The sequence below is a fragment of the Vibrio scophthalmi LMG 19158 genome (genome assembly GCF_000222585.1).
GTDB lineage: Bacteria > Pseudomonadota > Gammaproteobacteria > Enterobacterales > Vibrionaceae > Vibrio > Vibrio scophthalmi.
The window spans coordinates 57672-115342 of sequence record NZ_AFWE01000182.1; the positions used below are offsets into that span (position 1 = coordinate 57672).

A 57671-nucleotide genomic window follows, 5' to 3' on the forward strand; every position below is an offset into this window, starting at 1 on the left:
TCATACGCCCGTTCTGAACTGAGCAAGCGCGATAAAGAACATCGCTCAGCATTTATAGCTCTTGATACCGCGAGACGAAATTTTGACAACGAAAGCAGAGTCTCTGAACTGACGATTGATAATGCAGCTTTGCGTGCACAATTATCCAGTTTAGAAGAGAAAAATCATTTGGCGTTATTTGGAATCGTATTACTAGCATTGAGTTTCATCGGCTATATCTACTACCGCCGTTATGAAACTGCACGATGTGAAAAAGATAACTTAACCGAGGCTTTAACTCGATCTGCTGCCATAAGACAAATTAAACAGCAAAAAGTCGCCAGCAACAGTACTTTGAAACACGTGTTGGTTATTATCGATCTAGATGATTTTAAGAGTTTTAACGATCAATACGGCTATTCATGCGGTGATCGTGCTTTACAGCACGTCAGTACTAAGATTAAAAGTCAATTGCAGAACTCAGATATCGTTGGCCGTCTTGGCGGAGAAGAATTCATTGTTCTATTGACCGAAGTCGATGAACTGGATGTAAATGAGAGAATTGAACGCCTTCATCAAGCCATTGCCGAAGCTGGCTTTAAATCAGACACTGGCGAGTCGCTTTCTATATCAACGAGCTTCTGTTATTTAGCCACCTCGAAAGCGCTGAGTGATTTTGACGAGCTATATGCGATTCTCGACCACACGCTTTACAAATCAAAAACTGAGGGTAAGAATCGCATTATCGATGCATATCAGTAGTCAAAAATCAGCTATCAGTAGCTTGCTTCTGCACTAATTGCTGCATAATGGTCTGTTTATCTTCTAAATACTGATTGAGGCCCACTTTGCGAAGTTCGCAAGCTGGGCAATCACCACAACCACTACCTATAATCCCGTTATAACATGTGAGTGTTTTTTCTTGAATCAAGCATAACGCGTCATATTGATCGGCCAAGGCCCATGTTTCAGCTTTATTGAGCCACATCAGTGGTGTTTTAATAGTGAATTGACGATCCATACCTTTAACTAATGCACTGTTCATCGCCTTTACAAACTCATCACGGCAATCAGGATAGCCTGAAAAATCTGTTTCACACACACCTGTAATAACGCTCTGAGCGCCAATTTGATACGCATAAATACCCGCCAAAGTTAAGAAAAGAATGTTGCGCCCTGGCACAAATGAGTTTGGCAAGCCGTTTTCTTGCAGTTCGTGAGACACGGGAATGTCATCTCGAGTTAACGAGCTAATGGCGAGTTCATTTAATAAACCGACATCCATCACTTTATGTGCTGCAACACCAAGTTCAATGGCCAGCTGTTGTGCTACCTCAATTTCTAACTTATGACGCTGACCATAATCAAAGGTAATCGCGTGAACCTCATCATACTCTTTCAATGCTTGCACAAGGCAGGTTGTGGAATCTTGACCACCACTAAAAACAACCACTGCTTTTTTCATTGAGTTTTCCTTATTAAGCAATTTCAAGGTATTTGTGCGTTTGGATTGAAAGACGCCAGTTCCGAGCAATACAGGTATCAATGCATAATTGCGTAGCTCTGTTCTTTTGGCTTATCGGTTGTAAAGCAATCACGGTTGAAGGCTTGATGGCAACCCCTGCAAGTAAATCATCTAACTGCTGGATATCTTTTTGTGTTCCAACTGGATGCTTGATCTCGTTAGCGCGGATTAATGAACCTTCAAGTACTTCAAGACGCCCTTTCATTGCGACCTTCGGTGACACTGTCACCCACGTCTGTTCACTAACCCGAATATCCGCAGTACCACTAGTCTCAACTTGACAAACACAACCAATGCTTTCGAACGCCTCGGTTAAAGGTCGTAAATCATAGATACAAGGCTCACCACCAGTGATCACGATATGTTTAGCACCGTATTTTTGTTGATATAACGCGACGATCTCAGTGCTCGAAACACGACACCATGTTGATGAATCCCCTTGTTTAGCGAGTATATCAACTAACTTCACTTCATCTTCAGGGTCCGCACTCCACGTCTGCTGGGTATCACACCAAGCACAACCGACCGCACACTCTTGCAGACGGATAAAAACCGAAGGCGTTCCGGTGAATGCCCCTTCACCTTGAATCGTTTCAAACATCTCATTTAATTTGTACAAACTGCACGTCACCTATGCTACACATAATTATCTTGGGTCGTGACGATATAGCACTCATTCGCCTAGGTCAAATGACCCAATCGCATGTTCCTACTTTTGAATCGCTTAGATTATCTATCAATAAATAACCAATGTCGTAACTATAAATATAACCATTACTCAATAACATACAGTACGAAATACGACACCTGTCATAATATTTGCCGACCAATTAAAATATATAATTGATATGATTATAAAATTTTGTCCATTAAGTTTTTTTTCCTACAAGATTCATTTTTTTAAAAGAGTTATCATATGCATGCTCACGCTCATTTTATTAAAGGACAAAAAATGCTGCGCAATTTAACCGTAAAACAAAAAATCACCCTACCACTCATCGGTATCATTGCTCTTTTTACCGCTAGTTCGGTTTTCAATGTCACCATTTCTCACCAACAAAGCAAACTGACTGATGATTTAAACCGAGTCATAATGCCGACATTGTTTACCATTGAAGATGCTTACCGTGATTTGTATCAAGCAACGTCCGCAATTCAAGGTATTGCACTGGCGGAAAACAACCAAGAGGCCATCGATTTTAACCGTTTCGAATATGAGGATAACGCGTACAAAGCCATTCCACGCATGGAGAAAATTCACCAAGTTGTCGATGAAGGCATATTGCCCCTCTCCTCAGCAAAAGAGATTGATAAATTGGTGGAATTAGGCAACCAATGGCTAAGCAGCTATGAGGCTCTTCTTGCCAACCCTCAATCAGATTGGATTCCTATTTACCAGAAAAACAAACAACTATATGAAGAGCAGTTTGTTGCTGCACGTAAACAACTAAACGTGGTAAAAGACCAAGTTGATGCAAAAAAAGTTGAAATTCAAAACGACGTCAACATAGCAGCCGAGAAAGGTGAGTTGTGGTTACAACTTGGCACGCTTGTCGTGATTCTACTCGCAATTGCAACCTGCCTTGTTCTGATTCGTGCCATTGTTCGTCCAATCGAAGATATTCAACTCGCGATGCGTGAAATTGCCTCTGGCGAAGGTGACCTTAACCAGACCATCGAATCAAAATCTAATGATGAGATTGGCCAATTAGCAAAAAGCTTTAACCAGTTTGTATCGAAAATTCGTGCGACAATTCAGCAGGTTGTTACGACAAACTCTTCGGTTAGAACGGAACTAAGCGGCCTAGTTGCCATTTCTCAAACTATCGCCTCACAAACCACCCAGCAACAACAAGAGAGTGAGCTCGTTTCAACCGCTGTGAGCGAAATGCAAGCGACCAGCGGTGTCGTGAGTGACAATGCCAATGAAGCGGCTAACGCGAGTCAAAATGCCAACCTTGAAGTGCAATCGACCAATCAAACTCTGGATAAAACCGTCAGCTCTATCCGTGATCTCGCCGCTGATATTGAAAAAGCAAGCGGTGTTATTCACGATCTCGATGCGGATGTTGGCAACATCGCTTCTGTATTAGATGTCATTCGCGGCATTGCAGAGCAAACCAACCTATTGGCACTGAACGCCGCTATCGAAGCTGCGCGCGCTGGTGAGCAAGGTCGCGGCTTTGCTGTTGTCGCCGATGAGGTTCGCTCTCTTGCAAGTCGTACGCAACAGAGTACGGGTGAAATTCACAACATGATTGAAAAGTTGCAGCAAGGTGCGCAACAAGCGGTTAGTGTAATGGAATCAAGCCGCCATAGTAGCGAAAGTACTATCGAATCAGCGGGTCAAGCCAGTCAATCACTACAAGCTATCCTGACAGCGATTTCAAGCATGAGCGATATGAACACACACATCGCAGCAGCAGCGGTTCAGCAGAGCGAAGTGAGCGAACAGGTAACGGAAAACATCGTTCGTATTGCGACCAACAGTTCAGAAGTTGTCGACATAGTTGGCCAAGCAGAACATAAAATCGACAGTTTGAATCAACAATGTGAACAGCTAGACCAACTGGTTGCCCAGTTTAAATGCTAACGATTCACGAGGATTCCGATCCTGCCACTAAATAGCCAAAGGCCTAGCATCGCTAGGCCTTTGTTTTATTCATCATCAGATAACTTGCGGATATAAGCAGTAATAGCGGCCAATGCAGCCCATCAACAAGCAGTGCGTATAGATTGCTACTATCTACGTGTTTATGAAGCCCTGCTAATGCCAATGAACAAACAACCAGTAACAGTATTAAAACCATCATTGAACGCATACTCACTCGCTCAGGCAAACGCACGCACATCATGATCAATAATATCACCGTGGTCATTAGTGCCAATGTGAGTAACATCGGGGTTTGCCACCACAACAGCAAAATACCACTTGCTGTCATCGCCAGAAGCCAGACACCTTTTTGTTGGAATAACTGTTCACTCTCAACACCAATTTGTCGGTCTAGACGCGTCATATGCCAAGCGCACAGCCAACCAAGCAATAACCCAGCCAAGCAATCAAGGACAAAGGCACTTCCACTGTAAACCAAGGCGATGGATAGCCAACCTAACAAAGCGATACACACCATTGAGCCTTTGTTAAATCCCCATAGACGGGCACGCTTTAGAAGCATCGTAATCACGACAGCCCACAGGGCAATAGCAAGATTTGGCAAACCAAAGCCAACTTGCGTACCTTTCTCCAATAATGGCAGATAGACATATGGCCTTGGTTGAGCAAAACCAAGTTGACCGACTTGAACCAATAAGGTGGTGATGATCAAGGTAAAGAGTAACTTGAGCGTAAAATTACGCTCAAAATAGCCATAGCAAATAGGCAATAATAGCAGTAGCCACCAGCTTGACGTAAACACTAACCCCGTAAGCAGAAAGCTATCGACAAAACTCGAGGCTCGGCTATCTAAATGAGCGACCCACGATTGCAACGAGGCAATCCATTGCAACTCTACCTGATTGTATCTCGGTGCGGCCTCAAAGAGATTACTCACATAATTGACTGACTGAGGCGCTGTTTTCGCAAACAAGTCTTGTACCAACGGCCATTGCTGTGGATAACGATAATCGGCAACATTCAGTTGCCTTGGATCAATTAGACGTGCCGATGAGACTTCAATACCATAATGAGGTGCAAACCAGTTGGGTAATACTCGCCCTTCCCGTTTATCTTGCTGTTGAAAGGCGATAATCTCTGAATCCGACACACAGTGATAAAATATCGCCTTTTGATTTCGCGCCAGTTCTTCACCGACCGTCACGACTAACCCTGTCTCTTCCCACGCCTCTCTTTGAGCGGCGACTTGGGGTAATTCATCCGCACCAATCGTACCGGCCGGTAACGACACTTTACCCGTAAGGATTTCATCAACAACCACGATTTGATTGTCGGCATTGATAATACAAACAGCGCCTTTAGGCTGCGCGAAAACCTGTGCACTACAAAAAACAGAAAAGATCACACCAGCCATTAAGCTGAATATTCTTACGTATGCTTTATTCATCATTGAATCGACTTTCTTAGCCAGTGGATATGGTGCGCGAAACCAGATTTAAAGTAAAACTGACAAGCACTGGAATTGAAGTCCCAAACTTCAACGAACACTTCCTTCACGCCATATTCAAACAACCTTTTCTCCAAGGTCGAATAGAGCTGCTGAGCAATGTTTTGCTTACGAAATTCGGGCAATACATACAATTCGTCAATACTGCCCATTTGCACTGGCTTACTCACCGTCGAAATCAATTCACAAAAATGACCAGTGATAAAACCAACCACTTTACTTTCCACGGTTGCAACAAACACTAAACAGTCTGGATTATCCAAATAGCGCGCGATGCTCTTCTCTTGCTCAATTTCTTCTGCTGTTTTAAAACTGTCTGGTGCTTGGATATGATGCTCATGATGAAGCTGATACATCAATTCATTCAGCGCATATAGATCGCTTTCGCGAGCTGGTGTTATCGTGATCACTGATAGACTAATTAATGGGTTATAAGTAACCTCAGTTTGCTCGGAAGCGGCTAGACAATCAATGAAAACTGCCAATATTCACATCAAATTTTACAATCAAGCCTCCCCATAAACCTAAACGGCCACCTGCCTCAATAATTTTCTGTGATGACTTCTATTTGAACCGATGAAAAAAGGAGCGTTAATCGCTCCTTTCTCACCTTCTATTAACTATTTAGCCGTAATAACATCAGGCAAAATCTGGTCTCTTTATGTACTTGGCAACGTCAACATAATCAATTTGTTTTGCTGGTAAAAACTGCTCTGCATACTGCTGAAATCCACCACTGGTTAAGAATAGTAAGAACAAATCTTCATCAATGTGTTTGTCCAAGGCCATCTTATGCATAATGTCTATCGCAACACTAAATGGCTTGGCTTTTTTGTATGGTCGGTCTGCCGCTGTAAGTGCTTCAAAAATATCGGCTATAACTAAAATTCGCTCTGGGATCGACAAATCAGCGGCGCGGAGTTTCCTTGGATAACCTCTGCCATCCATCGTCTCGTGATGCGTTGAAGCAAAGCGCGGCACATTCGATAGTTCAGGAGGGAATGGCAACGCTTCCAGCATTTTAATACCGCTAATCATATGCTCGTTGATTTTGAAACGGTCTTCCGGAGTTAAAGTGCCGCGTGAAATGGTCAAATTATACACTTCACCATAATTATATTGATGCTCAGGAACCTCCATCTGAATGCCGTGTTTTTCTTCAAACTCAATTTGGCGTACACGATGAATAATATGTTCGGGTTTATCTGCCAATAAATTTTCTTTTACTGGCAACGAGCCTTGCGGCGGTACTTTACTCAGCTCTTCGAATGGCGACAAACCAAGGCGATTATCAAAATGACGTAACCACGTTTGTTGGGCGATGCTTTTCACCCTTTCTATCTTGTCTTCACTCATAAACTCGCCGCCAACATTGGCTTTGGCAACAAATTCAAAGTCCTGTTTAAGTTCAGATTGACGGTTATGCAGCTTTTCAAACGCACTGGCTTTATCAATGCTCTCATCTAACAATGAGCGTAGATATTCAATTTCCGCATCACGCCACAATACTTCAAAACGAGTACGAACTTCATGAATACGGTTATAGTTTGCTTCCAGCTTCGTGCCTTTATCAACCACATGTTCCGGTGTCGTGATTTTTCCACAGTCATGCAGCCACGCTGCAATTCTAAATTCTCGTCGCTCATCATCGTTATTAAAACGAAAATCTTTGTACTTCCCTGTATCCGTATCCTCGGCGATTTTTGCCAGCATCATGCCCAGCTCTGGAACGCGATTACAATGACCAGCCGTGTACGGTGATTTATCATCGATTGCTTGGGCGATAAGACAAATAAATGCATCAATAAACGCCTCACGCTCCTTTGCATGCCGTTCAATTTCACTTGCCATATCAACCATGGATAGCGAAAGTTCGTGAACCTCTTTGATGCGTGTGTCGACTAAACGTACTTGACTAAACTGCCTCTGTTTAATACGCAACGTTTCTCGTCTTAAATGGCTGATGGGTTGCACAATCGGCGAACCAAAAATCCAAGCGATCGGCAGCAGTATCAACATGGCACAAATGGTGATACTAATCGAAGTGACTAAACGCTCAACCACTTGCTTAGTAATCACATTGGTTGGCACAACAACGGCAAAATATTCTTGTTCGCCGCTATTGGACACGGGGGTAACATATAAAAATCTCTCCCCATTCTCTGCGGAAATCATCTGGTTATGTTGTGCTTGTTGAAGCGAAAGATTGAACAGTTCCGGATAAGGTAAGAAACCTGCTTTAGACACGCTGTCATCAAGCCATTTAAGCTCCAGCGCTCTCTTTTGCAAAGGCGTAAATTGCTTGATAGCCTGCTCAATCATTGGCAATAAATGCGCCTGCTCTTTTGAAGCATAAAGATGAAAAGGAATATGATTAAGGTCATTTAAATTGCCAACCGTGATCGCATCAGAATTGGCAGCGCCTTTCATTTCATTTAACGCAAAAGAGCTATCGACAACAAAATCAACTTTACCCTCTAGCAATAAGGCTTTTGCCTGCTCAAAACGCACTACTGGCGTAATATTCAAGCTAGGCTCAAGATTGTAAAGAACCTGCTCGATCCCGCGCCCCTCGATTACTGCTATTGCACCATGTTGTAACTCAGTCACAGTCGTGGGTAAGCGCCCCTCTTGTCGCATCGCCACACCAAGTGGGGCTGTATACATCTTGACGCTCTTTCCTGAGCCATTCAGTGGGTGTTTAGCGGTAAGAGAATGAATAATATCCAATTCACCTTGATTGAACTTGTTCGTTAAATCTTGGGTAGTGAAACCATTAACGAACTCAAATTGCAACCCCGTCATTTGTGACACAATTTTTAACTGATCGATCGAGTAACCTTTTGGTTCGCCTGCTTGAGCAAAGTCATAGGGTCCCCAATTGTTTTGATTTGACACTTTGAGCGGAGGCGCATATTGCACATTGCGGATTTGCTCATCCGTCAACTTCATTGGTACACCACTGGGAATACTCGTCGTCGCATTTTGCGTTAAATTCGAAGCGATAACTTCACCGTTGTGATTAAACAAAAACGCTTCAACCCCATCACCACCATATACCCCTTTTGCATCGGAACTGATTTTTGAGCTCAGCGATGACAATACAATATCGACACCGATCACCGACTTTTTACTGCGAATAGAATAGGTTTGACCGGTAATTTTGAGATGCTTAAACAAGTACGGATCCGTTTTATATACCGTGCTTTTCGTTGCAGAGTGATACCAAGGCCGCTGTGAGGGAAAGTAGTTACTATGTTGCGAAACAATTCGAGTTCGTTTTAACGAATCACTGTAATACTCAGTGGTACGAATTCGTTCAGCGCCTGAACCTTTGATCTTAATAATTACCCAGCGATCGTGGTCAACCGCATCAATTCTTTCTCGAACAATAGGTGACGATTCTAAGTTAATTATTTGATAAAAATCTTCCGTGTTGTTGCCATAATAGAGGCTATAGAACAGTGGATTATCTTTTAACACCTGAACGAAAATATCGCGGATTTCTTTCTCACTAAACTGCTTTTCCGCAGCAGTAGAAACCGTACGTAAAATTTGCGCGCTACTGGTCGCATTAACATCGATTTGTTGAATGTAATCACTGATCTCTGAGCTGGCCATGGTCAATTTAGACAGCACGTGCTCTTCGGTCATTTGCCGACTAAAGTAATATTGTAAACTAATAGCAAATATAGCGGTAAGTACAGTGGCAAAGAGAAACATACTACCGACAGTGAAGCGAATTGAAAATTTTCTAGCCTGTTTTGACGAACTCTTCATCGTGATCTTTGCCCTCCTTTGGCATCAATCAGGTAAGTCATTGTTATTATGCTTATTGTTTCTTTTTTATAATCCTAAGCCCGTGGCACACATCTAATCATCCTAGTTAGACTGCTCACCATTATTTAATACTAATCCACTATTCAACTTACTGCACAAAAGTTCAGCATTCCATTCGTTATAATTCTTGCATAAGTGCAACAAATACCTCACATTTATGCAAACCACCTTCTCCATACACATTGATGAGTGAATGTTTAGAGTATATACTCTAAATTATTTTCTTGAGTATTTGTCATGAAATTGCGTTCCCTTTCAGTACTATTCAGTTGTGTCGCCTTGGCACCGATGGCACATAGCGCCGAAATCAGTTTTGATGAAGCATGGCTGCTACTGCAAAAAGACAATAACTCGATTGCCGCACAACGAGCCAACCTTGAACGCTATCTACACCTGCAAGAGGCCAGCGATAGCCTCAACTTGCCAAAAGTTACGATAGGCGCGAATTACACCCGACTTGATCAAGATGTGAGCGTGTCGGGAAAACAACTTAGCGACAGCTTAAGTGGTGTACCCGACCTGTCTGGGCTAGGTGCCATAATACCAACACCAGTCATAGGCCAAGTTTTGAATGGTCTTGGAGGCATAACTTCCACTGTCTCTGAACGTGATATCTTTAGCTCCTCTATTCGTGCCATTTGGCCAATTTTCACTGGTGGACGAATCAGCGCAGCGCAAAGTGCCGCAGAAGGCAAAACCGACGAAGCGGTCAGCCAACTGGCGATGGAGACACAAGCTCGCTATGAAGATCTCAGTAAATACTATTTCAGCGTTTTATTAGCAGAAGAGGTGGTGCATACACGCCAGTTAGTTGAACAAGGACTCACCAAACATCGCAACAATGCCCTCAAACTTGAACAACAAGGTCAAATTGCCCGCGTCGAGCGTTTACAAGCTGAAGCTGCGCTTGATAAAGCAACCGTTGAGCGTAAGAAAGCACAAAAAACACTGGTTATCGCCCAATCAGCATTAAGCGAAATACTCAACCAAACAACACAAGTAGAGCCGCGCGATCCGCTATTTATCAACTCAAATTTACCGCCGCTCAGCGCTTTTGTTGATCAAACACTCGCCACCTACCCCGGCCTCGATCTGCTCGATGCCAAAGAAAAGCAAGCCAATAGCTTGATCAAAGCGGAACAGGGCAAATACTACCCTGAAGTATATCTCTATGGTGACTACAGTCTGCATGAGGACGATTCACTGGCAAGCCAAATGAAACCAGACTGGTTAGTCGGTGTTGGAGTGAGCATTCCGCTCATCGATAACAGCGGTCGTAGCGAGCAAGTAAAAGCGGCACATAGTGCGGTGAATCAAGTCAAGTATCTCAAAGCTCAAGCTAAGCAAGATCTCTCCGTACTGGTTAAAAAGACCTACCTTGAAGCCCAACAGGCACAAGAAGAAGTGGTCGGCCTTGGATCGAGTCTCGAATTAGCACATGAAAATCTTAAACTGCGTAACAAAGGCTTTTCACAAGGCTTATCAACTTCAACCGATGTGGTTGATGCGCAACTTTACCTAGCCAGTATTCAAACACAGCGTGCAGCCGCGAGTTTTAACTATCTTATTTCGCTGGCGAAGCTATTGGCACTATCGAATCAAATGAACAGTTTTCCCCAATACCAGCAAACTGCCATTGCAACTAAGAGCCTGTAAGGAACGGACATGAAAAATAAAAAAACACTCGCGCTTTCTGCGGCAGCAATTGCTCTAGCTTCATGGGTAGGTTACAGCTTTTATCAAGCTTACCAGCCTAAGCCTATGCACCTACAAGGTCAGATTGAATCTCAGCAATACAGCATTTCCTCCAAAGTTGCGGGACGTATCGACCAAGTTCTGGTTCGCAAAGGTGACATGGTCACTAAAGATCAACTTATCTTCACTATTCACAGCCCTGAAATTGAAGCAAAATTAGAGCAAGCAAAAGCGGGTGAAAAAGCGGCGGATGCACTAGCGAAAGAGGCAGAGAAAGGCGCACGTAGCCAACAAATTCAAGCGGCAAAAGATCAGTGGCAGAAAGCAAGCGCGGCTGAAGAGTTAGCCGAAAAAACCTATCTTCGCGTCAACAACCTCTATCAAGATGGCGTTGTTGCAGAGCAAAAGCGCGATGAGGCCCTAACTCAGTGGCAAGCAGCAAAATATACACAAAGTGCCGCTTTCCAAATGTATCAAATGGCCAAAGAAGGCGCTCGTGATGAGACCAAAGTCGCGGCAGCTGAAAAAGCGCGTATGGCCGCAGGCGCAGTCGCCGAAGTGGAGGCTTTCGCCGCCGATACACAAGTCATGAGTTGGTTTGATGGCGAAGTTTCTCAAGTTCTACTGCAAAGTGGCGAGCTAGCGCCTCAAGGTTTCCCTGTGGTTACCGTGGTTGATATACAAGATTCGTGGGCGGTGTTGAATGTGCGTGAAGATTGGCTGAAACACTTCCAAAAAGGAGCAACATTTAACGCTTACCTACCCGCTTTGGACAAAACGGTTGAGTTTACCGTGACTCACATTGCTGTGATGGGTGACTTTGCAACATGGCGTTCCACTGATGCTTCTCAAGGCTTTGATTTACGAACTTTTGAGGTCGAAGCTCGCCCAACCAAGGCAGAACCAGAATTGCGTATGGGCATGAGCGTAGCGGTTGAATTGTAATGGCAAGCGATTCACACACTATTAGTCAATGGCAGATAGTTCGACGAGACGGCTGGTTGCTTTCCAGCCTAACGTGGTTGCCGGTCGCCTTGGCGCTATCGATTTGGGCCGTGTTCTCACACGGGATCGCTCGTGACCTCCCCATCGCCGTGGTGGATTTTTCTCATAGCGAAATGTCTCAAACCTTAACGCGCTACTACGATGCGACGTCAAGCATGGCTGTGATCCAGCAATTACAAAGTGTTGAACAGGCGAAACAAGCACTGGTTGAGGGTGAAATCTACGCTTATGCGGTCATCCCAAGCAACTTTGACAGCGACGTATACAAAGGTTTAATGCCGCGAGTCTCAGTCTTTTATAACAGCCAAACCATCCTGATCGGTAAGTTAGTCAATTCCGCCTTTTTGCAAGCACAAGGGACGTTTAACGCTCAAGTTACCACGATGAAGAATCTTACTCTGGGTAACCAAACCATCACCAGTGCGATGGCAAACGCCGTCCCAATTCGTACCCAAATAACCCCACTGTTTAATAAAAACAGCAACTATGCGCAGTTTTTAGTGTCAGCGGTCGTGCCTGCATTATGGCAAATCGTTGTAGTTGTGAGTACGATTTTAATTTTAACGGCCAATCACCGCATGCGAGGTTTACGATCTTGGCTCGGTGAAAGACCCGCAAAACAGATCCTAAATACATTAGCGCCCTACTTGCCTATTTTTGTTCTACAAGGTTTTGCGTTTTTGTGTTGGTTCTATATCGGTTTGAAATGGCCGATGAATGGCAGCTTATTCCTGCTTGTTGTTGGTCAATTTGTTACCGCGATTGCCTGCATGATCATGGGAAGTTTCTTCTTTTTTATGACACTCGATCCTGCGCGGGCGATGAGCTTTGCTGGCGCATTCACCGCGCCTAGTTTTGCTTTTATGGGTATCACCTTTCCAGTGACCGATATGAACAGCTTGGCGCAATTTTGGCGGAGTTTATTACCCATCAGCCACTACATCGAACTGCAAGTTAACCAAGTCAGCTACGGCGAACCCTGGCCCGTTGCGCTCAATGAACTGTTACCGATGCTGGGCTATGCCCTGCCATTGTTGCTCACTCTTGTGCTGGTGAAAAAGCACTTAAAACAGGAGCGATTAGCATGAGTTTGTGGTCGTTAATTAAAGCTGAATTAAAAGCCCTGTTAACCAATCCAGTCGTCATGCTCACGGTATTTGGCGGCGTGGTTTTCTACTCTTTTCTATACCCATTGCCGTATAGCAATCAAACCCCGCTAGAGCAAAAAATTACTGTTGTGAACTTGGACTTGAGTCAAACCAGTTACCAGCTCGAACGTATGGTTGATGCAACACCACAAGTCAATATTGTCCGTAGAGATAGCTCAATCATCGGCGCAAAAGAGGCGTTCTTAAACGGCGATGTGAGCGGCATATTAGTGATTCCAGAACACTTCTACAAAGATTTGTTAATGGGTAAAAGCCCCACGCTGGCTTACGCAGGTGATGCCTCTTATTTCTTGGTTTACGGCACTATTGTCGAAGGCTTAGCCCACGCAGGCGGCACACTAGCGGCCAAAACAACCGTCAGTAAATTGGTGATTGAAGGAACTCCGATTGAACAAGCGGTGAATCAATACGCACCAAGTCAGCTCAATATGAAGCCTACTTTTAATCCTCGCATGGGCTATCTAGATTATGTTGTTCCGGCGGTTTTTGTTTTAATTTTGCAGCAAACACTTGCAATGGCAGCAGGATTGCTTGGCGGGACACAAAAACACGGTAAAGGGTATTGGAGCCGCACGCCAGCGCTCCAGCTCATCGCGGTTCGCACCTGTATCTTGGTGATAACCTATTACCTACTTAGCATGTATTACTTCGGTGCTAGCTTTACGATGTACAGTGTTAACCAACTCGCCCCTATCAGCCAGTTGCTCACCATGCTACTGCCGTTTTTAATCGCCACCAGCGCGATCGGAATATGGCTTGGGCAAATATTACCACGCCGAGAATTAGTCACGCTGGTGGTACTGATAAGCTCCATGCCACTCATATTCAGTGCGGGTTTTATTTGGCCGACACAATCCATTCCTAACATTGTGCTTTGGCTAGCGAATCTCTTCCCAAGTACCGCCGCGATACAAGGATTCTTGGCGCTGAATCAAATGGGGGCTGATTGGCAACAAGTCGCACCACATTACACCCAGCTTTGGCTACAAGCCATCGCTTGGTTTAGCTTGGCGCTTTGGTCAGTACATCGAGGCAAGCAGAAAGCTCACCATAAATAGTGAGCTTGCTTATTAGCTGTTATCGATAAAAATAAAGCGTGGTCAATCAACCACGCTTTATTTTTTACTCATATATTTAGCCGTTTTTCACCAGCAGTGATGAAGCCTATTGCCATGACTGCCAGCGACTGCGCATTTTCTCAATCACCGCTTGCGATACCCCATGAATATTTTGATACTGACCGAGACATTCAATCACTTCAAATTCAGCCCCTAACTTCTTCGCCATCTGATAATAGGGTTTGATTTCCCAACGGCGAACGAACGTATTGGAAACCACTACATCTTGACCATTTTTAAGGGCCGCTTCCGTCTGCGCTTGGCACCACTGATGGGCATCTTCCAATTGCAACGGATCAAAATGATACTCACCGGTTGTGAGAGCAAAATACATATCCGCTTCAAAATGAGCAGTTTGATAAGTGCTTGCCAGAGTGCTCTTTCCCGAACCGGGTAAACCACGAATAAGTGTTAATTTAGGCATACTGCTAATGGGGCTTAGGGAATATTGAACAATTGCTGTTGATTATACTTAAATTTGTTATCGACATCTCAAATTGATTCAGGTAAGTTTGGATGTATAGACGTCCAAAGCTGCTTTAGGGAGAAAGCTGTGCCGATTAGGATCCCCGATCAATTACCCGCTTCAGATGTGCTACGCGAAGAAAATATCTTCGTTATGCCCGAAACTCGTGCTGCGACACAGAACATTCGTCCACTGAAGGTGTTAATCCTAAATCTAATGCCGAAAAAAATCGAGACGGAAACTCAGTTTTTGCGCCTGTTATCAAATAGCCCGCTGCAAGTAGATATTGAGTTGCTACGCATTGATAACCGTCCAAGCAAGAATACACCCACTCAACATCTTGATACCTTCTATCGTCAATTTGAAATGGTCAAGCAACGTAATTTTGATGGCATGATCATCACCGGTGCCCCACTGGGTTTGGTGCAATTTGAGGATGTGATTTATTGGGATCACTTAAAGAATATTATGAGCTGGGCCAAAGAACATGTCACCTCGACGCTGTATGTGTGCTGGGCGGCGCAAGCGGGCTTAAAACTGCTCTACGATTTACCGAAACGAACTCGTAAAGAGAAGCTGTCTGGCGTATATCGCCATCAAGTGCAGCAACCTTTCCATGCTCTACTACGTGGTTTTGATGATGAGTTTCTAGCGCCCCATTCTCGTTATGCTGATTTCTCGTCAGAGTATTTAAGCGAACACACTGATCTGGATATTCTAGCCACATCCGATGTGGCTGGTGTTTACTTAGCGTCAACGAAAGACAAGCGCAATGTGTTTGTTACAGGACACCCTGAATACGATGCCCATACCTTACACAATGAATATGTGCGAGATAGTAATGAAGGGATGGAACCCGTTGTTCCGGTAAACTACTACCCAAATAACGACCCACAGAACAATCCACGCGCCAGTTGGCGTAGCCATGGTCATCTATTGTTTTCAAACTGGCTCAACTACTGTGTTTATCAACAAACACCGTTTGACCTTGAGCACTTTAGTGAAGCAAACTTTACTAAAGACGACTAATCGGAAAGATAAGAGTAAACCACTCTCGAACAACGACAACACTCCCAAAAGGCCATCACGCATGGCCTTTTTTTACATTCTTTGCTGCCGTTCAACTCGCATGTTAACCATATACTCACTCGCTCTACAGGGCTTTCCGCGCTTTGCCGTGATTATAATCCCCTCATAACCAAGGGGTTGGTCATGACATCTTGTATTCGCAGATTTATCATAAACAAACAGACACTTATCGCCACCAGCTGTCTGTTATTACTTTCCGCCTGTGTCACCATTCACACCGATGAACGTGTAACACTCAATATCTCATCCCAAGAAAAAGCCGAAGCACGGATTGAACTTGGGATTGGCTATCTACAACAAGGTAACCTAGCAAAAGCGCGGGAGAATTTTGAAAAAGCCCTACAACACACACCTGATTACTATCGCGCTCAACTCTCACTCGCCCACTATCACCAACAAGTGGGTGAATACCAATACGCGGAAAACTTGTATCGCAAAACACTCGCCTTACACCCCAGCAATGGCAACGTACTCAATAACTACGGTACCTTTCTTTGTAAACAAGGTAACTTCACAGCGGCTGAAGGTTATTTCAAACAAGCGATCAAACAGCCGAGGTATTATTCCATTTCGGCTAGTTACGAAAATGCCGCTTTTTGCGCCATCAAATCAGGAGACATCAATAAAGCAATGCTCTATTTCTCAAGAGCAATTGATTATGAGCCGACGCGCCATCGTGCAGTATTGAACTTAGCAAAACTTGAAATTAGCCAGAGCCAACTGAATGAGGCTCGCTTGCGATTGTTTCGATTAATGCAGACCGAAGAGTTAAATTTGCCAGTGAAGCGTAAGGTACTTACGTTAATGATTGCACTAGAAACCAAAGCCGACAACGCAACCCTTGTCGAACGCTATCAGCAGCAACTGGCCGCAATCAACACATGATCTGGGATAACTATAAAGCCGCGTTTCAAACAATCAACATCAATCACGGTCACAAAAAAGCCCGCATTAGCAGCGGGCTTAAACAGGGTTTTACGAGTATTAGCGAGATTTGAGCGCTAACCATGCTGCTCGCTGAGCTTGGTCTTTAAAGCTCCACGCAACAAATCGACTGATCTTCTGCCCTTGGCTCATCTCGACAATCGTCACTTGCTTGGCAGCCACTTTTTCCAAGTTTTTGCACAACCAACGCACGTTATCTTTTTTTGAAATCAAGGTCGTAAACCATAGCACCTGTGTGGCAAACTTTTCACTCTCATACGCGAGATTTTTAACAAAAGTGGCTTCGCCCCCCGGGCACCATAACTCGGCTTTTTGACCGCCAAAATTGAGCGTAGTGCTTTGTTTTGATGAGGTTTTTACTGGTGTGGACGTTGCCTTCTCAGCTTTCACATTGCCGCGCTTTTCCTTATGTGCATTAAGGTTGGCGATTTTACGCTCGGTGCCTTTCTGTGCTTCTTCTAACGAACTATGAAAGGGTGGATTACACGTGGTCACATCATAGTATTCACCCGGCTGTATGATGCCTTGGAAGAAATGACGACTGTCACTTTGCAAGCGACACTCAACATTACCGACTAATACGTCGTTCTCCGTGGCGATACGATTTGAGTTGTCCACTGACACCGAATCAACATCGCTGCCCACATAGTGCCAGCCGTATTGCGTCGCGCCGACAATCGGATAAATACAGTTAGCGCCAACACCTATATCCAGCGCCCTGATAAGTTTGTGGTTAAGCTTTGGCGCTTCTGATGAGAGCAAATCTGCTAAACGATGAATGTAATCTGCACGGCCAGGGATAGGCGGACACAAATACCCCTCAGGTATATTCCACTGCGTGACACTGTAATGTTCAGCCAATAACGCTTTGTTTAATAGCTTCACCGCAATAGGATCATCAAAACGGATCGTCGCTTCACCAACTGGGTTTTTAACCACGTGTTTTGCAAGCTCAGGAAGCGCTTTCACCAAGCGTACAAAATCGTAACGCCCTTGATGAACATTACGCTTGTGCAGCCCTTGCTGGCCTTTCAGTTGAGTAATGTTTGTCACACTACTCGATGGCAATTTGTCGCTCTTAGCGCTCATGCCACGTTTTACACCGTTTTTATTGGCCGGACGCTTGGTTGACGACCCTTTGTTTTTTTTAGCGGATCGTGGGGCGCGCTTGTCGCGCGGCGCATCATTTGTACTCATAGCGAATTGGTTACTTCTGTTCTCGATAAATCATAAACAAACGAGCATCCAGCTCCAATTGATGATATTCCGGTTCCATATGACAGCAAAGTTGATAGAACGATTTGTTATGATCTTTCTCTTTTAAATGGGCAAGCTCATGAACCACGAGCATACGCAATAAGGGTTCTGGTGCATCTTTAAACATGCTAGCGATACGAATCTCGTTCTTCGATTTTATTTTTCCGCCGTGCACCTTCGCAGTATAAGTGTGTAGCCCTAACGCGTTATTAATTAGGTGGATCTTATTGTCATACACCACCTTACTCAGTGGTGACGTTTTCTTCATATATTGGTTTTTCAGCGCGATGGTATATTCATACAACGCTTTTTCACTTTGAATCTTATGACGCTCTGGATAGCGTTTTTCAAACCAAGCACAGAAACGACCAGACTCAAGCATTTGTGACACTGGCGTGAGGATATGTTCAGGATACCCTTGGATATAACGCAACGCAGGATTCATAGTGACTCGACAACATAATCAATAACGGCCTAAGTTTACCCCAATTACCCGCACTCATCACTCGAATCATTGTCGCATGCGCGCTATTCGCCTATACTCCAGCCAATTTCTTCATCTCCTGATTTAAAAAAGGCTCAGTATGAAAAGACTGGTTTTATATGTCGCCGACAAATGTCCACACTGTAAAGATGCGCAGCGCTATCTTGACTCAAAAGGCTACCCATACCGTTTGACCAACGCAAAAATGCAACGCGGACGCAAAGAACTACAAGCCATGGGGGCTCGCTCTATCCCTGTATTGAAGATCGGTGATCAAATTATGGTCGGATGGAATCAGAAGAACTTTGAGAAGATGTATCAAAGTTAGTGTTATTTCAGGAATTTAAATGGGTGGAATTTCCACCCATTTTTGTTTTAGCCAACGCAACTCGTTACCTACGCTCTAAACCCCCACACCGCATCAATCAGCTTAATCATCAGCTCTTTTGAAACCTCTTCACCATCTTTTTCTGGTAAGTATTCAACAAAATCCGCGCCGATAAACTTAGGGTGTTGAGCGATTCCATAGACTAAATGCAACGCTTCCCTTGCGCTCAAGCCCCCCACATTTGGCGTCGCACAGGCTCGGAACATGCTGCCATCTAACGCGTCGTAATCAAACGACAAATAAACATGGTCATACTCTTGTTCAACCTTAGCGAGTAATTGTTTCAGCACCCAATCAATACCCAACGATTCAATCATCGCCATATCGAAATTGACCATGTCATAGCGCTGCATCAATTGATGCTCGTTAGGCATTAAATCACGGACCGCCACGTAATACACATCACGAGGGTTGAGTGCCAATTCTGGCTCTACTTGCCAACCATTGTGAGGATATTGGTCCATCAATAGCGCCAAAGGCTTACCATGTAAATTGCTGGCCAGACTGTTATTACAATCGGCGTGAGCATCCACCCAGATCACCGCCACTCGCTTACCCTGTTGTTTTTGATAATACTCTAATGCCCCTTGAACAGTGCCCACGGCGATAGAATGATCGCCACCCAGAGTGATTGGCACACGCTGGTTCTGATACGACGCTATCACTTTATTTTTTAGCTCATCACAATAATGTTTGAGGGCCAACTCTTTTTGCGCCTGCGCGATCATATCAAGGGCTTTTTGCGTTGGTTGTACATCTCCGAGGTCGCGTATATCAGCCCCCCAACGCTGATTCCTCACCGCCATCCACTCCGTTAGACCCATCCATGAACCTTCATTCAATCGTCGTAGTCCCTCTACCGTATTTTCACTCGTTGGATAACAACCCAGTTGATTAAAGGGGGCACCGATAACATCGAAGGTTCTTGGCATAGATAAACTCCTTAATATGCTCTGTTTGATTTGGTGGTGATTTAACACCTTAAAGCTTGATAACTCGCTCTCGACTATTGAGCTACTAGAAAGACCTGAGTTAGAGAGCCACTTCACACGCCATCGCTACTTACTCACTCGGTGGCATAAGCATTATCATCTTAGGCAAGGTCAATATGCACCCAGCGTAATAGCAATAATTGAAGTTTAAATACGATCGTAAATTTATCTTCTTAAACAACAAAACAAGTGTTGACAAGTGTCACTTAGCTCTTTAATATCCGCCGCCAGCAAGTAAAGGGTTTGAAAAAACCACTTGTTTTACAAAGTAATACCAGCACAGATTCAGCTGATCTCGGTCAGTTGTGTTTCTATTTTTTAAAAGTAGAGAGACAACAAATTTGAGATTCGGCATGACTACACAAACTACCTCAGCTCCAGCGTCAAACGACAGCCAAACATCTTGGCAATCTAAAGCAATTCTTAGCGTAGCATTCTTAATGGCAACCACTTCTGTGGGTCCAGGTTTCCTTACGCAAACGGCTGTATTTACCAACATCTACAAAGTCGACATGGCCTTCCCTGTTTTCGCTTCGATGTTTATCACTTTTGGTATTGTGATGAACTTGTGGCGCATTGTTGGCGTATCTGGTCTACGCATCCAAGACATTGCGAACAAAGTAGCTCCAGGTATGGGTTACGCTGTTGGTATTCTACTGGCACTTGGTGCAGTCGCATTCAACTTTGGTAACGTCAGTGGTGCGGCTCTAGGCATTAATGTGCTAACCGGCGTTGATACGACTTGGGGAGCATTGTTTACCGGTCTGGTCGGTAGCTTACTTTTCGTCGTGCACAACGCGTCGAAACGCATGGACCAAATGGCGCGCTACCTTGGCCTATTCATGATTATCCTTATCGCTTACGTCGCTATGACCAGCCTTCCACCAATGGGTAAAACGCTAACAGCCGCGGTGATGCCTTCTGATTTTAGTAGCCTTCTTTTGCCAACGCTTACCATCGTTGGTGGCGCGGTCGGCGGTTACTACACGGGCGCACAACGCCTAGTTGATATCGGCTTGCAAGGTAAAGAAAACATTCCTTCAATCAAAACGGCAGCTTGGGCAGGTATTTCAATCGCGGTTGTGATTCGTATTCTACTGTTCTTGGCCGTGTTTGGGGTTATCTCAGCAGGAGCGGTACTTGATAGCTCAAACCCAGCAGCAGATGCTTTCCGTCAAGGTGCCGGTGAAACAGGTTACTTCATCTTTGGTTTGGTACTGTTTGTCGCGTCAATTACTTCGGTAGTCGGCAACTCTTACATGGCTATCTCACTGATCAAAACCTTATTCCCAACGGTTGCTCGCAATGAAAAAGCATGGTGTGTGGCATTTATCCTAGTCACTAGCCTTGGTACAGTAACGATGAACATGCCAATTTTACTGCTGATGCTAGCCGGTCTGGTGAACAGTATCATCCTGCCTATCGTTCTTGGCATGGTACTAGCTGCAACACGCCGCAAAGACATCATTGGTGACTACAAACACCCAATGTACCTAACGGCGATTGGTGTGACGATTGTGGTGGTGATGGCCGCTTCAAGCGTGACCAACATTGGTAACTTCGTAAGCAAGTTTATGGGCTAACCTCGCTCCAAAACAGATCATACATTCCAACGATAAAAGAGCCGCTCGCGGCTCTTTTGTCTATTCACCAACCGCTATCGGCTCATTCAAGGTAAAACTTTTTACAAATTCGATAAAGGTGCGATCGGCAATCGAGAGATAGCCATCTTTGCGCCACGCCAACGCTAAATCGAGTTTTACGGGTTGCTCAAAAGGAATACCCACCACGTCAGATTCATGATGGGTAACTAATTCTAGCAAAGCGGTAATCGCAAATTCACGCCGCACGATACTCAAGATCAGAGGTAATAGGTTGGTTTCAAACGCACACTGTAGTTGATGATTGTGCTCCTTTGCTTTTGCTTCGATATAGTCACGGTGAAAGTAGCCATCTTTAAACATCACCAGTTCTTGTTGGAAAAAGTCATCAAAGCGTAGCGAACTATAGTCAGCAAAAGGATGCTCCCGGCCAACTACCGCCACCATTTCCGAGCTGAGCAGGTGATCGGTTTCTAGATCGTCGGGTACGTTGTCTTGATTGATCACACCAATATCAAGTTCCCCATCCAATAACATTTGGCGAATGGAGCTAGTACCTGCATCAATCAGCACCAACTTTAAATTGGGGTAACGGCTTTTAAACGCCATTAACACCTGCGGAAAAAAATAGGACCCCATCATACTGGGTGCACCTAATCTTACTTCCCCTTTCTCCAACCCTTTCAATTCATCCATTGCCAGCTTTGCATCTTCGATTTGTTGCAATACCCGTTTAGCATGCTCCAATAATACACGCCCTTCATCGGTGAGTTCGACGCGCCTTTCTTCTCGACGAAACAATTCCATGCCAAGTGTTTGCTCAAATTTTTTGATCGAGATACTCAGTGCGGGTTGGGCAATGTGTAACGCTTTGGCGGCATGAGTAAAATGACCAAATTCCGCTACGGTAACAAAATGCTTGAGCTGTTTTGAGTTCATGATATACAAATTATATTAAGGTGATATTTTTAATATATTTTATTTATTCCCATCTCGCTGCTAATTTGATCACAACCACAACGATAAATCAGAAGTCCCATGATCGAATGTCGCACACCGCAGTATCAAAAAGTCACGCTAAGTCTAGCACTTGGCTCATTTTTGATTTTCTGTAACTTATACCTGTTTCAGCCCATGCTGCCGTATATGGCTAACCACTTTGCCGTATCTGAAACTCAGGTCAATTGGATTTTTGCTGCGACCACCCTCGCCCTTTCAATTTCATTAGTTCCTTGGGCGGTGGGCTCTGAGCGCTTTGGGCGACGAAATGTGATGTTGTTTGGGCTACTCGTTTTGCCTGTTATCAGCCTTGCTATGTTGTTTACTGATTCATTGATCGGTTTGGTATTACTGCGTGCAGTAATGGGCATCGCATTAGCCGCTTTCGCGTCTGTGGCAGTGGCTTACATGGTAGAAGAGCTCAGCCCAAAAGCCTTTAGTCAAGCGATTGGCACTTACATCGCAGCCAATTCACTGGGCGGGATTAGTGGTCGAATCCTAGGTGGGATGTTAACCGAACATCTAGGTTGGCAATCAGCCGTCATTACTATGGCTATTTTAACCATAATCGGCGCCTTTATCGTGATCGGCTTATTGCCGCATCAGCGTCATTTTAAAGCGCAGAAAGGGATGCTTCGTTATCACAATCGCGCACTACTTTCCCACCTTCGCAATCGTACCATATGGCTGGCGATGTTAATTGGTGGCCTCAACTTTGCCCTATTTGTTAACCTCTATTCCGTGATGGCGTTTCGCTTGGTCGCGCCCCCTCATCAATTACCGATTGGTATCGCCTCGATGATCTTTCTCTGTTATCTGGCGGGTACATTAAGCTCCAAACTCACTGCAACATGGAACCGCCACTATTCAGCCATTCACGGGATGATGCTTGGAACCACCATCAGTTTACTTGGGATGCTCGTGGCCTACTTTGATCAACTTATCTGGATGATCATGGGATTGTTGCTGATCAGTTTTGGCGCATTCTTTACCCATACTCTTGCTTATGCATGGGTGAGTCAGAAAGTGAAACGAGCCAAAGCGACGGCAACCGCACTTTACTTGGTGCACTATTACATTGGAGGCAGTTTAGGCGGGTTCTATTTAATCTACAGCTGGCAACATGGCGGCTGGGCAGCAGTCATCCTTGCCGGTAGTGTACTCTACCTATTAATATTTTGGCTCTGCCTGCGCCTACAAACGAAACCTAAAAACCAACTGGCGAAATCTGGTATCATTGCGCGGTAAAACTAGCCTCATGCCATTATAAAAAATCAAAAGGCATGCAAATATCAGGAAGCACGATGAATTGCCCACACTTAACTCAACAGCCAGACATTGCTTTGCAAGTCAATCAATGGCTCAACGATGTCGTTATTGGATTAAACCTTTGCCCTTTTGCAGCAAAGCCGCAGCGCAACAAACAGATTGAAATTTTTGTTAGCCAAGCAACAACCGACGAAGCTTTATTGGAAGACATCTTCAACCAGCTCTTAAGGCTCGACCAAACCCCAGTAAACGAACTGGAAACAACACTGGTCGCCGTGCCAAATATGCTCTCGGACTTTTGGGACTACAACCTGTTCATTGATTGGGTTGAAGGCTTGATCCGCCAACAAGGTTGGGATGGTATTTTCCAAGTCGCGACCTTCCATCCCGATTACTGTTTTGCCGATTGTGAGCCTGACGATGACTCCAATTTAACCAATCGATCACCGGTGCCGGTTTTCCACCTGATCCGCGAAGAAAGCATGGCAAAAGTACTCAAACATTACCCTGATCCGGAAGCGATTCCAGAAACCAATATTGCCCGTGTTGGCGCACTTACCAGCGAAGAGCGCAAACAGCTCTTTCCTTACTTATTTAGTTAATTCCTTCTTTATCGTCAGCATCAGCTCTTGGTGCTGACGAATGTGTGATTTCTTACTCGATCAATTGGCTAATTCGCGTCGAACCATGGCGAGGAGAGCACGCGTTTGCTAATATTGCGCGATATTTGTTATTGCCGGATTTAAGCGCATGTATTTATCAAAACTGACTCAAGAAATTTTCGATCACCTTTACCGTGATATTAACGAATTCCGTAGCACTTTCGACCTACCCGTTGCTGCGCCAGAAAGCCTAGACGCTAAAGCCGACACGCTGCACACCTCACTGGCTATCGAAGAATTGACAGAACTTGCGGAAGCGGACAATAAAACTGAACAAGCAGACGCGATCATCGACAGCGTTTACGTTTTGATGGGCCGCCTTGTGCACCTTGGTAACGACAAAGTTGAAGACAACCTTGCGATCAGCTACCTAATCGACCTGCTGCTTAACGTTGCTGTGAACCGCGGAATCGACTTCCTACCTTGTTGGGATGAAGTACACTCAAGCAACATGAGCAAAGTGTGCCGTAACGAAAAAGAGTATGCAGAAACTGAAGCTTTTTACGCAGAGCAAGGTATTAAATTAATGGCCGTAACTAAAGGCGATTACATCATTGCGAAGTGTGCAGAAGACTTCGTCTCAGACGCGAAGACCATCCGTCAAGGTAAGGTACTAAAATCGGTTTACTACCGTCCGGCTGACCTCGCGCAACTGACAAAGTAACAGATAGACTAAAGCTGCCCTCGGGTGGCTTTATTTTTAAGTGCAGACATGAAAAGCAGTAAACAGACAGTGAGCAAGCCCGTCACATGGATTTAATCGTGAAACTCATCCCTCTTACCATGGAACACGCTCCGACATTACTGGCATTCGAGCAAAAAAATCGTGGTTGGTTTGAACTGCACATCACACCACGTGAAGAGGATTTCTATACCCTACTTGGCGTGCAAACCCATATCGCCGAACTGCTGCTCGATCAGACTCTAAACAGAGCCTATTCAACGTTATTGCTCGATCGTCACGACAATCTCGTTGGGCGGGTCAACCTTGCCAACATTCACCAAGGAAAAGCCTTTCTTGGTTATCGACTCGGCAAGCCATGGGTAAAGAAAGGGCTGGCGAAAAAAGGGGTGAAGCTCATGATTGAGCAAGCAAAAATACTCAAGCTAAAACGTTTGGTTGCCCTCGCCTCCGTGACCAATATCGCTTCGCAGAAAGTTCTCACTTCACAAGGCTTTAAAGCGCATCATCGCCTAGCAAAATTCACCCAAGTACAGGGAGAAACTCTGGACTGTATCGAATATCGCTTGGATCTGAATTAACGCGCTAATCCTCTATGTGAGCTGCAGTACAGCATCAATCAAACAATAAAATGCTCTTATCTTTTAGTTCCACTCTTTCCACACGAGTATTAAACACCGCTGACAACCGTTCAGGATCAAGCACTTCATTTACCGGACCAAATGCATTCATCACCCCTTGTTCTAACAACAAGGCTTTATCGGCATGTTTTAAGGTTCGGTTCAAATCGTGATTAGACATCAAGACAGTCAATCCCATCGCTGCAACCCGATCAATCAGTTGATACAACAAAGCTTCTTGACCAATATCGAGCGGCGCTGCTGGTTCATCCAAAATCAGCACCTTGGCAAAGGGATTCAGCGTTGGCCAGATTTGTAAACAAATGGCACACAGTCTTACCCGTTGCCATTCACCACCTGATAGCTGGTGAATACTTCGATGTAACTTATCCTCTAGCTGCAAGATCTCCGCTAACTCAAGTACCGCTTCTTCAACTTCATTGAGCTTAAATTTCGCGTGGGCAGGAATCGATAACGACAGATAATGCGACACTTCTAAGTTGAAAGCCGGACGGTCTGATTGCGCGAGAAAAGCGCGATAATCCGCTAACTGCGAAATCGATGCTTGATTAACAGGGAGATCAGCAATGGTTGTTTCACCTGTCGATTCCAATAGGCCGGCCACCGCAGCTAAAAGTGTGCTTTTGCCACTGCCATTTGGGCCAATCACATGCACTATCTCACCGGGTTCAGCATGAAAAGATAAAGGGAGCAGTCGTGAACCGACACAGAGCGAATTAACGAGAATCATGATTTTTCACCAGCATCCAGATAAATATTGGCGCACCAATTGACGTTGTTACGACACCCAATGGTAATTCACCGGCACTCAACGCTGTTCGCGCGATCAAATCAGCAAACACCACCAGCAGCGCACCAGTTAACGCTGAAATCGGCAATAGATAGCGGTTTTCACTGCCTAATGCTAAACGGAGTAAATGTGGAACCACTAAACCAACAAAGCTGATCACACCGCCTAATGCAACAGTACAACCGACTAACACTGAAACCGCTAAAATCAACTTCCAGCGCATGCTTTCAACATCAATACCAAGTTGCTTGGCGTGGGTTTCGCCCATCATTAACTTATCAAGCAAAGCACCTTTGCAGCACAGCCATACTAGAACTGGGATCATCACTAAAGTCAAAATGTGTTGATACCAACTGGTACCGCCGATACTACCCATCAACCAGTACATCAAAATTCTAAGACTTAAATCGTCACTAAAATAGAATGCCCAGGTGACAACAGCCCCAGCGAGAATACCAAACGCAACACCTACCAGCAGCAAACGCGTTGTGGTTAAGCGCAGTGCTCTGGTCATCACAACCAGTAACAAGGTAAACGCTAATGCTCCAAGAATCGCGGCGAACATAAACCCGATTGGGGTGGCGAATGCTGGCAGAAAAAACAGCAGCAATACCATCATCACACTGGCGCCGCCAGAGATACCGAGTACCCCCGGCTCCGCTAAGACATTACCAAGCAAAACTTGCAATACGGCGCCTGAAACCGCCAAAGAAGCACCAATGGCAATCGCCGCCAATAGTCGTGGCAAGCGCAATTGTGTCATCAATTGTTGCTCAAGGGATGAAAGAGAGTTGAACGGATTGATGAACAGTTCTCCCACCATAAGGTAGAGCGAACTGATAGAAATTAGCGCAAAAACCACCCAACCTATCGTGCGTTGCCATCGTTTATGTTTGCGAGCCAGAAGTTGAGTAAAGTCCATAGCGTAGAGAGGTGCTTATCCGTATCTAATACAAAATATCGAGAAAAAATAATGGCCTAACGATACCGTTAAGCCATTTAAATAGAAAGAAATTTTAGATGTTTAGCGACTAATCGTAGACGATTTGTCCATCTTCATAACGAACTTGAACTGGACAGATCATTAATGCCGCTCGTTGGCCGATTTCAACATGGCGATTTGGAAAAACGATCGCTTCCTCTTCGTTTTTCGCCATTAACGGTTTTTGCCCATCATGGCCAAAGACTTCACCGTGCTTAAAGCTGGTAAAGTTTTCAACATCATCGCCAAATAAGAAATCAAAATCATCATGAATACGAACAATGGTACGACTGACACGATACATTACCGGCTTACGCGGTAAATGCTCTGCCTCGCTCGCACTAATCAAGTCACGTAATGCGAGGTCAAAAGCAATCAACTTTTTCAGGTCATTGTCACCAATTCTCGCCGCGCTACCCAGCTCAACCGTCAGCGCTTGCGCAGCAAAGTTCTCAGCGCTAAACCAACTAAACGTACTTGATGGCGCGTTAGAAAACAGCAGCGCTTCTAGATGCGCACTGCAGACGAAATCCATCAACTCTCGACTACGAACAGGATGTCGAGCTTTTGGGCTAACGGCAAAAGTATAGTGCTTAGACTGGCGAATGGCGCAGTGCAGATCAAAGTGCCAACGCTGCTCATCTTGCGTACCAGTGAAAAAGTCACTCACCTGTTGCTTGAGCATATCAGCAATATCAAGCTCTTTGCTTGGCTCGTGGCGCTTGGCATCAAACAGTCGATTCAAATTAGTTTCAATACTACGAGTGTGCGCATTGGTCGCTTCAGGGTGAGCAATAATAAACAGCAACCGCTCTTTAACTGGTTGAAACCCTGTCTCGATGTCTTCAATAATCCGATCAACTAACTCCATCGGGGCGGTTTCATCACCATGAACACCACACGAGATAACAATATGCTTACTATCAACATCAAGGCGAGCAGGAATCACTTCCAACACACCACGTTGATGCAGTTTAAATCGTGTACCCGAAGCCACGATAGATTCAGCAGGAATCATATCGTTTTCTAAGTCTAAGCTGTCAAAAAGAAAAGATTGCCGAAATAATTTCTTCGTCATGCGCTACTCCTTTATTGCACAGCGGTATGTTAATAAAATGTTCTAGCAAGTTTTGTCGCTGCGGTCGCACTTATGGATAGAAATTACGTGCTTCATCGAAAAAACAAACATTGCCACGCTACGCAGCCCGAGGAACACGTAGAGAAGAAAGCGAGTGCTGTACAAAATAGCCGAGCAATCACTCGGCTAAACGATAGTACCATAAGATAAAATGGTAATTTGTTGATCTAAGGCGGATTCCTTAGCGAGTTTACTCACCTTGCGCGAGCAACGCCTCAAATTGCGATACTTTATCTTCAACCATTTGCAGGCTCTGACGCCAAAAATCGGCCTGTGTTAAATCCATCGCCAAGTGACGCTCAACCACGTCTTCCGCCATCATTGAGCCGGTATCACGTAATAACTGCACGTAGTCAGGATAGAAGCGACTCCCCTTGCTTTCTCTTTGCGCGTAAACGCCTTTACTGAACAAGTAACCAAATAGATACGGATAATTGTAGAAGCTCACTTCTGAAATAGAGAAATGCAATTTGCTCGCCCAAAAATACGGATCGCTTTCGCTCATTGAATCGCCATACCACTCGCGCCACGTTTCATCCATTAACTGGCATAGCTGCTCAGCACTCAGCTCGCCTTCTTGGCGCTGTTGGTAAAAACGTTTTTCAAATTGATAGCGGACCGGAATGTTGACCAATAACGCATAGGCAGAAGAGAGCTCTTCCCACAACATTTCCAATTTTTGTTCGCGAGTTTGAGCCTTAGCTAGTAGCGAATCACGGACGATGTTTTCTGCAAAAATAGAGGCCGTTTCAGCCAACGTCATTGGATAACGAGTTTGACACAGCGGCATATCGCGCATCACCCAGTTATGGAACGCATGGCCTAATTCATGAGCAAGCGTCATCAGATCTGAACGACTGCCACCCCAAGTCATAAAGACCAGTGGCGTACGGGTAGCGGCAAACTTGGTACAATAAGCACCTAAACGACGATTTGGTGTTGGCTCAGCATCAATCCAACCATTTTCTACCATCAAGTCAACAAAGTCCGCCATCTCTTGATCGACTTCCGAGAATGCTTGTTTGATCACTTCAATAGCAGCATCGAATGTGTAAGTTTGCTCCGCATCGCCATCTAAGCTTGGCATACCAGCCATATGGTTCCATGGTTGCATTTGTTCCAACCCATGCACTTTCGCCATTAAGCGCCCAGCTTTTTGCCCGATATCACGATGAGCGAGTGTCGTCTCCATCATCGCATCTAAGGTATCCGGCAGAATACGGCTTTGATGCAAGCTTGGATCGAGAAAATGGACGCTGTACTGAGAAGAGCGTTTTTGATATTCACTAAGACGCCAACCCGCCAGTGCATTTAAAATGGCAGCAAAACTCTCTTGGTGGGTCGCCATGGCCTCTTGAATACCACGCCACGCCGATTGTTGCTTCTCAAAATCAGTACCATAGAGCAAACTTGCTGCTTGCGAAAAACCTATCGTTTGGCCATCATCGAGTGTGATCTGTAGCGAGCCAGTAATGTTGTCGTACATCCTACTCCAAGCATCTCGCCCATCCACTTGCATCGCGGCAAGCAGTTGCTCCTCTGCCACGCTTAACTTGGTGTCGGCAATTTTTCTATCACAAGCAATTAAAAAGGCCTGTCCATACACATCACCACTATCGTGATCGAGCACTTCTTGGATGTACTCTAAGGGCGCATTCGCCAAGGTATCTTGGTATGGTGTATAGGCTTGTGATAGCTGTGAGCTTAATTTCGCCAACTTACCAATTAATGACTTCGCACCAGGATTGATGGCATCAATCGAAGCATGACATTGAGCAAAAGTGTTGATAGTGGCTAATAACTTCCCAGCCGCTTCTTTGGTTTGAATCGCATTTTGCATCACTGCCGTTAAATCGCGGCGATCAACGTGTTGATTGAGAACTTGAATACACTGCTGAATCAGCTCAATATCTTGTGTGATCTTAGCATCATTTAAATCTTGATAAGCGATGGATAAATTCCAACTTGGTGCAATCATAATTCTTTCCTTTAAGCGTGCGATAACCCAGAGAGCGGTGTACCGATCGAACAAATTTGAACGTAGATTTTATCTGCGTGGGTAATTTTTATATGCGAAATGGATTGATTGGCGATCTGTAGCGTTGAAAATAGTGCTGGATTACGCCAATCCAAGCCCAAGGTATTGGCTAAAATCATTCGGATTGAGCCACCATGGGCGATTAATAAGGTGTCTTGCTCTGCACTCTGTGCTAATGCTTGCCATCCATCAGATATACGTTGATAAAACGCGTCAATCGACTCTGAACCAGGCAATGGATGGCTGACCGGATCTTGCCAAAACCGCTCCAGCATTGGCCATTGTTGACTAAACTGGTCAAATGGCACACCATCAAACTGGCCGAAATCCATCTCTTGAAATTCAGGGCTGACTTGCAGGCTCAAACAAGGCTTCTCAACCACTAAACGCATGGCTAAGTCTCGGCAGCGGCGCAGCGGCGAGCTAACGACATGTTCAAACGGTAGATTTATTTTCAGTAAACCGCTGCAGATAGATTGCTGCACTGAACTTGCCACCAACACATCGGTATGGCCGTTGAGCGCGGCTTCGCCAAGCGTTTTACCATGTCGCAGTAAGTAGATATTGACACTTTTCATTGTGCTAGCCTTTCAGTGTCATCGGTAAGCCTGCCGCAACAAAGGTAACCTTATCGGCTACTTTGGCGATCGCTTGGTTCATCCATCCGGCATGATCAACAAACAAACGGGTAACTTCGCCCATTGGGATAATCCCTAGGCCAACTTCATTTGAAACCAAAATAATCGTTGCCGGGCTATTGCTCAACGCACCAACCAGTTGCGCTACATGTTGATTGATCGCCGCTTCCTCTGCAGTTTTACCGTGCTCAAAAATGATGTTACTCATCCACAAAGTAAGGCAATCAATCAACACAATATCTTGCGATGTAAAATTCGAGAGTAAGTCAGCAACCGCAATTGGACACTCGTGTAACTGCCACGACTCATCACGTCTTGCTTGATGATGAGCGATTCGCTGCGACATCTCTTGGTCTGTTTGGGTTGCGGTGGCGACATAGTGACGACGGTGTTTTACATCAGCAAGAACACAAGATTCAGCATAACTCGATTTGCCCGAACGAGCGCCGCCTAAAATTAAATGAAGACTCATAGTGTATGGGTAAACCAAGCAAGAATAAGTAGATAGCTTAGCAGTTCCATCAATTGTTGCGCAGCGCCCAAACAATCTCCGGTAAAACCGCCAATACGTTTGATAAGCCATGCTTTAAATAGATGACGAAAGACTACCGCAGAAACAAGCAACAGCGCAGCCAAACCAAGTGGTAACAACAAGCTACTCAATACGCCGGTGGCGATCAAAATCGCTAAGTCCGCTTTACTTTGTCTATTGGCTAACGGCTTGCTTTTGCTGCTATCGAGATCGGCAACGTAAGGCATATCATAAATCAGCGATGCGGCCACGCAGCGACTAAGCGTATAAACGACAATAATAACCACGACTAATTGACTGACTAAGGCAAGTTCATTCAATAATACGAACTTGGCTAGCAGCGCCATAACCAGCGTTGCGGCACCGTATGTTCCAATACGACTGTCTTTCATGATGGAGAGCCGACGCTCTAAAGTCATCCCCCCGCCAATGCCATCCGCCATATCAGTTAGACCATCTTCATGGAAAGCGCCAGTCAGCAATAGGCTTATCGCCATCGTCAGTAAGACGGCCACACTAGTTGGAAAAAGAAAAGTACAGAATAGGAATATCAGACCGCAGATCGCACCAAGTAACACGCCCACCAAGCCAAAATAGCGTCCAGCTTGATTCATTCGTTGTTCTGAATAAGGGGTATCACTTGGGATAGGTAAACGAGAAAAGAACCCCAACGCCAGCCAAAATAGCTGGAGTTGGTATTGCGCCGCTTTACGCATTACATCTCGACTCCAGCTTGGTCAAAACTGGCCATGTGGTTGTAAAACTCAGCAGCAGAGCGAATTAGAGGTACGGCCAATACTGCACCCGTTCCCTCACCTAAACGCAAAGCAAGGTCAAACAATGGGGTTGCTGCAAGTTCTTGCAACATAAATTTATGTCCTGACTCATGAGATTGATGAGCAAAAATCATATACTCACGACATGCTGGATTTATCTTAGCAGCCACATAAGCCGCCGCTGTAGCGATGAAACCATCAACAATCACAGGGGTGTTGTATTTTTCAGCCGCCAAGAACGCGCCGACCATTTGTGCGATTTCAAAACCACCGACTTGGCGCAAAATCTCTTGAACATTTTGACCACGGCAGCGATTCACGCCTAATTGGACAAATTGGCGCTTTTTACGCAATTGTTGGTCGTTAATTCCCGTGCCTAAGCCCACACACTTCTCAACACTACGACGTGACAACGCTGCTAAGATAGCCGCGGCACTGCTGGTATTACCGATCCCCATTTCTCCAAACATAATTAGATTGGAGCCAGAATCGACCACTTGTTTAACGATTTTGTCACCAAACGCTAAGCCCTGTTCAACCTGCTCTTTAGTCATCGCGGGTTTGTGAGCAAAGTTTTCAGTAGAAGTGCCTAAACGCTGCTCAACCAACAATGACGAGTCAGTTTTAATCGGCTCAACCATACCCGCATCAACCACTAGCAAGTCAACGTCATTGGTACGACAAAAACAGTTGACCGCCGCACCACCCGCCAGGAAGTTCTTCACCATTTGTTGAGTCACTTCCTGTGGCGCAATACTCACGCCCTCACGAGCAATCCCATGATCGCCAGCAAATACGATGACAGTCGGTTTCTTGATTTTTATCTTAGTGACAACGTCACTCTTGCCCTGCCCTTGAATCATAGCCAACTTATGGGCTACCTGTTCTAACTTGCCTAATGAACCCAAAGGTTTGGTTTTATTGTTAATTTGCTGCCAAATGGCATCTGAATGAGATTTATCTAACATGATTCGCTACTACTTAATTCGGTCTGGCTATGGAGAATGTTTTTTCTAACATCGCGTAATTTGTACCACCAAGACGGCAAAGCGGATTTACGCTCATCGCGTCAATTTCTAAACGGTCCTCTCGCTGAGCAATGATTTGTGAATCGACGAAAACTTGTTCAATTTCGGCAAAAACCAAATGCTGAGGAGAATCGCCAACTTCTTTTATTTCATAAAGTTTGCAGCCGAAGGCAATTGAGCAATCTTTTACGCGAGGGAGTTCAAAATCTTCCATCTCACACAATTCGATTCGACCGGCTTCTACTTCGGATTCACCATGTGGCAATGTCGCCGCACTTAGCGTGACAGCCTCGGCAAGGTCAATGCTAGCAATATGAATGACCATCTTACCGGTCTCTAGCACGTTGCGAACTGTATCTTTCATTTCACCATCAGGCTTATTGCCAACCGAAAACATCAATAACGGTGGCTGGCTGGAAATAGCGGTAAAATAAGAAAATGGCGCCAAGTTATAATTTTCACTGTCTGATTCAGTCAGTACCCACGCCACTGGACGTGGAATGATCGTTTGAGTCAACAGATGGTACACTTGCGATGGCGCAAGCGCACTCATATCAATATTCATAGACGTCCCTGTTACTAATAGAATTATCTATTACATATTTAAAATACGTTACTTAAATCAGTGTACTCCTTGTATCACTGTGTTTTCTAGCGAATCCTATCAGTTCCAGCCACAAATCAATCCGTTATCACCATTTTGGCGTGATTATTCGTATTGTCGCCTTCACAATCCATTTTTTCTCCGCTCTCTAGTACCAACAAAATCAAGAACCATCAAAATAGAACAGCAAAATTATTGAAGGTAGTGGTATCAACTTTCGATCTTTACCATCCCATCTATCTATTTTAAGAATCAAAATGAGAAATGACGGCACTAAAAACTCTATCTAACTGTTTTTATTCACTAAGTTTATTGGCTTGATTTAAGCATGTTCTATTACGTTGATTGTGAAACTCGCATCGCGCTGAGCAAAAAACTTTTAGCCGATAACGCTCTCTTTAAAAGCACTCAACGTGATGAGATGTACTGTGAAGCGAGGAAACGAATATGTTTGCCAATCAAAACCGCAACAAACCTAAGCCCGCCAAGCCAAAGCAGGACAAAAAACGCAGTGTGCCGCTATCATTGACGTAAATAAAGCCTGCATTAACAAAGAGTAAACTAAAATTAAAGCCAATCGAAAGATTGGCTTTTTGCGCAACCTCATAGACTTATCACCCGAGATGACCGATTCTTAACCCAAAAGAAAATTGGAGAATCTGTCATGGCAAAACAACAGATCGTCATCATCGCGGGTGCAACTGGACTAATTGGCACCGAATTACTCAAGCTTATGCTCGAAGAGCGAGCGATCGATCATATCTACGCGCTCACTCGAAAGGGACTGGCGTTTACTCACCCTAAACTGCAAGAACTGCGTGATCCGCAATTGCGTGTCATCGATTGGGATGACAGCAAGCCCGCACCGGAAAAAGGCTATATTTGTCTAGGCACAACTCGTAAACAAGCAGGTTCAAAATCGGCCTTGGAAGCGGTCGATTATCATCTTGTTTGCGATGTGGCTAAAAACATGGCTCTACTCGGGGTAAAAAATCTCACCGTGGTATCAAGTTATGGTGCGAATCCACGCTCCTCTTCTCACTATCTGCGCTGCAAAGGTAAGATGGAACTGGCGCTTGAGAATCTTGGCTTTGAAAACCTGACTTTTGTCCAGCCCGGCCCTTTAGTCGGATTACGTGATACACCAAGATGGGATGAAACCTTATTGCAAGGCATCTTAAAAATCTTCCGTCCCGTTATGATTGGTCGCTTGGCTCGTCTCATTCCCATCAAAGCCGAGTTGGTTGCCCGAGCAATGCTGTACGCCTCGTTCAGTCAACAGGCTCGTTCTGTTGAGATTATTGATAGTGTCGCGATGCGCCAGTTGCTCAATAAATACAAATAACCGTGATAAATTAGGCTGAGTTCGTCTAGTTTATCGACCATCATACCTTTTAAGAACGAAAGCTTCTAATTCATAGCCTTTTTTCATTTTATTCCCGTGTTATAAATCATTACCTTCTGCCGCCTGTTCTTTTCTTCGGGCGGATACTGCTTCCATATCCCACGCCCGAACGTCAATCCTATAAGGAATACCATCATGTCAGTTGCCGTTCTCGCAGCACTTGCGATTTTTATTGGCTTGCTTTTCGTCGTCTATTATCAGCAAAAAAAGCAACGTACCCTCTCGCAATTGGTACTAATAGGATTGGTACTCGGCAGTAATTTTGGATTAGCACTACAACTCGTATTTGGCGAAGGAAGCCATCAAATCGGTCAAGTTCTAGAATGGGTCAGCATTGCTGGACAAGGGTATGTGAGCCTACTAAAGATGGTCATTATGCCTTTGGTTCTGGTCTCGATGATCGCCGCAGTAGTTAAATTGGAGCAAGGAGGATCACTGGGTAAGATTTCCGGTATCACCGTCGCTGTGTTGCTAACAACAACTGCGATTTCTGCTGCTATTGGCATTAGCGTCGTTTATGGATTCGGCCTTTCCGCTGAAGGATTAATCGAAGGTGCACGTGAAACCGCTCGTATTTCGATTCTTGAAAATAGTGCGACGAACGTCAGTGACTTATCCATCCCGCAAATGCTGTTGAGCTTTATTCCAACCAACCCGTTTGCTGACCTGACTGGCGCCCGATCAACGTCCATTATTGCGGTGGTGATCTTTGGGGTACTCACTGGCATTGCCGCCCGTAAAGTGATGAGCGAAAAACAAGAACTTGAAGCGCCTATTCGCACCTTTGTGGAAGCGATTCAATCCATTGTAATGCGTTTAGTGAAGATGATTATGGCGCTGACACCGTATGGCATTGCAGCGCTCATGGCGAAAGTGGTTGCCACCTCAAATTCGGCAGATATTGTTAAACTACTCGGCTTTATTGTGGCGTCTTATGTCGCGATCTTCATTATGTTTGTCGTTCACGGACTACTGGTTTCTTTGGTTGGCGTGAGCGCTAAAGAGTACTTTAAGAAGATTTGGCCAGTCTTAACGTTTGCTTTTACGTCTCGCAGCTCGGCGGCAACGATTCCACTTAATGTGGAAGCACAAATTACCAAGCTTAATGTGCCACCAGCCATTGCTAATTTGTCGGCTTCGTTTGGTGCGACTATCGGCCAAAATGGCTGTGCTGGTATCTACCCTGCTATGCTCGCGGTTATGGTTGCGCCAACGGTGGGCATCGATCCGACAGAGATAAACTTTATCTTGTCATTGATTGGCATCATTACCATTAGTTCATTTGGCATTGCAGGTGTGGGCGGCGGTGCAACCTTTGCTGCGCTTATCGTATTACCGGCCATGGGGTTACCCGTGACGATCGCTGCACTACTGATTTCAATTGAACCCTTAATTGATATGGCGCGAACGGCGCTGAACGTGTCAGGCTCAATGGCCGCAGGTACGATCACCAGTCGCCTCTTAAATAACCGTGTTGAACATGCGAATGCCGAGCATGCGCATGACGAGCAAGTAGTCACGACAAAATAAAACATTAATCGCACAATAGATGAAGAGGTTGTAGAAAGCGGCAACCTCTTTTGGCTTCACGTCATTTACGTCCCGTAACTCGTTGCCCGTAAATCATTTCTTATAAAATTAAATCAACCTAGAGCGCCTCACCGCAATGCCCTCTCTACTATTTTTTTAGCCGACTTAGTCATTGTGGATCTGGTTATAGATATCATCAATGACTCACTAGTGTCTGCACACCGACCCATTCACCAAAACCCTTTGGTCAAGTGACATTGACTCTCACTGCATTCAATTCGATTCAAGCACCCCATTGATCCTTTTTCCGCTCGAAGATCAATATTCGCTTTATTAATATCGTACTGTACGGTACAGTTTGATAAAAGAAACACACTGAGACAAGTGAATGAAAAAGAAACTGACCATCGCGACCTTAATCGTAACCTCTTTTGTCGTTGCCGGAGGGGCGTTATACCACCCAAACCAAGTCACCACTGACAATGCCTACGTGCACTCCGATGTCACTGCCGTTTCACCGCAAGTTGCAGGGCAAGTAAGCTCGATCTTTGTCAAAGACAATCAATGGGTAAAAAAAGGCGACCGTTTATTTTCTATTGATGATCAGGACTTTATCGCCAATCAAGCCATTGCAGCAGCGGCACTCGATGTGAGTAATGCCGCGCTGAGCGCCAACCAAACAAAAACTGACATGCAATCCGTCAAAATTGCGCAAGCTAAACAATTGATTCGCCGTGCCCAAGCTGGCGCAGACCATCAGTCAGCGGAATTAAAACGCCTAACTCGCCTAGTAGAAAAACAGTCGATCAGTAAAAACCAGTATGAAGCTCAGCGCACCCGTTCAATCGAAGCGAGCAGCGAACTTGAAAACGCCAAACTCACTCTCGCGGTGGAGAATAAACAATACGCGGCATTGCTGACTGATAAGCAGCAGTTGATTGCGCAAAAAAAACAAGCCGAGGCTGCATTGCAGCTCGCCGATATCGCCTTAAAACGCACCGTGGTCACCGCCCCTGTAGACGGATTTATTGCGGATAGACAAGTTCAAGTGGGCAAACTTGTGCAACCGGGAATGGGATTAATCGTGATGGTGCCTGATTACATTTGGGTCGAAGCCAACTTTAAAGAAACACAACTAGAGAAGGTTTCCAAAGGCCAATCAGTAGAAGTCGTATTAGACATGTACCCTGATAGCCCGCTGCAAGGCACGGTCAGTTCCATTACTCCGGCAACCGGGGCGCAATTTAGTTTGTTACCTCCACAAAACGCGACGGGTAATTTCGTTAAAGTGGTACAACGCATCCCAGTGCGGATTGAATTGCAGCTGCCTAGTGCGCTAAAACAGAAAGTTTACCCTGGCCTCTCCGCTGAAGTGACCATCAATACAACACATCAAGGTTAATGGCATGATCGCACGTAAGCCTTTTCCAATAGCAGCACTGTGTTTGTTAGCGCTGTTCTCATTGACGGCCTTTGGATTGTACTCTGCCATGTTCAACGAACTTGGCTATGAAATGGCGGCGCGAGCTGGTCTTTCGATGGATGAATTAGACCGCGTCAAAACCGGATTCTCGATCAGCCAAGTATGGGGATTTATCCTTATACCGCTCACCCTTCGCAGAGTCGGTACCGATTCAATCTTGATGGTCGCACTCGGTTTAGGTTTGTGTTCGAGTATTGCTTTGGCGTTAGGCGGCGAGAATCACGCGTTATTCGCTGCAATATGGCTACTGAATGGTTTGGTTGTCAGCACATTACTTGTGGTGGTCAACTTATATTTACTCGATAAGCTGGCCAATAAATGGCTGCCAGCCGTCATCTCCGGTACTTTAATTTTCTCAACCTTACTTCCAATGGGCGCTTATCCATGGCTTATGGCACAGGTATTAGAATCATTCGATTTGAGCGCATTTTATGTCGTGTTGACGTGGCTGTTCTTTTGTTCTTTAACGATCGGTTTGGCTTTTCCACTCGGCCGTATTTCGATTAAGCCGCAGGAAAAGTCTTCGCTGTGGTTTTATAGCGCCATGCTGATCACCAGCGCATTGGTCATCTATTTACTGATGCGTGGTAGTTATTATAACTGGCTAGATTCAGAATTTTTTGTGAATTTAACCCTCATCACAGCGAGCTTAACGCTTCTCACGGTCTTTCTTTTGATGAAATTGACTCGTCAACCAACCGCGTCAATGTAACTGCATCGTCAATTGAAAGCTAATGTGTTTATGTATAATGCTTTCTTAGCCGGTTTTGCCGTGATAGCCAGCACCGCATTATTTAATAGCTCTTTGAAAATGGTGCTGCAATACAATGCACTAAATAGTGGCTTTGCTCAGCTGCCCGCCTTCTATGGCATGTTGATCGGGATGGCATTAAGCGTACTCGTCTATTATTTTCGCCGCCCGCTTAGTGATGCGATCGTGCCAATTGGCGTGTTGATGATACTCATCTCGGTGTATCTTTTTAGTCAATTACCAACCAATGTGGGGCCGAAATCGTTACTGATACCGATGCTTTTACGTGGCTTTGGCGTTGGTTTACTCAACGTTTCGGTAACGATCGCCGTATTACTCTATTTTCATCGTGATGAACGGATTGAAGGGATCAGTAACTTCTATTTATTTCGAACATTAGGCGGTTTGATTGGAGGGGCATATTTCTCGCGGGTTATGCAGACTCATAGCGCACAAGCGGCTGGAGAGGTGGGGACGACTCTTAATGGCGCGAGTACCAATTTTGCTCACTATGAACAGCTATTGAATCAGGTTTTACTCACGCAGGGTCACCTACCTAACCCATCACTTGGCATGAGCCAAATCAGCAGCGTGGTTAAACTGCAAGCGACCACTCTCGGTCTTAGTAATGCTTTGCTGGTGTTTATTCTCTCCATATTCGCCTTAGCCCCAGTATTAATTATTGGTAAGAAACTAGTCGCGAAACAGGCTATCAATACCTAGTTTCAGCGATAAGGGATTAGAGAGATAAGCAATAAGGGATCACATCGATGATCCCTTCTGCGTTTACTTCTGATATAAGGACAGAAAAGCAGCCACGGCTTTTTGTGTATGTACGATACGTTGTGTTTGATCGGGTAATTCAATTCCCAGCAATGCCATATTTTGAAAGTCAGCCTTCACTAGCGCGAGTAATTGGCTACAAGCGAGTGTTGCATCATTGATATCTAATTGCGCAGAAACATCAGCCGTTTGCAGAAAATCAATCATATACTGATGGATTCGTAATGGACCAGTTTGCCAAAACTGCCATGCAACCGAATCGTGCTTATTAAAATCGGAGGCAATAATTCGATATAGGCCCAGCATCGGGTTAGAACAAATACCCGCAAGGTACTGTAACGCAAACTGCTCTAACGTACTTTGCAGAGATTGCTGATGGGATTCCGACAACCTAAACACTGACTCTAAACTGGTTTTCGTGTTATAGCCGAGCACCGCTACAAATAAGCCTTCTTTATTGCTGAAGTAACGATATAACGTCTGTTTTGACCCACCACAAACGGCCACAATTTGATCCAAAGACGTCTCTTTATACCCCTGTTCTATAAATAGCGCTGTCGCAACTTCAATGATTCGGGTTCTTTTTTTCTCGGTGGAGGCTCGCATAACAAAATCCGCTCTACAATACTGTTCAGTACAGTACCATCATTCTCCATATCCGGACACACTTTCCCTTTATCAGGCAAGTATAAATGTGATGGTTTACCCAGTGTGGCAGAGTCTTATATTCATGCAACTAAGCGCCATAATAGCGGTCTCTTTATAATGTATTTCGCACCGGCTGCAACACGCCAGTACACATTCACTCTGATTCATAGTAGATATCAAGTATCTCAATCAGTAGGATCCTCAATTCCATGTCATTCAAATTACACGCAATCGCGATACTCAACGCGTCGTCTTCAAGATAAGCAAGCAGTGTCCTAAAACCTTCGAGCAAACCACCGTGCCCAACAAGTGTTCGGGAATGGAAATAGATCTCTTCTAAACCTTTACCGCGATAATCCATCTCCCCTTTCATGTATTTAAGTGACGCTTCAGAAATTAGCTTACCTTGATACAATGCGGTATTAAATCGGTTGAGATCTTTCGGCGTCGATGTCATCCCACCGGCGCCCATTAACGTTGTTTTAGGCCATTCTTCGGCAGTCACAATGCCTTGTTCATAGTGAATATACGATTGTGCGTAGCCTTCACATCCTTTCGCTCCCGAGCAATACTGAGTATCACTGAGTTTAAGTGGGTCGATAATCTGCTGGTATAGCGCGTGTTCGTATGTGTTGCCTGTTACCTGTTCAATAATCCCCGTTAGCAAAATGTAATTTGAATTGGAATAGCGAAAATCTCTCATCGCGTAAGGACGGGCCGGATAGCTGGCAATTAACTCAACCAATCCAGCAAGCGTATAGTCACTTTTGATATTGCTATAAAACGCTTCCTGATCAAGAAAATTGACGATTCCGCTGTGATGAGAGAGCAAGTCATCTACAGTAATGTTTTCAGCATTAGGTACTTGCGGATAGAACTGCGATAAAGGCGTTGATAGTTGCAGTTTTCCCTGCTCGATCAATTGAAAGATGAGTGTCGCGGTAAAGGTTTTGGTTATTGAGGCGATTTTATAACGTGTATTTGGGCTCGCGGGAATGTATTCATCTTGGGTGAAAAAATGCTCTTTTATATCAACGTAACCGGTTTGATTACGATACGTTACTGCGCCTCTCTCCGTAATTTCGATGCTAAGCATCACCTTATTTTTATCATTCAGTGAGGAAAGGTAATCGTCTAACTTGCTTTTATTGAACTCTCTTGCTGCTGCGTCACCCGATAGGATGACAAAAGACAACATCAACATTGTAAATATGCCGCTAAACTGTTGCATGATAGATCCTTATAAATCGACTACCGCCATCATATTGGTAAATGCATATAAGTTGACAATAACGCGTGCCTTTGAGAGTCACATCTGAAATCATTTTCAACACGCCAACGGTATCTTTGCGCCAACTTGGTATGAAAATCGCTATTTTTCATCGCGTTATCATGACGGCTCTCAAATTTATTTAATCTCACCTATGACACAATCAAGCGCATATTTGGCTTTTGTTGCTACTTTCACGTGCTGAATTCACACGAACATTGACCGTTATCATCACACGTGTAAGGCAACTTTCTAAGGTAAGGAAATAAAGTGGTACAAAGGATTAATTATGAGTGTTTGCCAAGCGCGGCTGGACCCTACGTTCACGCGACAAAGCACAATGATACGCTGTATGTTTCGGGTTTGACCGCCTTTGGTACTCCCGATCAAAAGGCAAATTTGATTGAACAAAGCAAAGCAGTGTTAGCGCAACTTGGCGCCATTTTAGAGCAAGAAAAACGCTCTCGCAGTGATTTGATTAAATTGACGGTATTCGTGCGTGATATCAGCAAACTGCCCCATATTCGTGAAATTCTTTCCGATTTTTACCAAGGCTATTTGCCAGCTTGTTCGCTGGTCGAAGTGTCACACCTATTTGATTCTGATCTGCATATTGAAATAGAAGCCACCATAGCGCTTCAAGCGTGATCATTTGCCACTAACCCTGATGGGGTTAGTGGTTTTTCCCCTCGACCTATCTTGAATTTGGCTTCCTTTCGTTGTTACTCATTAACATAACAAGAAGCTAAGTCTGCAGGCTGCTACGCTTAGAAGGCACACAAAGGTAGCCGAACTCTCGCGACTTGATTGCTAAGCGCACCACTCAGTGGTCTAATAGTAAAAAAGCCTTTAAACCATGGTAGATAGCATGCAACAAGAGCACCAACCGACGTTTTTCTTCTTCGATTATGAAACGTGGGGAACCAGCCCAGCCAAAGATCGCCCAAGCCAATTTGCGGGTGTACGCACGGACATGGACTTTAATATTATTGGCGAGCCTCTTGTCATCTATTGCCAACCACCCTCAGACTATTTGCCAGGAGTGGAAGCGGCACTGATTACCGGCATTTCTCCCCAACTGGCTGCAAGTAAAGGCCTGATCGAGCCTGAATTTATCCGCCAAATTCATGAACAATTGGCAACGCCAAACACGATTAGCCTTGGTTACAATAGTATTCGTTTTGATGACGAAGTAACGCGCTATACTTGTTACCGCAATTTCTTTGACCCTTATGCGTGGAGCTGGCAAAACGGTAACTCACGTTGGGACTTACTCGATGTGATGCGTGCTTGCCATGCTTTACGCCCTGAAGGTATTGAATGGCCAGAAAACGACGAAGGCTATATTAGCTTCAAACTTGAGCACCTTTCTGTGGCAAACGGCATTGAACACGCCAATGCGCACGATGCGATGGCTGATGTTATCGCCACAATCGAACTGGCAAAAAAAATCAAAGCCGCACAACCAAAACTGTTTGATTACTTCCTTACCATGCGTCATAAGCGCAAGCTCAACGAATTGGTCGATATCGTCAATATGACCCCGCTGATGCATGTCTCGGGAATGCTTGGCCGTGAATGCAACTATACCAGCTGGATTGTGCCTGTCGCTTGGCACCCAACCAATAAAAATGCAGTTATCGTGGTTGATCTCGCCAAAGATCCGCAAGTATTGTTCGATCTGGATGAGAATGCGTTGAAAGAGCGCCTATATACCAAACACAGTGATTTGGCTCCTGATGAGTTGCCCGTTCCTGTGAAGCTGGTGCATTTGAACAAATGTCCGATTCTTGCCCCTGCGAAAACACTGACGGCAGAAAATGCCGACAAGATTGGTATCGATCGTGAACAGTGCTTACAAAACTTACAAGTGCTCCGTCAACACCCAGAGATCCGAGAAAAATTGATTGGCTTGTTCGCTGTTGAACGCGAATATGAAAAGAGCGCTGACGTTGATACTCAACTCTATGATGGATTCTTTTCACCCGCGGATCGCGCTGCGATGGACATTGTTCGTCAAACCGAACCTGAGCACTTAGCGGCGCTTGATATCACCTTCAGCGATGCGCGTATCGAACCGCTATTGTTCCGTTATCGTGCGCGTAACTTCCCATGGACACTCACCGAGCAAGAACAACTTCGTTGGAATAGCCACTGCCAGGACTACTTCCAAAGTCGCATGGACGAGTACATGCTAAATTTTGAAAACTTAGTTCACGAACATGAAAGTGATACAAAGAAAATCACTCTATTAAAATCTGTGTATCAATACGTAGAGAAGCTTGTTTCGTAATCGACAAGCTCTTCAACACCGTTCTTCGCTTACGGCTAAAAATATGGCTAAAACGTTTTTAAAATACGCAGTATCCATGGGGTTAATCTTCCTCTGCTTACTTGCGGGCACCAATATCCAACAACTGGTTGGTACATCAATACCTGGTAGCATCATTGGTATGCTAATCCTTTTTGCTTTAATGGCCAGTGGCCTTGTCTCATCGGATTGGGTTAAGCCGAGTGCTAACTTGTTTATCCGTTACATGATTTTGCTGTTTGTTCCTATCAGTGTTGGCTTAATGGAACACTTCGACACCCTAATCCATAACGCGCTGCCAATTTTGGCCAGTGCTGTTGGTGGTACGCTGATCGTTCTGGTGACTCTCGGGCTCTTTCTTGATCGCTTACTTAAGAAGGGGAACAAATAATGTGGTTGATTGTTACTGTCGTGGTGTTTTTCTTCGCCCGTTGGCTAAGCCGTAAATGCAATACACCCCTGATGAATCCCTTGCTGATCAGTATTGGCATTTTGATCCCGCTATTGATATTTTGCAAAATTCCGTTCGAAACCTATTATGCCGACAATCAATGGATCAGTTTTTTACTGCAACCTGCTGTGGTGGCATTAGCTTACCCACTTTACGAACAGTTACCACAGATCCGTGCCAATTGGCGCATCATCATGTTGGCATGTAGTGTAGGCTCCGTCATGTCGATGTTTACTGCCAGTGTTATCGCAGTCTACATGCAAGCAGACATGTCGCTGATTGCTAGCCTATTGGGTAAATCTGTAACCACACCCATCGCAATGGAAGTCTCGCGTAATTTGGGCGGCGAACCTGCAATTGCTGCAATATTAGTGCTGATTGTTGGCTTGTTTGGGGCCATTCTCGCCTATCCAATTTATAACTTACTGAACATCACCCACCCTATTGCTAAAGGCTTAACCATGGGAACGGTTTCCCATGCGCTTGGGACCGCTACTTGCGCTGAAAAAGACGGTGAAGATGCTGCGTTTAGTTCGCTTGCGTTGGTGTTGTGCGGCGTTTTAACCTCAGTTTTAGCGCCCATGTTCTTTGCTTTCGCGGTTTGGCTGCACGGTTAATCCGAAGTTCGCCCCCATTAGTGAGGTCGCATAGTGTGACCTCACTCTAATTGTGAAATGTTAAACGCTGTTGCATTAATTAATGTGATTTAAATCTCGGAAATATCTCTTTTCGATCATAAAATGGGTAGCCAACGCCTTAGCTGTATTAACTAAGAGCGAATGACTGATCTAACAAGGATTCACTATGAGAAGCCGTATCGAACAAGCGCTGGCTGATATTCCATCGAACGTTGCCGAATATCTCGCACCTATCCTACTAGCGGACAACTATGACGCTACATTGAGCTGTGAGCAATTTGATAAACTACTCGAACTATCAGGATTAGAAGACGCTGAGTTACGTGTTGCCCTGCTTCCTTTTGCGGCTGCCTACTCTTACGCACCTATCTCTAACTTTTACGTCGGTGCGATTGTTCGTGGCCTATCGGGTAAGTTGTACTTCGGTGCAAATATGGAAATTATTGGCGCTCAACTTGGTCAAACTGTTCACGCTGAACAATCAGCCATTAGTCACGCATGGATGAAAGGCGAACAAGGCATTTCAGATATCACCATCAACTTTAGCCCTTGTGGTCACTGCCGACAGTTTATGAATGAACTAAGCACGGCTCAAGAGTTGGTGGTGCAATTACCACAACGTGACGAAAAAACCTTGCAAGAATACCTGCCAGAATCTTTTGGCCCAAGTGATTTAGGAATTGAATCAGGCCTGATGACCACAGTCGATCACGGCAAACAGAGTGATGAAAACGATCCTTTAGTTGTTAAAGCACTTGCCGCACTGAATCGTAGTCATGCTCCATATAGCCAAAACCTAAGTGGTGTGGCACTGCGTATGAAAGATGGTAAGGAATATATCGGTGCTTATGCTGAAAACGCCGCATTTAACCCTAGCCTACCACCACTGCAAGTCGCGATGGTTCAATTACTTTTAGACAAACAACAACTAGCGGATATTGAATCGGCAGCATTAGCTGAATTGGTTGACGGTAGCATCAGCCATCTTGCCTATACTCAGGCAACATTGGATGCGGTTGATCCGGATATTCCACTGGCTTACCTAGCAGTATAAGCACTGTTTTCAGGAAGGTTCACTCCTCGATAACAAACAACAAAAAGGCGCATTATGCGCCTTTTCTGTATCAACCGTTTTATATGCCTACAGCAATACAGTGATGTTACAAATCAAAGAAGGGAGTCGCATCGACTTCTAAATTGTGCGGCGCAATCGCTCGTTCAATTTTAATCGGTGCATGCTTAAGATCGATGTAAGCCACATCAACATAGCGCTTATACTTACGTGAATAGAAACATTTTACTTCGGGTTTTAACGGTTCATCTAAATTGGATGTCCAAACAATCCCAACACGACCATCACTCAATTCTACAATCGATCCTACCGGATAGATGCCGATACAGTTAATAAACTTATAGACAAGATCTTTATCCAGATGATGAGGCGTTAAACTCAGCAAAATTTTAAATGCTTCTGCCGAACTCATGCCCTTTTTATAACAACGATCTGATGTGAGTGCATCGTATATATCGACAATACAACTCATACGACCATGTATTGGAATTTGCTCACCAGCAAGACCTGAAGGGTAACCCTTACCATCTAATTTTTCATGGTGCATCAAACAAACATCGCGAGAAATATCACTCAGTCCTTTAACGTTAGTAATAATTTGCTTGGCGTAAACCTGATGTAATTTCATGTGCTCAAACTCTTCAGGCGTCAAGCGAGCTGGTTTATGCAGCACTTCATCGTCAACTTTTATTTTACCAACATCATGGATAATACCGCCGATGGCCATATGTTTTAACGTCTCTTTGGGCAACTTCAAATGTTGGCCGAAACTGACTAATAAGCAGGCCACATTAACCGAGTGCTCAAGCAGATATTTGTCTTTGTTACGTAAGGCAGAAACACACTGCAAGGCATCTGAATCGGTTAGCACCGATTCAATCAGGTCATCTGCCCAGTTATCGATGTCAGCAACATCAATCACTTTGCCTTCAAAAGTTTGATTAATCAGCTTATGGGCAAGCCCTTTCGCTTCACGAATAATTTTTGAGGCGCGCTGCTGCTGAGAAAATCGGCTACTTCTTTTCGGTGTCGTAGCCGCAGGAGAGACGATTTGATTTGGGATTGGATTGGAGGCTGAAACGTCTACTGGCTTGAACTCGCACCCTTCAGCGGATAACTCGCGGTCAACCCAAGCAAACTTTACGTTACCCTGTCTTAATTGATCGATCGCCTTATCGCTTGCGACACGTCCAGCGTTAGCTAGATTAACGCGCTTACTGTGCTCTATTGCTGTTACAAACATGCCAATAGATAAGGTGTCTATTGAAATTTTAATTGATTTATTAGGATCGTATTTCATCAAGACAATATTCTTCAAATCATTATTATAAGTCGGCGAGAATTATATTACGCTCGCGCAAACATTGCCTTAATTTATTTTCTATTTGGTTCTTTTCTGTGCAAATATCGCAAAAACAACAAAATCTGTTGCGCAGATTATTGAAAGTGTATCACAAACCATTCCAATTCCCGCAATAAAACCAAGGACTTACTAAGCCCTTGGTTTCTACATTCACCTAAAAAAGCATACTTTACATTTCAAAGTTAAAATATTTAACGCGGTCACATTATTATCTTAAACGTTCCAATACCACTTGCTGATCAAGATGACTATGCAATTCGGTATAATCCAGACCTACATCAAAAATATACATTGTTACCAAGCGTTTAATTGCATCAACCAATACGTCTGCTTGCCATGGTTTTTCAAAATACTGATTGATACCCGCCGCATTAATGGCATTGATAGTATCGGTATGTGTCGCTTGCCCGGTCAGCAATATCTTTTTAGTATGAGCAAAACGACGGTCTTGCTGCACTTCTGAAAGTAATTCAACCCCCGTTTTTCCCGGCATGACATGATCAGAGACAATCAGCGCAATGTACTCACCTTCTGCATCGAGATCATCCATAAGCTGCAGCACTTCGTCAGCAGATTCACAATCTTCGATATTTAACCAAGCAGTTAATGGCTCAAGATCTTGCAATACGGCACTAAGAACCTCACGTTGGTCATCAACACAAATTACATTAAGCTTGTCCATATTAATCCTCAATCGGTAATTTAATTCTGAATATCGTTAGGTCTGCATCACTCTTGACCGCAATGCTTCCGCCGTAGCCTGAAATAATTCTTCTCACAATGGATAACCCTAACCCTAAACCAAACGATAAACCGCCCTTCTTGGTGGTAAAGTTTGGATCAAATATTTTGCGTCTTGTTGATGAATCTATTTCAGGGCCATTATTGGCAATGGTGATTAAGATTCGATTTTTACTGTGTCTTGTTTGGATCTCTATTTCCGGTTCATCAACATCAAGCATTGCATCACAGGCATTTTTAATAATGTTTACCCATACTTGAACCAACTCCGTTTGCGAACCTACAAAAAGTGGCAATGTGGCTGGCCGGATACGCACAGCGACACGACGAAGATCACTTTGCAATAATGAAACTGCGCGGTTAATGCTTTCGTTTATATCGATCTCTTCAACGGTTTCAACATCGGCTCTACCTAACTGCTTCACCGACTTTACAATGCCAACAGTATGCTTCGAAGCAATGCGTAAATCATGCAGATCACGCCCCATTTGCCAGTATTTTATCGCTTCATGAGGGTTCTTTAACCAATGCGACGAAATCGACTCATTCGGCAGCGCACGCGCTAATTCTTTCGCTATAAGCTTGTCCAAGCCATAGCGTTGTTCAAGTTGCTTGCCTCGACTTCGCGCTTCACTTGACGACACTTTTTGCCCGTGCATTAAGCCGTAATCAAAGAACTGACTTGCTTCTGGGTGAACCTCTTCTAATAGAGACATGATGACATTTTCTAGCCGCTCTGATTTGCTGCTCACCACACCAATTGCATTGTTTAGCTCATGAGCAATCCCTGCGGCTAATTGACCTAGAGTGGTCATCTGCTCAGCCAAATTGAGCTTTTGCAAAGCCTTCTCTTTCGCCAATGCTTCTTGTGTCACTCTTCGCTGCCTTCTCGATAACTCGTTGACAATCACTGGCGTGAATTGAGCTGTCAAAGGCCCATAGTTCTCCTCTTCTACCGCTTGGGTATTTCGATCAATCCATGCCAGTTCAACATCACTTTTCGCGATGACCGTTGAAGAGGCCGTCCACGTACCAGAGAAAAAACTGTGCACACCAATAAAAGCGCCCTGTCCGGCAGAAAAAACTTGTGTGAGATCTTCACCATTTTCGCTAAAGTAGCCGCCTAACTCACCATTTAACACATAGAAAAGACGTTCATTGGATCCGTCTTGCTCAATCAGGGTGCACCCAGCTTCCACCAGCACGATACGCTCAGGCTGGCTAAAATAGCGTTCAATGAGAGTCTTTAAATCTGCTTGATACATCACTTAGCCAATATGACCGACAAAGTGAAGCACCCAAACCAACACAAAACTCAATGCGACGCCAACAACACCCAATACGACGCCAACACGTGCCATTTGATTGCTTTGTACATTACCAGTGGCATGAGCCAAAGCATTTGGTGGTGTACTGATTGGCAACGACATCCCTAATGATGCGGCAAAAGTCACCACAAGAATGAGAGTCACTTCGCCACCTAGTGGTGCCAAAGAGGTCATTGAAGCACCAAGTGCTGCCATGATCGGCATCAGCAAGTTGGCCGTTGCAGTGTGGGACATAAAGTTTGCCATCAACAAACACAAGAAGGCTGCACCAAATAGCACAACATATGGCGAGTATTCATCGAATGGGATGCTATGCACCACTTCACGGGCAAGACCGGTTTTATCAAGCGCAAGACCCAAAGCAATACCGCCTGAAACAAGCCACAACACATCCCACGATATTTTTTTCAAGTCTTCTTTATTAATAATGCCCGTCAATGAGAACACCGCGACCGGTATTAGCGCCACTGTATAAGAGTTCATGCCATGACTTGATCCCATCAGCCACAACAAAATCGTTAGGCCGAAGGTTATGTAAACCACGATTGCTTTCGGCGTTTTTAGGAATTTGCCTTTAATATCAAGATCAATCGTCTTTTGTTCCGCACTGTAAAGATGATTAATCAGGAACCAAGCCAGCGCCATCATCACGATGACAAATGGCACACCAAAGGCCATCCATTCACCGAACGAAATGTAGTTCTCTCCGACCAAGTATTTTAACGCAATCGCATTGGGTGGCGTGCCGATTGGCGTACCGATACCACCAATGTTTGCGGCAACTGGAATACATAATGCAAATGCAATTCTTCCTGGATCTTTAGGACCAAAAACCGCAATCACCGGCGTTAAGATAGAGAGCATCATCGCCGTCGTTGCCGTGTTAGACATAAACATCGAGAAAATGGCGGTGATGAGCATCAAACCCAGCATGACGTATTTTGGGTCACGACCAAATGGTTTGAGAAGAACACGTGCTAAGTTGACGTCTAGACGATATTTGGTCGCCGCCATTGCAAGGAAAAAACCACCCAAAAATAGCATGATAATAGGGCTGGCAAAGGTGGCCATTATTTCATTGTATTTAAGCAGTTCACCAAACTGGGGGGCGTCTTGGGCAAGGCGGAAAAAGATTAAACCTTTATCCGATAGCATCAATAGCTCAAGCACAATAATCAGCACTGACGTGGCATAGATTGGAATGGGTTCTAGTACCCAACATAAAGCTGCGAGTAAGAAAATGGCAATCACGCGCTGCTGGAGAATAGTAATCCCTTCAAACGGGAACGCACTTAACGGCATTAAAAGAATCAACAGTGGGATCACCACCGGGATTATATATTTAAAATAAGAACGCATAACGTCACAACTCTTCCTGAGATTTTAATAGTGAACCCGTATCATCCGCTTGTTTTTGCAGCGAAACGTAGCTTTAGATCAATGAATATTCATTCAAAAATACCCTACTCATAAAACTGTGCTTCATGTCTTGTTTTACAAGTAATTAGCCGTGCAATCAACAACAAAAGCAACGTTGCTTTTTGTGTTTAATCCAGTATGATTCGTGCCAGTTCTCGATATCTTTAGATGAAAGGTTATGTATGTTTGGCACCGCTACTTGTGAAAACTCTACCCGTGTTCTTCTGCTTGGTTCTGGTGAACTAGGTAAAGAAGTCGCTATCGAATGTCACCGTTTAGGATTAGAAGTGATCGCCTGTGATCGCTACCCTAATGCCCCTGCGATGCAGGTAGCTCATCGTAGTTATGTGCTGGATATGCTGGATGGAGACGCGCTGGCTGAGATTATTGCCAAAGAACAACCTGCTTATGTCGTTCCAGAAATTGAAGCCATTGCGACTGACAAACTGGTTGAACTGGAAGCGCAAGGTCTTAACGTGGTACCGACGGCGAAGGCAACCAAGCTGACCATGAACCGCGAAGGCATTCGTCGTCTTGCCGCTGAAGAGCTACAACTGACCACATCTCCTTATCGTTTTGCTGATAACTATGATGATTTCGTGGCGGCAATTGAAGCGGTTGGGATTCCGTGTGTCTGCAAACCCGTAATGAGTTCATCAGGCAAAGGCCAGAGCGTTATTAAAACGGTCGCAGATGTTGAAACCGCATGGCATTACGCCCAAGAAGGTGGCCGCACTGGTGCTGGCCGTGTCATCGTGGAAGGCTTTATCGACTTTGACTATGAAATCACCCTTTTAACGGTTCGCGCTGTTGATGGCATTCATTTTTGTGCACCGATAGGTCATCGCCAAGAAGATGGCGATTACCGTGAATCCTGGCAACCACAATTGATGTCGATTGCGGCATTAAAAGCAGCGCAACATGCAGCAGGTAAAGTCGTCGATGCTTTAGGCGGATACGGTATTTTTGGTGTTGAGCTGTTTATCAAAGGCGATACGGTGATCTTTAATGAAGTCTCTCCTCGCCCGCACGACACAGGCTTAGTCACATTGATGTCGCAAGAAATGTCTGAATTTGCCCTACATGTACGCGCCTTTACGGGTATGCCGATTTCAACCATCGCTCAATTAGGCCCAGCTGCTTCTGCGGTAATCCTTGGTCAAGGTACGTCAAACAACCTCCGTTTTGAAGGCATGGCTGATGCACTTTCTGCCCCGCAAACGCAACTGCGCCTGTTTGGTAAGCCTGATATCGACGGCCGCCGTCGTTTAGGTGTGGCGATTACGCGTCGTGATAGTATCGAGCAAGCGATCGAAGATGCGGTTGAGGCAGCCAGTAAAGTTAAGGTGATCTACTAATTCATCACCCATCCACGATTTAAACAAAAAACGCTTGCCGAGTGGCAAGCGTTATTCATTTTAATCCAACCCGAAATCAACTCTCGATTAAATAGACTTCCTCAGCAAAACGAGACAAGCCTTTTTGAGCTCTTTTAGGGTGATTCTCATCCGCTTCATCGCGATACAGCTTAGTGACTTTAAATTCACTAAAATGACGCAGCACTTCTTGCTCCGGTACTGAGAACGGAGGACCCGCCATTTCTTCTTGCGGGTAATCAAGGCTCACCAACAAAATACGACCACCTGACTTCAAACGTGTTTTCAAACAAGCGACGTATTCATCTCTCATCGTTTCAGGCAATGCAATTAATGCCGCACGATCATAAATGATATCAACCGGTTTGATTGGCGCCGTAAAGTAATCACCGATATAAATGGACAGCTCATCAAACTGAAACAGTTCATGTTGCCCTCCAACAGGCATTACCATCGGTGTATAAAAATGCTCGGCGAAAAAAGCTCTAACCGCAATATTGCTAAGCTCTACCCCCTGTACATCCTGATGCTTTGTCGCAAGCCAAACCAAATCTTCAGACTTACCACACAAAGGAACAAAGACACTATCGCTTGAGCTTGGATTGGTCATTGGCCAGTATTGAATAAGCAGCGGGTTGACATCATCAAGGTGAAAACCAATTTGATTAGAGGCCCATTTGTTGTGCCAAAACTCTGGATCGTTCATTATAATTTTTCTCAGCTGACTTTTAAGCGCTAAGCCTAACCAAAAGCTGACCAAATTTAAACATTCCCTTCAGATTCTGTTCATCTAGAGTCGATATACTTAGTTACATTCTTTGGCTGAACTAACTGAGGTTAAGCGACTCAAATTACACAGAAATGAGAGCAAGTTAAAACTTTTGAACGATAACAATCTGTTAAGATTGAGTTCCAAACACTTGCCCCCATAAAGGGTATATACCAAGTGATGAACTTGGATATACAGACTGTTTTACTTAGTAGCTATGCCTTTAGTTGCCCTTTTTTCTAAGTAACGACAATTCTGAGGAGAGTGAATGAGCTTATTCCTGCGCACGACGGCACTGATGCTATTGATGCTAAGCCGCGCCCCAGCTTTTGCCGCGATTCCAGTGGCAGCGCCAAGTAATGACGGCAGTCGCAGCGCGAATCAAAATCAAGTCTGTTCGAAAGCCTTCAAGCACAATTTAAGTGGCTTGTACGGCATCAAATCGACTAACCAAACTCCAAATCAACCCTACAGTGACTTTGATGTGCTCTATAGCAAAGCGCATCAGGCACAATTCGAACTTGAAACCATCTGTAAAAGTACAGCCCTATTAACCAACACCGAAGCCTATTTTGCTGGTGTTAAATCATCTCAAAGAGCAAAAGAAAAAGTCGCTTTAGAGTTAGATGGCCAAGTAAACCGTATTACCGATTTAGCCCGCGCAACCATCGTTGCTGATGATGTGGCTAGCCTAATGGAAGTCTTTGAAGTTCTGGATCGTGAAACAACGATTGTACGTGTGAAAAACCGCTTTAAACAACCAGCAGCATCAGGCTACCGCGATCTAAATGTGTTGGTTCAACTACCAAAAACCAACTTAATCGCCGAAGTTCAGCTCCATCTTAAAGCCATCGCCGATGTAAAATCAGGCCCTGAGCATAAACTGTATGAGCAAATCCAACGTATTGAACGTAATGCTGACCACCAGCAGCGTGCACTTAGCCAGTTTGAAACCGCACAAATTGACAATATGCGTCGCCAATCTCGCCAACTCTACCAAGACGCTTGGCAGCCCTATATAACCACACGCTTAAGCGCTGCTTAATCAGCCACTAAGTATTCTCTTCCTTCTAAACAGGCTGTCTTAACAGCCTGTTTTTATTTCCATCAATTTCACTGCATACACATTCTTAAACTATAGTTTTATCAAGAACAATAAAAATAAGTGTGAGGTTGGAGTGAAAGCGATTTACTTCATCGTGTTAGCGATTGGATCGGCATGCAGCCATGCTCTAGAAGATATAGATGTTGATTACGGCCCATTGCAGACGTACGCGCAATCCCCGTTTATCACCAATGGATTAGCGCCGCAATTACGCTCTGGCTTTTCGCTGCCTCAGCAAGAGGTTGAACTTCATGGTTCGTTCACTCTCGCTAGCATTTGGGCAAATAATGACAAATACCAACTCGACTACTACCAAAATCAGCTCCAACTCGGAGGGAAATGGCAGCTTTCACCGCTATGGCAAGCAGAGTTAGGTTATCGCTGGAATTACGCTGCCAATAATCATTTAGACTCTTTTATCATGGATTTTCATGATTGGTTTTCGATTGATCAAAACGGTCGGGATGAGGTTGCTAAACACCGCTTCGTAATCGATATGCCTGAATATCAAATTGAACAACGAGACTTTCGTGGCGAAGTGTTCAGCCAAGGCCTATTCGGTTATTTACAATATCAACTGTATCAAAGCCAACATCACGGGGTTTCACTCGGAGCAAGTCTCTATTACAGCGATATCGGGCAGGCGATCTTTGCCCATAGTGATTGGGAGCAAGCCATTCAAGTTAACTATGGTTATCGCCGTGGCAAACATGGTTTTGACGCAACGTTGAGCCAAACTTTTCGTGATACGCCAACCAACTTTACCCATATGCCCTATCGCTCGAACAATTGGAGCACGGGCATGAGTTACCGTTATCAATGGTTTGAGCATCATTTTGTGGTCGCGCAAGTTTCACTATACGAGGGGATCGTAGATGACGATGGCAGCTTTGCCGACATCGCGACGGAATTTACCCTCGGCTATCGTTATCAAATGCGCAGCTCAGCAATCGAATTTTCTGTTATTGAGAATGGTATTAATGCTGACAACAGTACCGACGTCGCCTTTACGCTCGCTTATCGGTACCGTTTTAGCACACATCATTGAACGTGGGTCGCTAGATCGCGAGAACACGCGCCACAGCGGATCTCACCTCATCATCTGATGCTGTTTTTGCCAAGCTAAATGAGAGATATTGATCTCCACGCATACCAAGTGAACGATCCACTTCTGCCAAACAATGCACCCAAGCTCCTTCCAAAACAAACGACAACTCGATCTCTTTTTTATTGATAAAGGCGTTGTTGCTAAATTCAATTTCTTGATAACAACCTGATTTAGAACTGAAGTTTTGTCCTCGCAAAAAGCCTTTTTCAACATCCGCTTTAACCATTGAAAATCCGCCTTGCTCGATAGCCGCAATCACTTTTGAGACCACAGCCAGCGGTCTTACTTCGACAAAGTCACGATCTTTAGGGTCAATTGCGAAATCGATATCCAACGTTGTTTCAAGCCATACATGACACTGATTCTTACGTGCATTTAAAGCGGTGATTGGCGTTTCGTCATCCAGTTTCAATTCAAAAAGCACTTGCTTATGTTGGTTCGCACCGATAACGAAAGGTTGCACTGCTTGCAATCGGCCCAACAAAAACGCCTGATAACTGACTCCTTCGTCGGATTCCACTTTAACTTCTGTGCATAATTTTAGACTGATAGCATCAATGTGCTGATCAACCTCACCGCCTTGAATATGGACCGTCCCCTTTAGCATGTCACCCTGATAGACAAACGCACTGTCTAAAACAGTATCGACTTTGGCTGCGCCAATACCTAAAGAGGCTTTTAACTTTCCAAACATGAACTTTCCTTTACTAAACTTTGCTTTAATAAACTTTGCTTTGAGACTTTATTGATTGTTTTTATCTCGACTGTTTTTCATTAATGGGTATCTCATATCTGGCTGGAGTCAAGCAAGTGCTTTACCATTAGATTGAGCCTTGTCTCATTCGTTTGGCTAATTTCCAACCAACACTTGCATTTATCTAGTTGCGAGCACTACATTTGTATAGTCAATTTTTTAATGAATCTACTATGTCTCAACGCCCGCTATATCAACAAATTAAATCCTACATTGTCGAGCAAATTGACTCTGGTCACTGGGCAACTGGCGATCGTATTGCGACGGAACTTGAGCTCACTGAGCAATTTAACGTCAGTCGGATGACCGTCAACAAAGCCATTCGTGATTTAGTCAACGAAGGTCGCTTAGAGCGTACCCCTCGTTTGGGCACTTTCGTCTGTCAACCCGCTGAAAAATCCGAATCCCCTTTGGCGGACATTCGTAACATCGCCGATGAAATCATCGCTAGAGGCAAGCACTACAGCAATCAGATATTGCAGCAAAAGCAACTTGTTGCCGATGAAGCGACAGCAACCAAACTGGGTATAAAACTAGGCGCGAACGTCTATTACAGCGAGATCCTCCACCTTGCGGATAATCAGCCAATCCAACTCGAAAAGCGTTGGGTTAACCCCCTGTGCGCCCCTGAATACTTGCAACAAGACTTCAAGCAATTCACTCCGACGGAGTATCTTTTTAAATCATGCCCATTAAGCTCTATCGAACACAGTGTTGAAGCGATTATTGCTAACTCAAAAATATTAGAACAGCTAAAAATGGCACACCATGAACCCTGCTTATTGCTCCATCGCCGTACTTGGAGTGGGCAACAACTCGTTAGCAGCGCTCTGTTATATCATCCCGCATTTCGCTACAAATTAAGCTCAACAATTAACTTGATTTAGTCGCTTACCCTTTGTATTTGATCACA

53 protein-coding genes and 1 pseudogene (1 of these 54 only partly in view) are annotated in these 57671 nt (G+C 44.7%); 27 read left to right on the forward strand and 27 right to left on the reverse strand.

Going from position 1 to position 57671, the window contains the following annotated elements; all coding sequences use genetic code 11:
- Positions 1 to 741: the 3' end of a diguanylate cyclase gene (locus RH88_RS14910; protein ID WP_005597483.1), read on the forward strand. The gene continues 1185 nt to the left of window position 1, outside the view; only the last 741 of its 1926 coding nucleotides appear in the window; the start codon falls outside the window, past its left edge; it ends in the stop codon at positions 739 to 741.
- A gap of 7 nt (positions 742 to 748) precedes the next feature.
- On the opposite strand, the gene queC is transcribed toward RH88_RS14910, so the two are convergent.
- Both queC and queE read right to left on the reverse strand, forming a co-directional pair.
- Positions 749 to 1444: a 7-cyano-7-deazaguanine synthase QueC gene (queC, locus tag RH88_RS14915; RefSeq protein WP_005597485.1), complete on the reverse strand. Its 696-nt coding sequence runs from the start codon at positions 1442 to 1444 to the stop codon at positions 749 to 751.
- A 13-nt stretch (positions 1445 to 1457) separates the two neighbouring features.
- On the reverse strand, positions 1458 to 2123 hold the full coding sequence (queE, locus tag RH88_RS14920; RefSeq protein ID WP_005597486.1) for a 7-carboxy-7-deazaguanine synthase QueE: 666 nt from the start codon (positions 2121 to 2123) through the stop codon (positions 1458 to 1460).
- Positions 2124 to 2456: 333 nt separating this feature from the next.
- Between queE and RH88_RS14925 the strand changes: the two genes are divergently transcribed.
- Positions 2457 to 4097, forward strand: coding sequence for a methyl-accepting chemotaxis protein (locus RH88_RS14925; protein WP_040757983.1), 1641 nt, complete (start codon positions 2457 to 2459; stop codon positions 4095 to 4097).
- Between the two features lie 52 nt (positions 4098 to 4149).
- Here RH88_RS14925 and RH88_RS14930 read toward each other — a convergent pair whose 3' ends face one another.
- The 3 genes from RH88_RS14930 to RH88_RS14940 form a co-directional block, all read right to left on the reverse strand.
- Entirely contained in the window at positions 4150 to 5568 is a 1419-nt protein-coding gene (locus tag RH88_RS14930; protein WP_005597490.1) for an NUDIX domain-containing protein, read from the reverse strand.
- Positions 5565 to 6047 (reverse strand): GNAT family N-acetyltransferase, encoded by a 483-nt coding sequence (locus tag RH88_RS14935; RefSeq protein WP_418381323.1) that lies wholly within the window; start codon positions 6045 to 6047, stop codon positions 5565 to 5567. Before RH88_RS14935 ends, RH88_RS14930 begins: the two co-directional genes overlap by 4 nt.
- Positions 6048 to 6264: 217 nt before the next feature.
- Positions 6265 to 9405 (reverse strand): HD domain-containing phosphohydrolase, encoded by a 3141-nt coding sequence (locus tag RH88_RS14940; RefSeq protein WP_005597495.1) that lies wholly within the window; start codon positions 9403 to 9405, stop codon positions 6265 to 6267.
- 297 nt (positions 9406 to 9702) lie between these two features.
- On the opposite strand from RH88_RS14940, the gene RH88_RS14945 reads away from it, so the two are divergent.
- The 4 genes from RH88_RS14945 to RH88_RS14960 are packed head-to-tail and all read left to right on the forward strand — an operon-like array spanning position 9703 to position 14392.
- Positions 9703 to 11121 carry a TolC family protein gene (locus tag RH88_RS14945; RefSeq protein WP_005597498.1) on the forward strand — a complete coding sequence of 473 codons (1419 nt, stop codon included), beginning with the start codon at positions 9703 to 9705 and terminating at the stop codon, positions 11119 to 11121.
- A 9-nt stretch (positions 11122 to 11130) separates the two neighbouring features.
- A complete protein-coding gene (locus RH88_RS14950; protein ID WP_005597500.1) occupies positions 11131 to 12105 on the forward strand; it encodes an HlyD family secretion protein in 975 nt (324 codons plus the stop codon).
- On the forward strand, positions 12105 to 13253 hold the full coding sequence (locus RH88_RS14955) for an ABC transporter permease (RefSeq protein ID WP_005597502.1): 1149 nt from the start codon (positions 12105 to 12107) through the stop codon (positions 13251 to 13253). Before RH88_RS14950 ends, RH88_RS14955 begins: the two co-directional genes overlap by 1 nt.
- Positions 13250 to 14392, forward strand: a complete 1143-nt coding sequence (locus RH88_RS14960; protein ID WP_005597504.1) for an ABC transporter permease — start codon at positions 13250 to 13252, stop codon at positions 14390 to 14392. The genes RH88_RS14955 and RH88_RS14960 overlap by 4 nt, the downstream gene beginning before the upstream one ends.
- Positions 14393 to 14498: 106 nt before the next feature.
- Here the strand turns inward: RH88_RS14960 and RH88_RS14965 are convergent, their stop codons facing one another.
- Positions 14499 to 14876, reverse strand: a complete 378-nt coding sequence (locus RH88_RS14965; RefSeq protein WP_005597505.1) for an ATP-binding protein — start codon at positions 14874 to 14876, stop codon at positions 14499 to 14501.
- 129 nt (positions 14877 to 15005) lie between these two features.
- Here RH88_RS14965 and metA point away from each other — a divergent pair, with 129 nt between their 5' ends.
- Positions 15006 to 15947 carry a homoserine O-acetyltransferase MetA gene (gene metA / locus RH88_RS14970; protein WP_005597507.1) on the forward strand — a complete coding sequence of 314 codons (942 nt, stop codon included), beginning with the start codon at positions 15006 to 15008 and terminating at the stop codon, positions 15945 to 15947.
- A 183-nt stretch (positions 15948 to 16130) separates the two neighbouring features.
- Entirely contained in the window at positions 16131 to 16892 is a 762-nt protein-coding gene (pilW, locus tag RH88_RS14975) for a type IV pilus biogenesis/stability protein PilW (protein ID WP_005597509.1), read from the forward strand.
- 99 nt (positions 16893 to 16991) lie between these two features.
- On the opposite strand, the gene rlmF is transcribed toward pilW, so the two are convergent.
- Together rlmF and RH88_RS14985 are read right to left on the reverse strand one after the other, a co-directional pair.
- Positions 16992 to 18149 (reverse strand): 23S rRNA (adenine(1618)-N(6))-methyltransferase RlmF, encoded by a 1158-nt coding sequence (gene rlmF / locus RH88_RS14980; protein ID WP_005597510.1) that lies wholly within the window; start codon positions 18147 to 18149, stop codon positions 16992 to 16994.
- A 10-nt stretch (positions 18150 to 18159) separates the two neighbouring features.
- Positions 18160 to 18654 (reverse strand): M48 metallopeptidase family protein, encoded by a 495-nt coding sequence (locus RH88_RS14985; RefSeq protein ID WP_005597512.1) that lies wholly within the window; start codon positions 18652 to 18654, stop codon positions 18160 to 18162.
- A gap of 139 nt (positions 18655 to 18793) precedes the next feature.
- Between RH88_RS14985 and RH88_RS14990 the strand changes: the two genes are divergently transcribed.
- A complete protein-coding gene (locus RH88_RS14990; RefSeq protein WP_005597514.1) occupies positions 18794 to 19021 on the forward strand; it encodes a glutaredoxin family protein in 228 nt (75 codons plus the stop codon).
- Positions 19022 to 19089: 68 nt separating this feature from the next.
- On the opposite strand, the gene RH88_RS14995 is transcribed toward RH88_RS14990, so the two are convergent.
- Positions 19090 to 20013, reverse strand: a complete 924-nt coding sequence (locus RH88_RS14995) for an arginase family protein (protein ID WP_005597516.1) — start codon at positions 20011 to 20013, stop codon at positions 19090 to 19092.
- Positions 20014 to 20426: 413 nt separating this feature from the next.
- Between RH88_RS14995 and RH88_RS15000 the strand changes: the two genes are divergently transcribed.
- Positions 20427 to 21656, forward strand: coding sequence for an NRAMP family divalent metal transporter (locus RH88_RS15000; RefSeq protein WP_005597518.1), 1230 nt, complete (start codon positions 20427 to 20429; stop codon positions 21654 to 21656).
- 60 nt (positions 21657 to 21716) lie between these two features.
- Here the strand turns inward: RH88_RS15000 and RH88_RS15005 are convergent, their stop codons facing one another.
- Complete coding sequence (locus tag RH88_RS15005; RefSeq protein WP_005597520.1) at positions 21717 to 22613, reverse strand: LysR family transcriptional regulator; 897 nt, start codon at positions 22611 to 22613, stop codon at positions 21717 to 21719.
- 99 nt (positions 22614 to 22712) lie between these two features.
- Here RH88_RS15005 and RH88_RS15010 point away from each other — a divergent pair, with 99 nt between their 5' ends.
- The 4 genes from RH88_RS15010 to RH88_RS15025 all read left to right on the forward strand — a co-directional run bounded on the left by RH88_RS15010 (position 22713) and on the right by RH88_RS15025 (position 25867).
- Positions 22713 to 23921, forward strand: coding sequence for an MFS transporter (locus tag RH88_RS15010; RefSeq protein WP_005597523.1), 1209 nt, complete (start codon positions 22713 to 22715; stop codon positions 23919 to 23921).
- 56 nt (positions 23922 to 23977) lie between these two features.
- Entirely contained in the window at positions 23978 to 24544 is a 567-nt protein-coding gene (locus RH88_RS15015) for a DUF1415 domain-containing protein (RefSeq protein WP_005597525.1), read from the forward strand.
- Between the two features lie 148 nt (positions 24545 to 24692).
- Entirely contained in the window at positions 24693 to 25268 is a 576-nt protein-coding gene (locus tag RH88_RS15020; protein ID WP_005597526.1) for a nucleoside triphosphate pyrophosphohydrolase family protein, read from the forward strand.
- Positions 25269 to 25366: 98 nt separating this feature from the next.
- Positions 25367 to 25867, forward strand: coding sequence for a GNAT family N-acetyltransferase (locus RH88_RS15025; RefSeq protein ID WP_241212199.1), 501 nt, complete (start codon positions 25367 to 25369; stop codon positions 25865 to 25867).
- A gap of 34 nt (positions 25868 to 25901) precedes the next feature.
- Here RH88_RS15025 and btuD read toward each other — a convergent pair whose 3' ends face one another.
- The 9 genes from btuD to RH88_RS15070 form a co-directional block, all read right to left on the reverse strand.
- Positions 25902 to 26657: a vitamin B12 ABC transporter ATP-binding protein BtuD gene (gene btuD, locus RH88_RS15030; protein ID WP_005597529.1), complete on the reverse strand. Its 756-nt coding sequence runs from the start codon at positions 26655 to 26657 to the stop codon at positions 25902 to 25904.
- Complete coding sequence (gene btuC / locus RH88_RS15035) at positions 26644 to 27639, reverse strand: vitamin B12 ABC transporter permease BtuC (RefSeq protein ID WP_005597531.1); 996 nt, start codon at positions 27637 to 27639, stop codon at positions 26644 to 26646. Before btuC ends, btuD begins: the two co-directional genes overlap by 14 nt.
- A 109-nt stretch (positions 27640 to 27748) precedes the next feature.
- Complete coding sequence (locus RH88_RS15040; protein WP_005597532.1) at positions 27749 to 28777, reverse strand: succinylglutamate desuccinylase; 1029 nt, start codon at positions 28775 to 28777, stop codon at positions 27749 to 27751.
- Positions 28778 to 29027: 250 nt separating this feature from the next.
- Positions 29028 to 30815, reverse strand: a complete 1788-nt coding sequence (locus RH88_RS15045) for a M3 family oligoendopeptidase (protein ID WP_005597534.1) — start codon at positions 30813 to 30815, stop codon at positions 29028 to 29030.
- Positions 30816 to 30826: 11 nt separating this feature from the next.
- Positions 30827 to 31453, reverse strand: coding sequence for a histidine phosphatase family protein (locus tag RH88_RS15050; RefSeq protein ID WP_005597536.1), 627 nt, complete (start codon positions 31451 to 31453; stop codon positions 30827 to 30829).
- Positions 31454 to 31457: 4 nt separating this feature from the next.
- Positions 31458 to 31985, reverse strand: coding sequence for a bifunctional adenosylcobinamide kinase/adenosylcobinamide-phosphate guanylyltransferase (cobU, locus tag RH88_RS15055; RefSeq protein WP_005597538.1), 528 nt, complete (start codon positions 31983 to 31985; stop codon positions 31458 to 31460).
- A complete protein-coding gene (locus RH88_RS15060) occupies positions 31982 to 32761 on the reverse strand; it encodes an adenosylcobinamide-GDP ribazoletransferase (RefSeq protein ID WP_005597540.1) in 780 nt (259 codons plus the stop codon). Before RH88_RS15060 ends, cobU begins: the two co-directional genes overlap by 4 nt.
- Positions 32761 to 33789, reverse strand: a complete 1029-nt coding sequence (cobT, locus tag RH88_RS15065) for a nicotinate-nucleotide--dimethylbenzimidazole phosphoribosyltransferase (protein WP_005597542.1) — start codon at positions 33787 to 33789, stop codon at positions 32761 to 32763. Before cobT ends, RH88_RS15060 begins: the two co-directional genes overlap by 1 nt.
- Positions 33790 to 33802: 13 nt before the next feature.
- Complete coding sequence (locus tag RH88_RS15070) at positions 33803 to 34414, reverse strand: flavin reductase family protein (protein WP_005597544.1); 612 nt, start codon at positions 34412 to 34414, stop codon at positions 33803 to 33805.
- Between the two features lie 703 nt (positions 34415 to 35117).
- Between RH88_RS15070 and RH88_RS15075 the strand changes: the two genes are divergently transcribed.
- The 4 genes and pseudogenes from RH88_RS15075 to RH88_RS15090 all read left to right on the forward strand — a co-directional run bounded on the left by RH88_RS15075 (position 35118) and on the right by RH88_RS15090 (position 40345).
- Positions 35118 to 35798: a Rossmann-fold NAD(P)-binding domain-containing protein gene (locus tag RH88_RS15075; RefSeq protein WP_005597547.1), complete on the forward strand. Its 681-nt coding sequence runs from the start codon at positions 35118 to 35120 to the stop codon at positions 35796 to 35798.
- 195 nt (positions 35799 to 35993) lie between these two features.
- Positions 35994 to 37388, forward strand: a complete 1395-nt coding sequence (locus tag RH88_RS15080) for an L-cystine transporter (protein WP_005597551.1) — start codon at positions 35994 to 35996, stop codon at positions 37386 to 37388.
- A gap of 388 nt (positions 37389 to 37776) precedes the next feature.
- Positions 37777 to 38790: an HlyD family secretion protein gene (locus tag RH88_RS15085; protein WP_005597553.1), complete on the forward strand. Its 1014-nt coding sequence runs from the start codon at positions 37777 to 37779 to the stop codon at positions 38788 to 38790.
- 4 nt (positions 38791 to 38794) lie between these two features.
- Positions 38795 to 40345 (forward strand): annotated as a pseudogene (locus RH88_RS15090) (MFS transporter).
- Between the two features lie 63 nt (positions 40346 to 40408).
- Here RH88_RS15090 and RH88_RS15095 read toward each other — a convergent pair.
- A complete protein-coding gene (locus RH88_RS15095) occupies positions 40409 to 41011 on the reverse strand; it encodes a TetR/AcrR family transcriptional regulator (RefSeq protein ID WP_005597555.1) in 603 nt (200 codons plus the stop codon).
- 196 nt (positions 41012 to 41207) lie between these two features.
- Positions 41208 to 42284: a serine hydrolase domain-containing protein gene (locus RH88_RS15100; protein ID WP_005597557.1), complete on the reverse strand. Its 1077-nt coding sequence runs from the start codon at positions 42282 to 42284 to the stop codon at positions 41208 to 41210.
- 309 nt (positions 42285 to 42593) lie between these two features.
- On the opposite strand from RH88_RS15100, the gene RH88_RS15105 reads away from it, so the two are divergent.
- The 5 genes from RH88_RS15105 to cdd all read left to right on the forward strand — a co-directional run bounded on the left by RH88_RS15105 (position 42594) and on the right by cdd (position 46777).
- A complete protein-coding gene (locus RH88_RS15105) occupies positions 42594 to 42971 on the forward strand; it encodes a RidA family protein (protein WP_005597559.1) in 378 nt (125 codons plus the stop codon).
- A 220-nt stretch (positions 42972 to 43191) separates the two neighbouring features.
- Positions 43192 to 44616 carry an exodeoxyribonuclease I gene (gene sbcB, locus RH88_RS15110; protein WP_005597561.1) on the forward strand — a complete coding sequence of 475 codons (1425 nt, stop codon included), beginning with the start codon at positions 43192 to 43194 and terminating at the stop codon, positions 44614 to 44616.
- A gap of 43 nt (positions 44617 to 44659) precedes the next feature.
- Positions 44660 to 45025 carry a CidA/LrgA family protein gene (locus RH88_RS15115; RefSeq protein ID WP_005597563.1) on the forward strand — a complete coding sequence of 122 codons (366 nt, stop codon included), beginning with the start codon at positions 44660 to 44662 and terminating at the stop codon, positions 45023 to 45025.
- The gene (locus tag RH88_RS15120; RefSeq protein ID WP_005597565.1) at positions 45025 to 45702 is read left to right on the forward strand and encodes a CidB/LrgB family autolysis modulator; all 678 of its coding nucleotides are present in this window, start codon (positions 45025 to 45027) and stop codon (positions 45700 to 45702) included. The genes RH88_RS15115 and RH88_RS15120 overlap by 1 nt, the downstream gene beginning before the upstream one ends.
- Positions 45703 to 45889: 187 nt before the next feature.
- The gene (cdd, locus tag RH88_RS15125) at positions 45890 to 46777 is read left to right on the forward strand and encodes a cytidine deaminase (RefSeq protein ID WP_005597567.1); all 888 of its coding nucleotides are present in this window, start codon (positions 45890 to 45892) and stop codon (positions 46775 to 46777) included.
- Positions 46778 to 46883: 106 nt separating this feature from the next.
- On the opposite strand, the gene RH88_RS15130 is transcribed toward cdd, so the two are convergent.
- The 4 genes from RH88_RS15130 to RH88_RS15145 all read right to left on the reverse strand — a co-directional run bounded on the left by RH88_RS15130 (position 46884) and on the right by RH88_RS15145 (position 51586).
- The gene (locus RH88_RS15130) at positions 46884 to 48095 is read right to left on the reverse strand and encodes a cyclic di-GMP phosphodiesterase (RefSeq protein WP_005597569.1); all 1212 of its coding nucleotides are present in this window, start codon (positions 48093 to 48095) and stop codon (positions 46884 to 46886) included.
- 271 nt (positions 48096 to 48366) lie between these two features.
- Complete coding sequence (locus RH88_RS15135; protein WP_005597570.1) at positions 48367 to 48840, reverse strand: response regulator; 474 nt, start codon at positions 48838 to 48840, stop codon at positions 48367 to 48369.
- Between the two features lies 1 nt (position 48841).
- A complete protein-coding gene (locus tag RH88_RS15140; protein ID WP_005597571.1) occupies positions 48842 to 50164 on the reverse strand; it encodes an ATP-binding protein in 1323 nt (440 codons plus the stop codon).
- Positions 50165 to 50167: 3 nt separating this feature from the next.
- Positions 50168 to 51586: an SLC13 family permease gene (locus RH88_RS15145; RefSeq protein WP_005597572.1), complete on the reverse strand. Its 1419-nt coding sequence runs from the start codon at positions 51584 to 51586 to the stop codon at positions 50168 to 50170.
- 242 nt (positions 51587 to 51828) lie between these two features.
- On the opposite strand from RH88_RS15145, the gene purT reads away from it, so the two are divergent.
- A complete protein-coding gene (purT, locus tag RH88_RS15150) occupies positions 51829 to 53004 on the forward strand; it encodes a formate-dependent phosphoribosylglycinamide formyltransferase (protein WP_005597573.1) in 1176 nt (391 codons plus the stop codon).
- A 76-nt stretch (positions 53005 to 53080) separates the two neighbouring features.
- On the opposite strand, the gene RH88_RS15155 is transcribed toward purT, so the two are convergent.
- On the reverse strand, positions 53081 to 53728 hold the full coding sequence (locus RH88_RS15155) for a thiopurine S-methyltransferase (RefSeq protein ID WP_005597574.1): 648 nt from the start codon (positions 53726 to 53728) through the stop codon (positions 53081 to 53083).
- A 331-nt stretch (positions 53729 to 54059) separates the two neighbouring features.
- On the opposite strand from RH88_RS15155, the gene RH88_RS15160 reads away from it, so the two are divergent.
- Entirely contained in the window at positions 54060 to 54836 is a 777-nt protein-coding gene (locus tag RH88_RS15160) for a RelA/SpoT domain-containing protein (protein WP_005597575.1), read from the forward strand.
- A 133-nt stretch (positions 54837 to 54969) separates the two neighbouring features.
- Entirely contained in the window at positions 54970 to 55944 is a 975-nt protein-coding gene (locus tag RH88_RS15165; RefSeq protein ID WP_005597576.1) for a DUF3187 family protein, read from the forward strand.
- Positions 55945 to 55954: 10 nt separating this feature from the next.
- On the opposite strand, the gene RH88_RS15170 is transcribed toward RH88_RS15165, so the two are convergent.
- On the reverse strand, positions 55955 to 56698 hold the full coding sequence (locus RH88_RS15170) for a sporulation protein (RefSeq protein WP_005597577.1): 744 nt from the start codon (positions 56696 to 56698) through the stop codon (positions 55955 to 55957).
- Positions 56699 to 56931: 233 nt separating this feature from the next.
- On the opposite strand from RH88_RS15170, the gene hutC reads away from it, so the two are divergent.
- Positions 56932 to 57645, forward strand: coding sequence for a histidine utilization repressor (gene hutC / locus RH88_RS15175; protein WP_005597578.1), 714 nt, complete (start codon positions 56932 to 56934; stop codon positions 57643 to 57645).
- Positions 57646 to 57671: the final 26 nt, after the last annotated feature.

What these genes read in the sequence shown, in the direction of transcription:
- rlmF (WP_005597510.1), bottom strand. Translation starts at nt 18,149, where the DNA reads ATGAGTACAAATGATGCGCCGCGCGACAAGCGCGCCCCACGATCCGCT.
- RH88_RS15045 (WP_005597534.1), bottom strand. Translation starts at nt 30,815, where the DNA reads ATGATTGCACCAAGTTGGAATTTATCCATCGCTTATCAAGATTTAAAT.
- hutC (WP_005597578.1), top strand. Translation starts at nt 56,932, where the DNA reads ATGTCTCAACGCCCGCTATATCAACAAATTAAATCCTACATTGTCGAG.
- RH88_RS14955 (WP_005597502.1), top strand. Translation starts at nt 12,105, where the DNA reads ATGGCAAGCGATTCACACACTATTAGTCAATGGCAGATAGTTCGACGA.
- RH88_RS14990 (WP_005597514.1), top strand. Translation starts at nt 18,794, where the DNA reads ATGAAAAGACTGGTTTTATATGTCGCCGACAAATGTCCACACTGTAAA.
- pilW (WP_005597509.1), top strand. Translation starts at nt 16,131, where the DNA reads ATGACATCTTGTATTCGCAGATTTATCATAAACAAACAGACACTTATC.
- RH88_RS15140 (WP_005597571.1), bottom strand. Translation starts at nt 50,164, where the DNA reads ATGTATCAAGCAGATTTAAAGACTCTCATTGAACGCTATTTTAGCCAG.
- RH88_RS14940 (WP_005597495.1), bottom strand. Translation starts at nt 9,405, where the DNA reads ATGAAGAGTTCGTCAAAACAGGCTAGAAAATTTTCAATTCGCTTCACT.
- RH88_RS15000 (WP_005597518.1), top strand. Translation starts at nt 20,427, where the DNA reads ATGACTACACAAACTACCTCAGCTCCAGCGTCAAACGACAGCCAAACA.
- RH88_RS15095 (WP_005597555.1), bottom strand. Translation starts at nt 41,011, where the DNA reads ATGCGAGCCTCCACCGAGAAAAAAAGAACCCGAATCATTGAAGTTGCG.
- RH88_RS15085 (WP_005597553.1), top strand. Translation starts at nt 37,777, where the DNA reads ATGAAAAAGAAACTGACCATCGCGACCTTAATCGTAACCTCTTTTGTC.
- RH88_RS15130 (WP_005597569.1), bottom strand. Translation starts at nt 48,095, where the DNA reads ATGAAATACGATCCTAATAAATCAATTAAAATTTCAATAGACACCTTA.
- RH88_RS15120 (WP_005597565.1), top strand. Translation starts at nt 45,025, where the DNA reads ATGTGGTTGATTGTTACTGTCGTGGTGTTTTTCTTCGCCCGTTGGCTA.
- btuD (WP_005597529.1), bottom strand. Translation starts at nt 26,657, where the DNA reads ATGATTCTCGTTAATTCGCTCTGTGTCGGTTCACGACTGCTCCCTTTA.
- RH88_RS14945 (WP_005597498.1), top strand. Translation starts at nt 9,703, where the DNA reads ATGAAATTGCGTTCCCTTTCAGTACTATTCAGTTGTGTCGCCTTGGCA.
- RH88_RS14950 (WP_005597500.1), top strand. Translation starts at nt 11,131, where the DNA reads ATGAAAAATAAAAAAACACTCGCGCTTTCTGCGGCAGCAATTGCTCTA.
- RH88_RS15040 (WP_005597532.1), bottom strand. Translation starts at nt 28,777, where the DNA reads ATGACGAAGAAATTATTTCGGCAATCTTTTCTTTTTGACAGCTTAGAC.
- RH88_RS15005 (WP_005597520.1), bottom strand. Translation starts at nt 22,613, where the DNA reads ATGAACTCAAAACAGCTCAAGCATTTTGTTACCGTAGCGGAATTTGGT.
- RH88_RS14960 (WP_005597504.1), top strand. Translation starts at nt 13,250, where the DNA reads ATGAGTTTGTGGTCGTTAATTAAAGCTGAATTAAAAGCCCTGTTAACC.
- purT (WP_005597573.1), top strand. Translation starts at nt 51,829, where the DNA reads ATGTTTGGCACCGCTACTTGTGAAAACTCTACCCGTGTTCTTCTGCTT.
- RH88_RS15115 (WP_005597563.1), top strand. Translation starts at nt 44,660, where the DNA reads ATGGCTAAAACGTTTTTAAAATACGCAGTATCCATGGGGTTAATCTTC.
- RH88_RS15100 (WP_005597557.1), bottom strand. Translation starts at nt 42,284, where the DNA reads ATGCAACAGTTTAGCGGCATATTTACAATGTTGATGTTGTCTTTTGTC.
- RH88_RS15010 (WP_005597523.1), top strand. Translation starts at nt 22,713, where the DNA reads ATGATCGAATGTCGCACACCGCAGTATCAAAAAGTCACGCTAAGTCTA.
- RH88_RS14985 (WP_005597512.1), bottom strand. Translation starts at nt 18,654, where the DNA reads ATGAATCCTGCGTTGCGTTATATCCAAGGGTATCCTGAACATATCCTC.
- cobT (WP_005597542.1), bottom strand. Translation starts at nt 33,789, where the DNA reads ATGTTAGATAAATCTCATTCAGATGCCATTTGGCAGCAAATTAACAAT.
- RH88_RS15160 (WP_005597575.1), top strand. Translation starts at nt 54,060, where the DNA reads ATGAGCTTATTCCTGCGCACGACGGCACTGATGCTATTGATGCTAAGC.
- btuC (WP_005597531.1), bottom strand. Translation starts at nt 27,639, where the DNA reads ATGGACTTTACTCAACTTCTGGCTCGCAAACATAAACGATGGCAACGC.
- RH88_RS14995 (WP_005597516.1), bottom strand. Translation starts at nt 20,013, where the DNA reads ATGCCAAGAACCTTCGATGTTATCGGTGCCCCCTTTAATCAACTGGGT.
- RH88_RS14965 (WP_005597505.1), bottom strand. Translation starts at nt 14,876, where the DNA reads ATGCCTAAATTAACACTTATTCGTGGTTTACCCGGTTCGGGAAAGAGC.
- RH88_RS15135 (WP_005597570.1), bottom strand. Translation starts at nt 48,840, where the DNA reads ATGGACAAGCTTAATGTAATTTGTGTTGATGACCAACGTGAGGTTCTT.
- cdd (WP_005597567.1), top strand. Translation starts at nt 45,890, where the DNA reads ATGAGAAGCCGTATCGAACAAGCGCTGGCTGATATTCCATCGAACGTT.
- RH88_RS15015 (WP_005597525.1), top strand. Translation starts at nt 23,978, where the DNA reads ATGAATTGCCCACACTTAACTCAACAGCCAGACATTGCTTTGCAAGTC.
- cobU (WP_005597538.1), bottom strand. Translation starts at nt 31,985, where the DNA reads ATGAGTCTTCATTTAATTTTAGGCGGCGCTCGTTCGGGCAAATCGAGT.
- RH88_RS14930 (WP_005597490.1), bottom strand. Translation starts at nt 5,568, where the DNA reads ATGATGAATAAAGCATACGTAAGAATATTCAGCTTAATGGCTGGTGTG.
- RH88_RS15070 (WP_005597544.1), bottom strand. Translation starts at nt 34,414, where the DNA reads ATGAATATTGATATGAGTGCGCTTGCGCCATCGCAAGTGTACCATCTG.
- RH88_RS15050 (WP_005597536.1), bottom strand. Translation starts at nt 31,453, where the DNA reads ATGAAAAGTGTCAATATCTACTTACTGCGACATGGTAAAACGCTTGGC.
- RH88_RS15145 (WP_005597572.1), bottom strand. Translation starts at nt 51,586, where the DNA reads ATGCGTTCTTATTTTAAATATATAATCCCGGTGGTGATCCCACTGTTG.
- RH88_RS15170 (WP_005597577.1), bottom strand. Translation starts at nt 56,698, where the DNA reads ATGTTTGGAAAGTTAAAAGCCTCTTTAGGTATTGGCGCAGCCAAAGTC.
- RH88_RS14925 (WP_040757983.1), top strand. Translation starts at nt 2,457, where the DNA reads ATGCTGCGCAATTTAACCGTAAAACAAAAAATCACCCTACCACTCATC.
- queC (WP_005597485.1), bottom strand. Translation starts at nt 1,444, where the DNA reads ATGAAAAAAGCAGTGGTTGTTTTTAGTGGTGGTCAAGATTCCACAACC.
- RH88_RS15075 (WP_005597547.1), top strand. Translation starts at nt 35,118, where the DNA reads ATGGCAAAACAACAGATCGTCATCATCGCGGGTGCAACTGGACTAATT.
- RH88_RS15020 (WP_005597526.1), top strand. Translation starts at nt 24,693, where the DNA reads ATGTATTTATCAAAACTGACTCAAGAAATTTTCGATCACCTTTACCGT.
- sbcB (WP_005597561.1), top strand. Translation starts at nt 43,192, where the DNA reads ATGCAACAAGAGCACCAACCGACGTTTTTCTTCTTCGATTATGAAACG.
- RH88_RS15155 (WP_005597574.1), bottom strand. Translation starts at nt 53,728, where the DNA reads ATGAACGATCCAGAGTTTTGGCACAACAAATGGGCCTCTAATCAAATT.
- RH88_RS15060 (WP_005597540.1), bottom strand. Translation starts at nt 32,761, where the DNA reads ATGCGTAAAGCGGCGCAATACCAACTCCAGCTATTTTGGCTGGCGTTG.
- RH88_RS15080 (WP_005597551.1), top strand. Translation starts at nt 35,994, where the DNA reads ATGTCAGTTGCCGTTCTCGCAGCACTTGCGATTTTTATTGGCTTGCTT.